Source organism: Nonomuraea sp. NPDC049637 (assembly GCF_040675235.1).
Lineage (GTDB): Bacteria > Actinomycetota > Actinomycetes > Streptosporangiales > Streptosporangiaceae > Nonomuraea.
Window position 1 is genome coordinate 1 of the sequence record NZ_JBFAOM010000042.1, and the last position, 56,842, is coordinate 56,842.

Here is a 56,842-nt window from a genome sequence, read left to right on the forward strand (position 1 = left end):
GCCAACGCGCGTCATCCTCTGCCCCCCCCCCCCCCCCCTGGCTTGGTGGGCCTTTTATTTTATTTTACCCCCACGGGCCCCCCCCCGCAGGGGGGGGGGGGGGCCGCCCCCCCCCCCCCCGCCTCTGGCGTGACTAGCTGCAACCCTCAGCCGGGGGCGCGGTCTCCGACAGCTTCAGGCCCTGGATGCCGCCGAACCACTTCTCCAGCAGCTGCTTCATGGTGCCGTTGTCCCAGATCTTCTTCACCGCGGTGTTGACGGCCTCACACGTCTTGGTGTCGCCCTTCTTCAGGCCGATGCCGTACTTCTCGTCGGTGAAGCCCTGGCCGAGCACCTTGAAGTTGCCGCCGGCCTGCTTGGCGAAGCCCGCCAGGATCAGGTCGTCGGTGGTGACGGCGTCGAGGTTGCTGCCCGACAGCTTCTGCACGCACTCGGAGTAGTTGGCCGCGTCGACGGTCGTGGCGTCGATGTCGAGCTTGCCGTCCGGGGGCGGGTCGGTGACGCGCTTGTAGGAGTTGGAGCCGGCCGCCTTGCAGATCTTCTTGCCCTTGAGGTCCTGCGGGGCGTTGATCGCGGCGTCGTCCTTGCGGACCATGATGTCCTGGTGCGCGATCACGTACGGGCCGCCGAAGGACACCTTGGCCTTGCGCTCCTCGGTGATGGAGTACGTGGCGAAGATGATGTCGACGGTGCCGTTCTGGAGGAAGGGCTCGCGGTTGGAGGAGGCCGACTCCTTCCACTCGATCTGGGCGTCCTTGCCGCCGTTCATCTCCTTCAGCACGGCCTTGGCGACGTCGACGTCGAAGCCCTCCGGCTCCGACCCCTTCTTCAAGCCCAGGCTCGGCTGGTCCCACTTGGTGCCCACCACGACCTTGCCGCCGTCCTGCACCTTCTCCAGGACGCTGGCGTAGGTCTTGTCACCGCCGCAGGCGGCCAGGGCGGCGAGCATGCCCACTCCCGTGACCACCGCTCCCAAACGACGCATGTGCATGTATACCTGCCTCAAAATCTCAGTGCGTGAGGATCTTCGAAAGGAAATCACGCGCGCGGTCGGTCTGCGCGTTGGTGAAGAACTCGTCGGGGGTGTTCTCCTCCACGATCTGTCCGTCCGCCATGAAGACCACCCGGTTGGCGGCCCGGCGGGCGAATCCCATCTCGTGCGTGACGACCATCATCGTCATGCCGTCGCGGGCCAGCCCGATCATCACGTCGAGCACCTCCTGGACCATCTCCGGGTCCAGGGCCGAGGTGGGCTCGTCGAAGAGGATCATCTTCGGGTCCATGGCCAGCGCACGAGCGATCGCGACCCGCTGCTGCTGGCCGCCGGAGAGCTGGGCCGGGTACTTGTCCGCCTGCGCGGCGATGCCCACCCGTTCCAGCAGCTCCATGGCCCGCGCGTCGGCCGCCCTGCGGTCCTTGCGGCGCACCTTGATCGGGCCGAGCGTGACGTTCTCGCGGATGGTCTTGTGCGCGAACAGGTTGAAGGACTGGAACACCATGCCGACCTCGGACCGCAGCCTGGCCAGCCCCCTGCCCTCCTCGGGCAGCACCTGGCCGTCGAACACGATCCTGCCGTCGTCGATCGTCTCCAGGCGGTTGATCGTCCGGCACAGCGTGGACTTCCCACCGCCCGAAGGGCCGATGACCACCAGAACCTCGCCACGAGAGACGGTCAAGTTGATGTCCTTCAGGACGTGCAACGCCCCGAAGCGCTTGTTGACGCCCTCCAACTGAACGAGTGGAGTGGCGTCGCCGTTCTCCGTCATGGACCAAAACGGTAGAGGTCATTAAGACGCTGGTCACTAACCAGGTGGTACCGATCCGGTCACATCGAGCCGTCAAGCTGGTGTTTTAGACGGGGGCGGCTGCCGCGAGCCGGACAACGACTACCCTTGAACCTGCCATGACTGTGACCCAGGAGAGCGCCCGCACGTACGAAGTGCGCACATACGGGTGCCAGATGAACGTGCACGACTCCGAGCGCCTTTCCGGCCTGCTGGAAGACGCCGGCTACGTGCCGGCCCCCGACGGCCAGACGGCCGACGTCGTCGTGTTCAACACGTGCGCCGTGCGGGAGAACGCCGACAACCGCCTCTACGGAAACCTCGGCCATCTGCGGCCGGCCAAGATGGACAACCCGCGCATGCAGATCGCGGTGGGCGGCTGCCTGGCCCAGAAGGACCAGGGCGACATCGTCCGCAAGGCGCCCTGGGTCGACGTCGTCTTCGGCACCCACAACATCGGCTCCCTGCCGGTGCTGCTGGAGCGGGCCCGGGTGGCCGGCGAGGCGCAGGTCGAGCTGAAGGAGTCGCTGGAGGTCTTCCCCTCCACGCTGCCCACCAAGCGCGAGTCGGCCTACGCGGCGTGGGTCGCGATCTCGGTCGGCTGCAACAACACCTGCACGTTCTGCATCGTGCCGTCGCTGCGCGGCAAGGAGAAGGACCGCCGTCCCGGCGACGTCCTGTCCGAGGTGCGCACGCTGGTCGGCCAGGGCGTCCTGGAGGTGACCCTGCTCGGCCAGAACGTCAACACCTACGGCGTCGAGTTCGGCGACCGGCTGGCCTTCGGCAAGCTGCTGCGCGCCTGCGGCGACGTCGAGGGCCTGGAGCGGGTGCGCTTCACCTCGCCCCACCCGGCCGCCTTCACCGACGACGTCATCGCCGCCATGGCCGAGACGCCCAACGTCATGCACCAGCTGCACATGCCGCTGCAGTCGGGCTCCGACCGCGTGCTGAAGGCCATGCGCCGCTCCTACCGGGCCGAGCGTTACCTGGGCATCATCGAGCGGGTGCGGGCCGCCATGCCCGACGCGGCCATCTCGACCGACATCATCGTCGGCTTCCCCGGCGAGACCGAGGACGACTTCCAGGCCACCCTCGACGTCGTCCGGCAGAGCCGCTTCGCCAACGCCTTCACCTTCCAGTACTCCATCCGTCCGGGCACCCCGGCGGCCACGATGGAGGACCAGATCCCGAAGGAGGTCGTCCAGGAGCGTTACGAGCGCCTGGTGGCCCTTCAGGAGGAGATCTCCTGGGAGGAGAACAAGAAGCAGGTCGGCCGCACGCTGGAGGTGCTGGTCGCCGAGGGCGAGGGCCGCAAGGACGACGCCACGCGCCGCCTGTCCGGCCGCGCCGCCGACAACCGGCTCGTGCACTTCGCGGTGGGCGAGGAGACCCCGAGGCCCGGTGACATGGTCACCGTCGAGGTCACCTACGCCGCCCCCCACCACCTGGTCGCCGACGGCGTGGTCCGGGCGGTGCGGCGCACGCGGGCCGGCGACGCCTGGGAGGCGCGCCAGGGCGCCCCGGCCAAGGGGCCCGGCGTGCTGCTCGGCATGCCGTCCGTCGGCCGCCCGGCGGCCCCCGCCCCGGCCGCCGGAGCCTGCTCGGCCCACTGAGCCGCCGCATCGTCACCGCGTTCCCGCACCCCGCCGCTCCTTCGGGACGGCGGGGTGTTCCGCGTGGGTCAGCGCCTGACGGCCGGGTGTTCCGCGTGGGTCAGCGCCTGAGGCGGTCGAGGAAGCTGTAGCACGGCTGCCGGCGGAAGTCGTCGAACGTGGCGCACGGGTCGGGCCCGCCGGGCCGTACGGAGGGAGGCGGCGGCGGGGGAGGCGCCTGACGGTCCGGTTCGGGCACGACCCGCTCCCTGGGCGGCGCCTGCGGGGACGCGTGCGGAGCCGGACGGCGTACGGCGGCCCGCCGGGACGGACGCGGCGGCGCCACCAGCGGCGGACGCGTGGGAAGCGCCCTCGGAGAGAGCGGCGACGACAGCTCGCCCTTCACCGGCCTGCCCTTGCCCGGAGGGAGCGAGGGCTCGCCCGGCTCCGGCTCCGGCTGCGTCGCCGTGGGCCGGTCGGGTGCCGGCACGGCCTCCATCCAGCCCGGCGACCATGGGCCGGGCGACCAGGGGCCCGCCGACGGGGTGGCCGGCGCCGGGGACGGCTCGGCCACCGGTGAGCCGGCGATCTGCGAAGGAAAATACGATCTTGGGATAAGCGGCGTTTCCTGATCGAATTCACGGCGGTTTTGCGGGCGCGATTCCGGAGAACTGGTGAATGCGAGGAAAATCCCGAGGCCGGCCGTGACGAGTACCCCGGCCGCTCCCACCGCGGCGCCCAGCCGGGGACGGCCACCTGGGCAAACAGATCTTTGGGGGGACAAGTCGTGATTCCTTTGTGATTGGTGTGCGAGCATTCCGCTGTTGCGGCTAGTGTGGTCCATCACCCGCGGAAGCCGGCGAGCTTTCCCCGATACGACCGCAGGGAGCTGCACCACCATGCATGATCCGACCGAGCCGGATCGTCAGGAGATCCTCTCCGGGCCGGGCCCGTCCCCGAGGCCCCCCGGCAAGAGCAGGAAGACCGCCGTCATCGCCGCGTTCGCCCTCGTCGGCGTGCTGGCCGCGGGCGGCGCCGGCTACCTGCTGGCGGCCAAGCCCGGCCAGAGCGCCCAGCAGGAGCAGGGCTCCGGCCGCCCGTCCCCGGCCACGAGCGCCGGCGACGAGGTGTTCGAGGCCGACGAGGACGCCACCATGGGCGACGCCACCACCGACGCCCCCACCGACGCCCCCACCGACGCCCCCACCGCCACCGACGACGGCCTGCCCGCCGACGGTTCCGACGACTCCGCCATGGGCGACGCCGTCACGGACACGGGCGGCGGCCCCGACCCCGCCGACAAGGGATCGACCGGTTCCGACCGCGCCGGCGACACGACCCGGACGGGCACCGGCAAGAAGCCCGGCACGCCCACCATGGCCCCGCAGCCGGAGGGCGACCTTCCCGCCGACGGCCCCGCGGGTGAGCTGAGCGGCCAGTGCGCCAAGAACGGCTGCTGAGCCACCGCCTGAGCCACCGCCTGTGAGCCACCGCCTGAGACATCGCCTGTGAGCCACCGCCCCCAAGTGGTTCGCCCTTTCCGGCCGGTAATGGATCTGCTGGAGAGCCGGCCGTCCTCGTAGGGTGCCGGGCATGACGACTGACAGAGCGGCCACGTTGCGACGGCTGCACGTGCCCGGCAGCCCGCTGATCCTGCCCAACGTCTGGGACGCCGCCTCGGCGCGCGCGGTCCAGGAGGCTGGGTTCCCGGTGGTGGCCACCGGCAGCGCGGCCGTCTCCCGCGTGCTGGGGTACGCCGACGGCGAGAGCACGCCGGTCGGCGAGATGATGGCCGCCGTCGCCCGCATCGCCAGGGCCGTGGACGTGCCCGTGACCGCCGACGTCGAACGCGGTTACGGGCTCGCGCCGGGCGAGCTGGCCGAGCGGCTGGCCGAGGCGGGGGCGGTGGGCTGCAACGTGGAGGACTCCGACCCGCGTACCGGCGAGCTGGTCGACGCAGGGGCGCAGGCGGACTTCCTGGCCGGGATGCGGGCGGCCGCGGGCGACGCCCTGGTGATCAACGCGCGGGTCGACACCTACGTGCGGGGCGTGCGCGACCGGGCGGCGGCGGTGTCGCGCGCGCGGCGCTACCTGGAGGCGGGGGCCGACTGCGTGTACCCGATCACGCTGGAGGACGAGGGCGAGATCGCGGCCCTCGTCGCCGAGGTGGGCGGGCCGGTGAACATCCTGTTCCGGCCGAAGGCGCCGTCGTACGCGCGGCTGGCGGAGCTGGGGGTGGCCAGGATCAGCTTCGGCGGCGGCCTCCACCAGGCGGCCCACGCCTACACCCAGGGCCTGCTCGCCGCCGTCGCCCAAGGCCGCGACCCCTACACGACCTGACCGCCGGGTCGTGGCGGGTGGCGCGTACGCTTGCGCTCGTGCTTGTCGCCGCGGCCGTCTGCCCGCAAACCCCGCTGATCGTGACCGGGCTGCCCGAGCTGCGCGCGGCCTGTCGCACCGCGGTCGCCGCGCTCCGGGCCGCCCGTCCTGACGTGCTGGTCGTGGTGGGCGGCGCGGAGACGACCCGCTCCTACGACGGCGCCGCCGCGGGCACCCTGCGGCCCTGGGGCTTCGACGTCACGGTGGGCGAGGGCGTGCCCGTGCTGCCGCTGTCCCTGACCGTCGGCCGCCGGCTCCTGAACGACCCCGAACAGCCCCCCACGGCCGACGCCGACGGGGTTGCCGCGCAGGCGGTCGCCTTCGCCGCCACTCCGGCCGAGTGCCGGGCGATCGGCGCCGGGCTGGCCGCACTCGGACGGGTCGCGCTGCTGGTCATGGCCGACGGCTCGGCCTGCCTGACCCCGCGGGCCCCCGGCCGGTACGACGAGGCGGCGCAGGCGTACGACGACCTGATCGCCGAGGCGGTCGGCACGGCCGACGCGGCGGCGCTGGCCGCGCTCGACCCCGTCGAGGCAGACCGGCTCTGGGTGACCGGCCGCGCGGCCCTCCAGGTGCTGGCCGGCGCCGCCGAGGGCACGCCGCTGACGGGCACGCTGCTCATGCGGTCCTCGCCCTACGGCGTCGGCTACTTCACGGGCGTGTGGAGCTGACGAGACGGCATCGGAAGGCGCGTCAACCTGAGGCCGGCATCGGAAGGCGCGTCAGGCCAGAGGGCGGCGGCGGGGGACCGGGATGCGCATCAGGTCGCGGGCCGTGATCACTTCGCCGTCGAAGCTCCGCCGTACCTCCGCCACGAACGACGGCTCCTCGGCGAACCCGTACCGCTCCGAGAAGTGCGTGAGCACCAACCTGCGCACGCCCGCGTCGGCCGCCACCACGCCCGCCTCGAACGCCGTCAGGTGCCCGTACTCCTTGGCCAGCGCGCCCTCGGCGGACAGGAACGTCGACTCGATCACCAGCAGGTCGGCCCCGGAGGCCAGCTCGAACACGGCGTCGCACAGGCGGGTGTCCATGACGAACGCGGCGCTCTGCCCCGGCCGGGGCTCGCTGCACTCGGCGAGCGTGACGCCCCGGACCGAGCCGGTGCGCTGGAGCTCGCCGACCTCCGGGCCGCGGATGCCGTGGCGGGCCAGCCGGTCGGGAAGCATGCGGCGGCCGGGCGGCTCCTGGATGCGGTAGCCGTACGACTCGACGGGGTGGGACAGGCGGCGGGCGATCAGCGGCCCCACCCCGGCCAGCGCGCCGGAGACCGGATGCTCCTCGATCACCTTCGTGTCGGCGAACGCGGCCGCGTGCCGCAGCCTGCGCCAGTACGTCTCGCCGGCGGCGGGGAAGACCGCGCGCACCGGATGGCGCACCCGGTCGCGGGCGATGCGCTGCACGACCCCGGGCACGCCCAGGCAGTGGTCGCCGTGGAAGTGGGTCACGCACAGCCAGTGGACGTCGTTCGCGCTCAGCCCGGCGTGCAGCATCTGGCGCTGCGTGCCCTCGCCGGGGTCGAAAAGATAGCCTTGCCCGTCCCAGCGCAGAAAATACCCGTTGTGGTTACGGTGTCGGGTGGGCACCGCGCTGGAGGTGCCCAGCACCACGAGTTCACGTGAGGACATGATGACCACGCAGCCCACGCAGTCCGCGCTGTCCACGCTGTCCACGGTCGCGTTCGCCGAGGTGCCGACGCCGGTCGGCCCGTTCGTCGTGGCCGTCACCGAGCGGGGGCTGGTCGCCTCGGGATGGGGGTCGCCCGCCGGACTGGCGGACCGGCTCGGCCTGGCTGAGGTTCATGATGCGGATCGTACGGCCTGCGCCGTCGCCGAGCTGAACGCTTATTTCGCCGGCGAGCTGCGCACGTTCAGCATCCCCGTGGACTGGCGGCTGATGACGGGCTCCCGGCTGCAGGTGCTCCAGGCCCTGCACCGCGTCCCGTACGGCACCGCCGTCACCTACGGCGAGCTGGCCCGGCGCGCCGGGTCGAGCGTGCCGGCCCGCGGCATCGGCTCGATCATGGGCTCCAACCCGATCCCCATCTTCGTGCCCTGCCACCGGGTGGTCGCGGGCAACGGGCTGGGCGGGTTCAGCGGCGGCGTGGGGGTGGAGACCAAGCGCTGGCTGCTGACCCACGAGGGATACCTCCAGCAGACGCTCCTCGACCTGTAGGTGGTCCGTCCACACCCGGACAGTTGACACACTGGTCGGTGTGCGCCAGCAGCCAGTCATCGCCGTCGTGGGCCCCACGGCGGCCGGGAAGTCCGATCTCGCCGTCGATCTCGCGCTCCGGCTCGGGGGCGAGTGCGTCAACGCCGACTCCATGCAGCTCTACCGCGGCATGGACATCGGCACGGCCAAGCTCACCCCCGCCGAGCAGCGCGGCGTCCCCCACCATCTGCTGGACATCTGGGACGTCACGGTCACGGCCAGCGTCGCCGAGTACCAGCGGCTGGCCAGGGACCTGTTCGCGAAGATCGACGTCCCGGTGCTGGTGGGCGGCAGCGGCCTCTACGTCCGGGCGGCCCTCGACGACCTGGAGTTCCCCGGCACCGACCCGGTGATCCGGGCCCGGCTGGAGGAGGAGCTGGCCGAGCGCGGCCCGGCCCCCCTGTACGAGCGGCTGCGCGAGCTCGACCCGGCCGCCGCCGAGGCGATCCTGCCGAGCAACGGCCGCCGCATCGTGCGCGCCCTGGAGGTGATCGAGCACTCCGGCCGGCCGTTCTCGGCCACCATGCCGTCCTACGACGCCGTCTACCCCAGCGTGCAGCTCGGCCTGGAGGTGCCGCGGCCCGAGCTCGACGAGCGCATCGAGCTGCGGGTCGAGCGCATGTGGGCGGCGGGCCTGGTCGAGGAGGTCCGCGCGCTGCTCGGGCAGGGCCTGGCCGAGGGACGCACGGCGGGCCGCGCGCTCGGCTACGCCCAGGTCATCCGGTTCCTGGAGGGCGAATGGACCGAGGAGCAGGCGTTCGCCGAGACGGTCAGGGCCACCAGGCGCTTCGCCCGCCGCCAGGAGTCGTGGTTCCGCCGCGACCCGCGGGTGCGCTGGCTCCCGTACGACGCCCCCGACCTGCTTGAACGATCCCTGGCGCACATCGCCGACCCGGGTGCGGCATAAACTCAGGCAATGCGGTTTCTCAAGGGGCACGGCACCGAGAACGATTTCGTCATCCTGCCCGATCCCGACGACGGCGTGGAAGTGACGGCCGCGCTCGTGGCCAAGATCTGTGACCGGCGGGCCGGGATCGGCGCCGACGGCGTGCTCCGGGTCGCCAGGACCAAGCAGCACGCCGAGGTGGCCGAGCAGGCCGCGGTGGCCGACTGGTTCATGGACTATCGCAACGCCGACGGCAGCGTCGCGGAGATGTGCGGCAACGGCGTCCGCGTCTTCGCCCGCTACCTGGTGGACGCGGGGCTGGTGGAGGGCACGGAGTTCTGCCTGGCCACCAGGGGCGGCCCGCGCCGGGTCCGGGTCGAGCCCAACGGCGACATCACGGTGGACATGGGCAAGCCGGCGGTGCTGGGCGAGAGCGTGGCGGGCGTCGGCGGCCACGAGTACTCCGGCCTCCACGTCGACATGGGCAACCCCCACCTGGCCTGCGCGATCGGCGACCCGGTCGTCCAGCTCGACCTCAGCCACCAGCCCGGCTTCGACACCGGGGTGTTCCCGGCGGGCGTCAACATCGAGCTGTTCAACCCGGTCGGCGTCAGCCGCGTGGTGATGCGGGTCTACGAGCGCGGCTCGGGCGAGACGCGCTCCTGCGGCACCGGCGCCGTGGCGACCGCCGTGGCCGCCGCGCACATGTCCGGCGACACCACCGGCACCTGGACCGTCGAGGTCACCGGCGGCTCGCTGACCGTCATCCTCGACGAGGACACGAGCTACCTGTCCGGCCCGGCGGTGATCCTGGCGAGCGGCGAGCTGATGCTTGCAGAATGATGTTCTCCTGAGGGATTCTGGGTCCACTTTCCGAACCGAGGAGGGGTTGAGGATGGCGGACCCGCGTACCACGGCGGTCCAGGTCAAGGCGCCGATCGGCCAGTACGGCGGCGGCTTCATGGTCTCGCGCGAGGCCAAGGCCGTCTGCGAGGAGCACGGGCTCGGCCCGCGCGAGCTGTACTTCCGCGGGCGCTGCGGGGTGCTCGGCGAGTGCCACGCCGACGTCGTCACCTCGGTGGCGGTTTTCTTCCCTGCCGCCCACGTCGAGGAGAGCTGGAACGGCGGCAGGAAGATGCCCGTCGAGCAGGCCGTCGAGCTCTACACCGAGGCGTGCAGGCAGTGGGGCCGGCGCAAGCTGGGCGGTTACGACGGCTGCGCCCGCATCGCCGAGCTGCTCGAACCGGTCGTCGCGCAGGCCTCGCCGGTGGGCGCGCCGCTGTTCGCCGGCTGGCGGGCGGTGCCGCTGCCGGACGACCCGCCCGCGCGCGCCGTCCAGCTCATGCACGTCCTGCGCGAGCTGCGCGGGGGCCTGCACGCCGACGCCGTGCTCGCGGCCGGCCTGCACCCCCTGGAGGCCACGCTCGCCGCCGTCCACGACACCACCCCCTTCGGCTACGCCGACGGCGTGACGATCGCCAGGTTCTTCACCTGGCCCGAGCCCTACGCCACCCCCGGCCCCGACGTCGTGGCGCGGCGGGCCCAGGTCGAGGAGACCACCGACGACCTGATGGCCCCGGTCTTCTCGGTCCTGCGCGACAACGAATCGGACGAGCTGATCGAGCTTCTGCGTTTTGGGCACGCTCGTTGACCTGGCAGACTGACTGCCCATGGACGTGGACATCTGGGCCTGGGTCGGCGAAACCCAGCAGCAGCTTTCCGAGGCGGGCAACGTTGGCCTCGCCATGGCGCTGGGAGACCTTCCCGCACAGGCCTACGAGGGCCGGTATCCGCAGCTCGACGTGATGGCCCCGGCCATCGCCCAGCAGGCCGAGACGCTGGAGCTGCCCTGGCTGGAGTTCTACGCCCGCTACTGGCACCTCATGGGCCGCATCGGCGACCGGGCTCAGGGCGCGGTGGCCATCGACGACGCACGGCAGCTGCTCACGTTCGCCCAGCGCGAAGACGTGCGCGACTGCCCGGCCACCCCGGCCGCCGTCGAGGCGATGGCCATCGTGTGGGCCAACACCGACGGCCCCGGCTACGCCGGCGACCGCCTGGAGACGGTGGGCGCCTTCCTGGAGGGCATGAGCCCGGAGCGGCCCGCCTTCAGCGGGCTGGCCACCCAGTACGTCGCGGCGCTCGTCGACGCGGGCAAGGCCGGTGAGGCCGTCGCCTACGCCGAGTCCGCGGTCGAGCGGCTGCGCACGGCCGGTCGCGCGGCGAGCTGGGAGCTCGGCGCCGAGGGCGCCCGCGCCCTGCTGGCCGCCGGCCGGGCCGACGACGCGCTGGCCGCCCTGCAGGCCGCCGCCGACCTCGCCCCCGACGACCCGCCCGCCAAGGCCCATCGCGAGGGCGTGCGCCGCGCGCTCATCCTGGCCGAGCTCGGCCGCACGGCCGAGGCCGTCGACGCGCTGCCCGACCTCGACGTGGTCGGTGAGCACCCGCGCGTCTTCGTCGAGTGGTCGCGCGCGGTCGCCAAGCTGGCCGGGTCCTCCCAGATCACCAACACCTGGCAGCTCGGCCGGGTGCTGCGCCAGTGGATCGACTACTTCGGCATGATGGGCGGCTACCGCGCCCGCGTCGAGCTCGCGCTGGTCGCGGGCGACCTGGCCGTCGCCAGGAGCGGCGTGTGGCAGGCCCGGCTGCTGGCCGACCTGGCCGAGTCCGGCGCGGCGGAGCTGCGCGGCGAGACCGGCGACCTGACCGAGCGCGTCGCCGCGCTGCGGGCCGCCGCCGACGCCGCCGCCGAGCCCGCGGCCCCCGGGCCGCTGGCCGAGCGGGTCGGCCTGTTCGACGCCGCCGACGGCTTCAACGCCGACCCCGAGAAGTGGGTGGGCTGGCTCGCGCCGCTGTCCGGCGAGGACCTGGAGGCCACCCGCCGCCACACCACCACGCTCGGCTTCCTCGGCTTCCCCGCGGCGGGCGCCGACATCTACTGGAAGCTGCTGGTCGACTCCGGCGACATCGCCTCGGCCGACCCCGACGACGTGGCCTACCTGACCACCCTGCTCATCGAGGCCCGCCAGGACGAGCGGCTGGAGCAGATGGCCGCGCTGCTGCCGCACGCCGCCCAGTACCTCGCGCTGGCCAGGCTCCACAGCGCCCGCGAGCGCTGGCCGGAGACGCTCGACGCCGCCGAGCACGCCGTCGCGGCCGGGGCCGGCATCGAGGCCAGGCGCCTGCTGTCCGGCGCCGCCCAGCAGCTCGACCACAACGACAGGGCCGCCGGCGTGCTGGCGGAGGTGCTCGACGAGCTGACCGACGAGGACACCTGGCGCATGGTCGTCATGGCCACCTCGGCGGAAGACTGGGACACCGTGCGCAAGGGCGCGGCCAAGATCGGCATGCCGATCAAGTCCAAGCAGGGCCCGATCGAGGAGGAGATGGGCCTGATCCGGCTCATCCTCCCGGCGCCCGACGGCGGCCAGCGCCAGGTGTTGTCCATCCGCACCGGTCCGGCCACCGCCCGGCTGGCGCTGCCGCAGCCGCGCGGCATGGACTACAACGCCGGCGACCTGGTCGTGTTCGACCCGCAGCTGCTGGAGCCCGTCCCGGAAGACCCGCAGGAGCAGCAGAACTTCGTGCCGCCGTTCGCGGCCGTGCGCATCCTGCGTCCCGGCGGTTACACCAGCTACTTCTTCGACGGCGCCGCGCCGAGCGAGGAGGACTGGGCGGAGTTCACCGAGGTCATGGCCGAGCGCGGCTGGCCGATGTGGGTCTACAGCGACGAGAACTACACCGTCACCCACCCGACCAGCGGCGAGTCGCTGCCGGGCGTGTTCGGCTGGGTCGCGGTGCCGCCGGACGTGTCGGCCGCCGAGGTCGACGCCCTGCTCGACGACGCCACCGAGCGCTGGGTGCACCCGCTGGCCTGGCTCGACCTGGCCCGCGAGATCGACGTCGAGGTCGAGCGGCACGAGCGCATCGTCAAGGAATACGGGCTCTGACGTGCTGGAGCGCTTCAGCCTCGACGGCAAGGTCGCCATCGTCACGGGCGCGTCGTCGGGGCTGGGCGTGGCCTTCGCCCGCGGGCTGGCCGAGGCGGGCGCCGACGTCGTGATCGGCGCCCGGCGCGCGGACCGGCTGGCGGAGACCGGTCGCCTGGTCGAGGAGGCCGGGCGCCGCTGTCTTGCGGTCCCGACCGACGTGGCGGTGCCGGAGGAGTGCGACGCGCTGGTGGCCGCGGCCGTGGCCGAGTTCGGCGCGGTCGACGTGCTGATCAACAACGCGGGCGTCGGCACCGCCGTGCCCGCGCTGCGCGAGCGGCCCGAGGAGTTCCGCCGGGTGGTGGAGATCAACCTGCACGGCACGTATTGGATGGCGCAGGCGTGCGCGCGGGTGATGCGGCCGGGCTCGTCGATCGTGAACATCGGCAGCATCCTCGGCGCGACCACCGCCGGGCTGCCGCAGGCCGCCTACAGCGCCTCGAAGGCGGCCGTGGCCGGGCTCACCCGCGACCTGGCCCAGCAGTGGACGGCCCGGCGCGGCATCCGGGTCAACTGCCTGGAGCCGGGGTTCTTCGCCTCGGAGATGACCGAGCAGTATCCGCCCGGCTACCTGGAACGCATGCTGGAGCTGCGGGTGCCGATGAAGCGGCCCGGCGACCCGGCCGAGCTGGTGGCGGCGGCGGTCTTCCTGGCCTCCGACGCCTCGTCGTACGTCACCGGTGTCACGCTGCCCGTGGACGGCGGCATCCTGATCACCTAGACGGTTCTTCTAGTACGTTGTCGGGAATGACCGCCCCCTTCGTACGTTCCTACCGTCCGGCCGATCTGGCCGCCGTCTACGACATCTGCGTGCGCACCGCCGACGCCGGTGGCGACGCCCGCGGCCAGTACGCCTCCGACCTGCTCATGGGCGACATCTTCGCCGTCCCCTACGTGACCCTGGAGCCCGAGCACGCCCACGTCGTGGACGACGGCACCGGCCAGGCCGTCGGCTACGTCGTGGGCACCGCGGACACGGCGGCGTTCGTCCGCCGCTACCGCGAGGAGTGGATGTAGGCGTCCGCGGCCCGCTGCCCCCTTCCCGCCGACCCGCCGGTCACCGCGGACGACGTGATGCTCGCCCTGCACCACCGGCCCGAGCGCATGCTGATCCCCGAGCTGGCCGGCCACCCCGCCCACCTGCACATCGACCTGCTGCCCGACTGGCAGGGCAAGGGCTGGGGACGCCGGCTCATGAGCGCCCTGGTCGACGGCCTGCGCGCCGCCGGGGTGCCGCGGCTGCACCTGGGGATGGTCAGCACGAACGCGCCCGCGCGGGCCTTCTACGACCGCCTCGGCTTCGTGGAGCTGGCGGTGGCCGACGCCGGCCCGGTGACGTACCTGGGACGGGACACCTCGCTGCTCGGCTAGCTCTTGTCCGCGGGGATCCAGGGCCTTATGTTCGTTGCGTAGTCCGGTGCGTGTTGCGTATTAAGGAACAACCGGAGGCGTGATGGGTCGGCCGCGCGTGGTGATCATCGGAGCCGGGATCGTGGGGTGCGCGGTGGCCGACGAGCTCACCGAACGCGGCTGGAACGACGTCACCGTGGTGGAGCAGGGCCCGCTCTTCGCCGCCGGCGGCTCCAGCTCGCACGCCCCCGGCCTGGTCTTCCAGACGAACCCGTCCAAGACCATGACCGAGTTCGCCGCCTACACCGTGCGCAAGTACAGCGCGCTCGGCGCGCACTGCTTCCGGCAGGTCGGCGGGCTGGAGGTGGCCACCACCCCCGAGCGCTGGACCGACCTGCACCGCAAGCTCGGCTGGGCGCAGTCGTGGGGCGTCGAGGGCCGCCTGCTGGACGCCGCGCAGTGCGCCGAGCTGTGGCCGATGCTGGACCGCGGCCGGGTGCTGGGCGGCTTCCACGTGCCGAGCGACGGCCTGGCCGCCGCCGTGGCCTGCGGCGAGACGCAGGCGGCGCGGGCCACCGAACGGGGAGCGCGCTTCCTCGGCGGGCACACCGTGACCGGCGTCGAGCGCAAGGGCGGCCGGGTCACCGGCGTGTCCTGCCTGGCCGCGGGGGAGTACCGGACGATCCCGGCCGACGTGGTCGTCTGCGCGGCCGGATTCTGGGGCCCGTCGATCGGCGAGATGGCCGGGCTGACCGTGCCGCTGCTGCCGCTGGCCCACCAGTACGCGAAGTCCGGCCCCCTGCCCCCGCAGCCCGAGGGCCCCATCCTGCGCCACCAGGACCGCGACCTGTACGCCCGGCAGCACGGCGACCGCATCGGCATCGGCTCCTACGCCCACCGCCCCATGCCGGTCGCCCAGCACGAGATCGGCCCCAAGGGCACCACCATGCCCTCGGTCCAGGCGTTCACCGAGGAGGACTTCGAACCCGCCTGGCGCGACGCCGCCGAGCTGCTGCCCGCCCTGGCCGGCTCCAAGTACGAGGACGGCATCAACGGCGTCTTCTCCTTCACCGCCGACGGCTTCCCGCTGATCGGCGAGGCGCCGCACCTGGACGGGTTCTGGCTGGCCGAGGCCGTCTGGGTGACGCACTCGGCCGGGGTGGCCAGGGCGGTCGCCGAGCTGCTGGTGACCGGCCGGTCGCAGGTGGACCTGCACGAGTGCGAACTGGCCAGGTTCGAGCAGGCGCAGCTGTCGCCCGCCTACGTCGAGGAGCGCGGCAGGCAGAACTTCGTCGAGGTCTACGACGTCATCCACCCGTTGCAGCCCATGGAGTCGCCGCGGCCGATGCGGACCAGCCCGTTCTACCCGCGCCAGGTGGAGCTGGGCGGGTACTTCCTGGAGTCGGCCGGATGGGAGCGGCCGCACTGGTTCGAGGCGAACGAGCCGCTGCTCGCGGGCCTCGAAGAGCCGCGGATCGGCGCCGACCGGCGGGACGCGTGGGCCGGCCGCCACTGGTCGCCCGTCGCCGCCGCCGAGGCGTGGGCCACCCGCGAGCGGGTCGCGCTCTACGACATGACCTCGCTCAAGCGCATCGAGGTCAGCGGCCCGGGCGCGGCGGCCTTCCTCCAGCACATGACCACCAACAACGTGGACAAGAAGCCCGGCACGGTCACCTACACCCTGCTGCTGGACGCCGGCGGCGGCATCCGCTCCGACCTCACGGCCGCGCGGCTGGCCGAGGACAGGTTCCAGCTCGGCGCGAACGGCAACCTCGACCTCGACTGGCTGACCCGGCACGCCCCCCGCGGGGTGCACATCAGGGACATCACGCCCGGCACCTGCTGCGTCGGCGTGTGGGGGCCGCAGGCCAGGGAGCTGGTGCAGGGGCTCACGGACATGGACCTGTCCAACGACGGCTTCCGCTACTTCACCTGCCGCTCCGGGTACGTCGGGCAGGTCCCGGTGCTCGCGATGCGCGTCTCGTACGTCGGCGAGCTGGGCTGGGAGCTCTACACCGGCGCCGACATGGGGCTCAAGCTGTGGGACACGCTGCGGGCCACCGGGATGCCCGTCGCGGGCGGGCGGGCCGCGTTCAACAGCCTCCGGCTGGAGAAGGGGTACCGGCTCTGGGGCGTGGACATGACCACCGAGCACGACCCGTACGAGGCCGGGCTGGGGTTCGCGGTCAAGCGGGACAAGGACTTCTACGGCCGCGACGCGCTGCGCGCCGAGCCGTCCCGCAGGCTCGTGCCGCTGCTCAGCGCCGAGGTGGTGATGGGCAAGGAACCGGTCCGGCACGACGGCCGCGTCGCCGGGTACGTCACCAGCGCCGCGTACGGGCACACCATCGGCCGTCCGATCGCCTACGCCTGGCTGCCGGCCGAGCTGGCCGGACCGGGGACGCGGGTGGACATCTCCTACTTCGGCCGCCGCGTGCCCGCGGAGGTCGCCGCCGAGCCGCTGTTCGACCCCCGGATGGAGAAGATCAGACGTTGACCCACCCCGGCTTCCTCTGGCGCAACCCCGATCCGCGCCCCTCCTACGACGTGGTCGTCGTGGGCGGCGGCGGGCACGGCCTGGCCACCGCCTACTACCTGGCCAGGAACCACGGCCTGACGAACGTCGCCGTCCTGGAGAAGGGCTGGCTGGCCGGCGGCAACATGGCCCGCAACACCACCATCATCCGCTCCAACTACCTGTGGGACGAGAGCGCCGCACTCTACGAGCACTCGCTGAAGCTGTGGGAGGGCCTGAGCGCGGAACTGGACTACGACCTGCAGTTCAGCCAGCGCGGCGTGCTCAACCTGGCGCACAACCTGCACGACGTGCGCGAGGGCAGGCGGCGGGTCAACGCCAACCGGCTCAACGGCGTGGACGCCGAATGGCTGGACGCCGACGAGGTCAGGAAGTTCTGCCCCGTCGTCAACGTCTCCGACCGGGCCCGCTACCCCGTCCTGGGGGCCACGTTGCAGCGGCGCGGCGGCATCGCCAAGCACGACCACGTCGCCTGGGCGCTGGCCCGCCGGGCCGACGCGTACGGCGTCGACCTGATCCAGGGCTGCGAGGTGACCGGGTTCGAGATCACCGGCAACCGGGTGACCGGCGTGCGCACCTCGCGCGGGCCCATCGCGGCCGGCACGGTCGCGCTCGCCTCGGCCGGGCACACCTCGGTCCTGGCCGAGCGGGCCGGCGTCCGGCTGCCGTTGCAGTCGCACCCGCTGCAGGCGCTGGTGTCGGAGCTGCTGGAGCCGGTGCTGGACTGCGTCGTCATGTCCAACGCCGTCCACGTGTACGTCAGCCAGGCGCACAAGGGCGAGCTGGTCATGGGGGCGGGCATCGACGCGTACAACTCCTACGGGCAGCGCGGCGGGTGCCACGTGATCGAGGCGCAGATGGCGGCGGCCCTGGAGCTGTTCCCGCTGTTCAGCCGGGTCCGCGTGCTGCGGACCTGGGCCGGGATCGTGGACGTCTCGCCGGACGCCTCCCCGATCATCGGCGCCACCCCCGTGGACGGCCTCTACGTCAACGCCGGGTGGGGCACCGGCGGCTTCAAGGCGACCCCCGGCTCCGGCTGGGTGTACGCCGACACGATCGCCAACGGCCGCCCGCACCCGCTCGCCGAGCCGTTCGCGCTGGAGCGGTTCACCACGGGCGCGCTCATCGACGAGCACGGCGCGGCGGCGGTGGCCCACTGATGCTGCTCCTCGACTGCCCCCACTGCGGCCCCCGCGACGAGACCGAGTTCCACTACGGCGGCCAGGCCGGGATCGCCTATCCGCAGGCCCCCGGCGAGCTGTCCGACCAGGAGTGGGCCGCCTACGTCTTCCTGCGCGACAACCCCAAGGGCTGGTTCGGCGAACGCTGGTTCCACACGCACGGCTGCCGGACCTGGTTCACCGTCGAACGGCACACGGTCACGCACGAGATCAGGAAGGCGCCATGAGGTTCACCTTCGACGGCCGTCCCCTCCAGGGGGAGCCGGGCGACACGCTGGCCGCCGCGCTGCTGCGCAACGGGGTGCGGGTGGTGGGCCGGGGCGTGGAGTCCGGCCGCCCGCGCGGCGTCTTCTCGGCCGGTCCCGAGGAGCCGAACGCCCTGGTCCGCGTCGGCGCCGACCCGATGCTGGCGGCCACGACCGTGGAGCTGTACGACGGGCTGGCGGCGTGGAGCCTGCGCGGCAAGGGCCGGGTGGACCTCGACGCGGCCGACGACCGGCGCTGCGACAAGGCGTACCTGCACTGCGACGTGCTGGTGGTCGGCGGCGGCCCGGCCGGGCTCGCGGCGGCCGCCGCGGCGCGCGCGGCCCGGGTGATCCTGCTCGACGACCAGCCCCGCCTCGGCGGCGACCTGCTGAACAGCCGGGTGCTGCTCGACGGCGCGCCCGCGCTCGACTGGGTGGACTCGCTCGACCTGTCCGGCGTGCGGGTGCTGACCAGGACCACGGCCGTCGGCTACCACGACCACAACTACGTGGTGGCCGTCGAGCGGCGGGCGCGCGGCGAGCGGCTGTGGCACATCAGGGCCCGCCGGGTGATCCTGGCGACCGGCGCCCACGAGCGTTCGCTCGCCTTCCCCGGCAACGACCGGCCCGGCGTCATGCTGGCCTCGGCCGCCCGCGCCTACGTCAACCGGTACGGCGTGCTCCCCGGCCGCCGGGCAGTCGTCCTCGCCTGCGCGGACTCCGGCTACGAGGCCGCCGCGGACCTGCGCGCGGCCGGCGTGGAGATCGCCGCGATCGTCGATCCGCGCCCCGAGGGGCTCACCCCCGGCGCCCTGGCCGGGCAGGTGATCACCGGCACCACGGCCGGCGCGGACGGCGTGCTGACCGGCGTGCGGGTGGGGGAGCGGCACATCGAGGCCGACCTGCTGGCCGTGGCGGGCGGCTGGAACCCCGCCGTGCACCTGTTCAGCCAGTCGCAGGGGCGGGTGTGCTTCGACGAGGGGTTGCAGGCGTTCGTGCCGGGCGTCTCGGCGCAGGCCGAATGCTCCGCCGGCGCCTGCCGCGGCCGGTACGGCACCCGCGAGGCCATCGCCGACGGCCACGCCGCCGGCCGGGAGGCCGCCGGGTCCGCCGCCCGCGAGCTCCGCGTGCCCGACTGCGACGAACGGCCCTCGCGGCCACCCGCCGCGCTGTGGCTGGTCGAGGGGGACGGCGACGAGCCCGCCTTCGCCGACCTGCACCGGGACGTGACCGTGGCCGACCTGGCCAGGGCGACCGGCGCCGGGATGCGCTCGGTCGAGCACGTCAAGCGCTACACCACCGCGGGCACCGGCGCCGACCAGGGCAAGACGTCGGGCACGGTCGTCGTGGGCGTGATGTCGGCGCTGCTCGGGACCGCGCCGGGCCAGGTGGGCACGACCACGTTCCGGCCGCCGTACACGCCGGTGTCGTTCGCGACGCTGGCCGGGCGCGACCGGGGCGCGCTCTCCGACCCGGTCAGGACCACCTCCATGCACGCCGCGCACGTCGCGGCGGGCGCCGTGTTCGAGGACGTCGGCCAGTGGAAACGCCCCCGCTACTTCCCGCTGGACGGCGAGACCATGCAGGCCGCCGTGGCGCGCGAATGCCGGGCCGCCCGCACCTCGGTCGCCGCCATGGACGCCTCCACCCTGGGCAAGATCGACATCCGGGGCGCGGACGCGGGCGAATTCCTGGACCGGATCTACACCAACATGTACTCCACGCTCGCCGTCGGCGCCTGCCGCTACGGGCTCATGTGCCGGGCCGACGGCATGGTGTTCGACGACGGCACCACGACCAGGCTCGCCGCCGACCACTACCTGACGACCACGACCACCGGCAACGCCGCCGCGGTGCTCGACTGGCTGGAGGAGTGGCGGCAGACCGAGTGGCCGCGGCTCGACGTCTCCTTCACCTCGGTGACCGACCACTGGGCGACGGTCGCCGTGGCCGGCCCCAAGGCGCGGCGGGTGATCGCCGCCGTCACGCCCGGCGCGCTCGGCCTGCCCTTCATGCGGTACGTGGAGACGGACGTGCTCGGCGTGCCCGGCCGGGTGTTCCGGATCAGCTTCTCCGGCGAGCTGGCCTACGAGGTCAACGTGCCCTGGCCGTACGGCAGGGCGTTGTGGGAGGCGGTGCTGGAGCTGGGCGCGGTGCCGTACGGGACCGAGGCGATGCACGTGCTGCGGGCCGAGAAGGGGTTCGCCATCGTCGGCCAGGAGACCGACGGCACGGTCACGCCGCAGGACCTCGGCATGTCGTGGATCGTCTCCCCGCGCAAGCCGGACTTCGTGGGCAAACGCTCGCACGCCCGCCCCGACACCGCCCGCGAGGGCCGCAAACGCCTGGTCGGCCTGCTCGCCGAGGACCCGGCGGCGCCGATCGAGGAGGGCGCCCAGCTGGTCAGGGGCGGGCCGGGCGCGCCCATGCTGGGGCACGTCACCTCCGGCTACGTCAGTGCGGCGCTCGGCCGGACGTTCGGGCTGGCCATGGTCAGGGACGTCGTGCCGGGGGACCGGCTCACGGCGGTGTCGGGCGCGGCGGCCACCGGCGTGACGGTCGTCGACCCGGTCCTGTACGACCCGGACAACGCCCGCCGCGACGGCGACCCTCTGGAGGAGGACGCGCCCGCGGCGCTCGAAGGCGTTCCGGCGCGGGAGAGCCCGGCGGCGGCGTTCGCCGGGCGGTTCGCGGCGGCGAGCGGGCCCGCGGTGCGGCTGCGCGAGCTGCCGTTCGAGCCGATGTGGGAGGTCAGGGGCGCCGATCCCGGCGTGGGCCTGCGGCTCGGCCCGTCGTGGTGGCTGGTGACCGGGGACGCCGCGCCGGGGCCCGGCTGGGTGGACGTCTCGGGACAGCGGACGATCCTGGAGCTGTCCGGGCCGGGGGCGGACGACGTCCTGATCACCGGCTGTCCCGTGGACCTGCACCCCGACGTGTTCCCCGGGCACGCGCAGACGCTGCTGGGCAGGGCCGCGGTGATCCTGGAACGGCGGGCGCCCGGCGAGTACCGGATCCACGTCAGGTCGTCGTTCACCACCTACCTGGCAGAGTGGCTCTTGGACGCTGTTTTAGCGTTATAAGACCATTTAGGGGTACTTGCTATACCTAGACTTTACGAAAACCGAAGTCTGGGGGATCACGTGCGCATACGGGCGTTCACGGCCGGTCTGGCCATGGTGACGATGCTGGCCGGCTGCGGCGGCCTGGAGGCGCAGTCGGGCGGCGGCCCGGACCCGGCCAAACCGGACTCCGCGTCGGTCTCGGACGCCCGCAAGAAGCTGGCCAAGCTCAAGGTCAAGGGACGGGCCCCGCGCACCGGCTTCGACCGCGACCAGTTCGGCCCCGCCTGGGCCGACGTCGACCACAACGGCTGCGACACCCGCAACGACATCCTCAAGCGCGACCTGAAGGACGAGACGTTCAAGTCGGGCACCCACGACTGCATCGTGCTCACCGGCACCCTGGACGACCCCTACAGCGGCAAGACCATCAAGTTCAAGCGCGGCCAGGACACCAGCACGGCCGTCCAGATCGACCACCTGGTGCCGCTGTCGGACGCCTGGCAGAAGGGCGCGCAGCAGTGGTCGCCCACCAAGCGCAAGGAGTTCGCCAACGACCCGCTGAACCTGCTGGCGGTGGACGGCCCGCTGAACAACCAGAAGAGCGACTCCGACGCGGCCACCTGGCTGCCGCCGCGCAAGGCGTACCGGTGCGCCTACATCGCCCGCCAGATCGACGTGAAGAGCAAGTACGACGTCTGGATCACCGACGGTGAGAAGAGCGCGATGGAGGGCATACTCAAGGACTGCTGAGGGCCTCGCCGGGGGCGGTCAGCGTCAGCTCCACGCGGGCCCCGCCGCCCTCGGGCGCCGCGACGGCCAGCGTGCCGCCGCACGACTCGGCGGTGCGCCGCGCGATGTCCAGCCCGAGGCCGGTCGAGCCGCCCCCGCTGATCCCCCGCTCCAGCGCCCCCGGGTCGAACCCCGGCCCCGAGTCCTCGACGACCAGCAGCGTCCCGCCCGGCCGGGACGACAGCCGCACGGCCATGGCGGTCCCCTCCGGGGTGTGCGCGAAGACGTTGCCGAGCAGCGCGTCCACGCACGCGGCCAGCTCCTCGCCGCCGACGGCGACCGGCGCGGGCGCGTCGGGCAGCGACACCGACACCGGCCGCCCCTGGTCCTCGGCCAGCACCGACCAGAACCGCACCCGCTCGCGCACCACCTCGGCCGCGTCGCAGGAGCCGCGCCCGGCCGAGCGCCGCCGCGCCTCGGTGATGACCGCGCTGACCGCCCGCTCCAGTGCGTCCACCCTGTTCTGGACCCGGGCGGCCTCCTCCGGGTCGCGCAGCGACTCGGCCTCCAGCCGCAGGCCGGTCAGCGGCGTGCGCAGCCGGTGGGACAGGTCGGCGACCGACTCGCGCTCGGCGGCCAGCAGGTCGCCGATGCGCCCGGCCAGATGGTTGAGCGCCAGCGCCACCGACCGCACCTCCGGCGGCCCGCCCGGCTCGGCCCGCGCGCTCAGGTCGCCGCCGGCCAGCCGGTGCGACACGCGGGCCAGCCCGACCACGGGCCTGGTCACGGCCAGCGCCAGCCGGTCGGCCAGCACGATGCCGAGCACCATGAGCCCCAGCCCGAGCACGAGCAGCGCCAGCCAGGCGGCCCGCACGCCGTGCGTCAGCTCGTCGTCCGGCACGAACACCCTGATCACGGCCGTGCCGTCGGGGGACTGCGCCGACACCAGCACCTCCCGGCCGCCGGGGGCGACGGCGGTCACGCTGCGGCCCGTCGCGGCCAGCCGCACGGCGTCGGAGCGGGCGGCCGGCGCGCCCATCGTGCCCCCGCCGGGCAGGAACACCGTCACCCGCCGCGGCACCTGCTCGACGGCCAGCGGCAGGTCGGGCGTGCCGACCGCGACCGCGACGGACTCGGCGGCGGCGGTGGCCCGGCTCATCGCGCCGTTCTCGGCCACCGTGCCGATCAGCAGCGCCATCGGCACCAGCAGCGCGATCAGCACGAGCGACGTCGTCGCCGCCACCAGCAGCGCCAGCCAGCGCCTCACGACGGCCCGACCAGCTTGACCCCGACGCCTCTGACGGTGTGCAGGTAACGGGGCTCGGCCGCGGTCTCGCCGAGCTTCCTGCGCAGCCACGACAGGTGCACGTCCACGGTCTTGTCGGCGCCGCCGTACGGCAGCCGCCACACCTCCGTCAGCAGCTCGCGCTTGGTGACCACCTCGCCGGGCCGGGCCGCGAGGAAGTGCAGCACGTCGAACTCGCGCGGCGTGAGGTCGAGTGACACGCCGTCGAGCGTGGCCGTGCGCGCCCGGGGATCGACCCGCAGCCCGCCCACGGCCAGCGGCTCCGGCGCGGCCTCGCCCGCGCGCCGCAGCACCGCCCGCACCCGGGCGTCGAGCTGCCGGGCGCTGTACGGCTTGACCACGTAGTCGTCGGCCCCCGCGTCCAGGACGGGCACCATCTCGGCGTCGCCGTCGCGGGCGGTCGCCACGATGACCGGCACCCGGCTCACCGCCCGCAACATGCGCAGCAGCTCCACGCCGTCGAGGTCGGGCAGGCCCAGGTCGAGCACGATCAGGTCGGGACGGTCCTGCACGGCCAGCCGCAACCCCTCCAGCGCGGTCGGGGAGGAGGAGACCGCGTGGCCGAGATCGCGCAGGCCCCGGCTCAACGACGTCCGGATGGTCACGTCGTCCTCGATGAGCAGGATGTCAGCCATATACCCAAACCGTAGACGGTCCGTGGTGATGCACCGAGCATCGTTAGCGTCGCCTTAACCTGCGCTTAGCCGTACGTGGGGGAGGGTGGGAGCGTGAAGCGTCTCGTGCTGGCCTGGGCCGTCACCGCGGCCGCCGCTACCGGGGCGGCCGTGGCCGTGCTCGGCCTGCTCGGAACCGGGGTGACCGGCACGTCCAGCCGCGTGCTCAGCGGGCCGGAGGTGCGCGCCGCGCTCTCCACCGCCACCGCGCGCGCCGCCACGCCCATGCCGCGGACGTCCGCCCGCGCCCAGGACCGGCTCATGCGCACCGAGGCCGGCACGGTGATCGCCTCCTGCTCCGGCGGCCTGGTCACCCTGCGCTCCTGGAGCCCCGCCCAGGGCTACTCGGTGGACGGCGTCCAACCCGGCCCGGCCCGCGAGGCGAAGGTCGAGTTCGAGCCGGAGGACGGCGAGGAGGTCGAACTCAAGATCTTCTGCACTCCCGACGGCCCCGCCACCCGCTGACCGGCCCGCCGGGGCGCTGACGGGTCACCGGCCTCCGCGAACTTCCAGCGCCCCCAGCAACTCCTCGGACGCCCTGGTGATCGCCTCCACGGCCCGGTCGAACGCCTCGGCGTTGTGGGCGGCCGGGGCCCGGAATCCGGAGATCTTCCTGACGTACTGGAGCGCGGCGGCCCGCACGTCGTCCTCGGTCACGCTCTCGGCGTACGGCGGCCGCAGGGTCTTGATGCTTCTGCACATGCTCTCAACGGTAATAGCCGATGCGCTGGCTTATCTCCCTCGCGCCCGCGGCCAGCAACTCGCCGACCTCGGGCAGCCGCTCGGGCGTGAGCCGGTAGGACGGCCCGGACGCGCTGACCGCGGCCACCACCGAGCCGTCGGCCCCCCTGATCGGCGCCGCCACCGCGTTCAGCCCGACCTCCAGCTCCTCCACCGTGGCCGCCCAGCCGCGCCGCCTGATCTCCTCCAGGCCCAGGCCGGCGGCCGAGGTGACGGTGCGCGGCGTGTAGCGCTCCAGCTCGCCGGCCAGGCGCAGGGCGCCGAAGGCGAGCAGCACCTTGCCGCTGGAGGTGGCGTGCGACGGGGTGCGCTGGCCGACCCAGTTGTGGCCGCTGATCGCCGCCGGGCCGCGCACCTGGCTGATGTTGACGGTGTCGCCGTCCTGGGGGACCGCGATGTTGACGGTCTCGCCGATCTCCTCGGCCAGCCGCAGGCACACCTCGCGGCCCTCCCTGGACAGGTCGAGCTGGGCCGTGGCCGCGCCGGCCAGCCGTATGACGCCGAACCCCAGCCGGTAGCGCCCCCGGTCGCCGCTCTGCTCCACCAGCCCGCCCTGCTCCAGGGCGGCCAGCAGCCGGAACGCGGTGGACTTGTGCACGTCGAGCTCGACCGCGAGGTCCGTCACCCGGGTGGCGCCCTCGCGGGCCAGGATCTCCAGGATCGCGATGGCCCGGTCGACGGACTGAACCGTCGTGCTGTTGCTCACAGCGCAACAGAATAGCCGCCGGAGCCGGCCCGCAGGCGCTACTTCGACGAGGCCGGGGCCAGCTCGCGGCCGAAGTCGGCGGCGATCCTCCGCATGCCCTCGGCCAGCTCGTCGCGGTCGAGGGCGTCGATGCGCTCGGCCGGCCCCGACACCGACATCGCGGCCACCACCCGCTCGCCGTCGCGGACGGGCACCGCCAGGCAGTGGACGCCCAGCTCCTCCTCACCCAGGTCCGTCGCGTAGCCCCGCTCCTTGACCCGGCCGAGCTCGGCCAGCATGCCCGCCGCGTCGGTGATCGTGTTCGGGGTGCGCCGCGGCATGCCCGTACGCTCGAACACCGCCATCGCCTCGGCGGCCGCCCGCCCGGCCAGCAGCGCCTTGCCCACGGCCGTGCTGTGCGGCAGCACCCGCCTGCCGACCTCGGCGAACATGCGCAGCCTGCGCGGCGAGGGCACCTGCGCCACGTAGACGACGAAGTCGCCCTCGAGCACCGCCAGGTTCGCCGTCTCGCCGGACAGCTCCACCATCCGCGTCAGGTACGGCTGCGCCCACCCGCCCACCATGCTCTCCGCGATGCCGCCCAGGCGGACCAGCCCGCCGCCCAGCGCGTACCGGCGGTCGGACTCCTGGCGCACGTAACCGCGGGCGAGCAGCGTCTGCAGCAGCCGGTGGATGGTCCCGTACGGCAGGCCCGTCCGCGCCGCGATCTCCGACAGCCCGGCCTCGCCGCCGTGCTCGGCCAGCGCCTCCAGCACGTCGAGCGCCCGCTCGACCGACTGCACGCTCACAGCGACACCCCGCGCAAGGACGCGTCCAGCACCTCGGCGGTGTGGGCCACCCTGATCTCCTTCCCGGCCCGGCGCATCGCCGCGGCGATCTGCATCGTGCATCCCGGATTGGCCGAGACCAGCAGCTCGGCCCCGGTCGAGGCGACCGCCCCGGCCTTCCGGTCGCCGAGGTCGCGGGCCGCCTCCGGTTGCAGGATGTTGTACGTCCCCGCCGACCCGCAGCAGATCGCCGAGTCGGGCACCTCCCGCAGCTCCAGCCCGGGGATGCCGCGCAGCAGCTCGCGCGGCTGCGCCCGGACGCCCTGGGCGTGGGCCAGGTGACAGGCGTCGTGGTAGGCGACGGTGAGCGGCAGCGGATGCCGCCTGGCCGCCGGGCCCAGCTCGGCCAGGAACTCCGACAGGTCCCGCACCCGGAACCCGGGATCGGCGCCGAACAGCTCGCCGTACTCCTTCATGACCGAGCCGCAGCCGGCCGCGTTCACCACGACCGTCTCGACCCCCGCGCGCCGGAACGCCCTGACCGTCCGGCGGGCCAGCCGCCGGGCCTGATCGGCGCGCCCGGCGTGCACGCTGAGCGCCCCGCAACAGCCCTGCCCGGCCGGGACGAGCACGTCGCAGCCCTCCAGCGCCAGCACCCGCGCGGTGGCCGCGTTCACCTGCGGAAAGAACTCGCCCTGCACGCACCCGGTGAGCATCCCGACCACGGCCCTGCGCCTGCCCCTGGCCCTGACCAGGCGCGGCAGGCGCTGCCGGTGCTCCACGCGCGGCGCCAGCGCGGCCATGGCGCCCAGGCTCGGCTGGGCCCGCGTCAGGAACGGCGCCATCCGCCCGGCCAGCCACATCGTCGGCCGCAGCAGCCGCAGCCGGCGCGGGTAGGGGAACAGGCTGAACACGATCTCGCGCACCGCCCGATCCCGCGGCTCGCGCACGTGCGTGCGCTCGACCTCGGCCCGGGTCTGCTCGATCAGCCGGTCGTAGCGCACGCCCGACGGGCACGCCGTGACGCACGCCATGCAGCCCAGGCAGGCGTCGAAGTGCCCGGCCATCTCCGGGGTGACCGGAGTGCCCTCGACGTGCTGCTTCATCAGGTGGATGCGCCCGCGCGGCGAGTCCATCTCCTCGCCCCACAACGCGTACGTCGGGCACGTCGGCAGGCAGAACCCGCAGTGCACGCAGTCGCCGATCAGCTCCGGGTCCATGGTCACAGGCCTCCCGCCAGCCGTCCGGGCGACATCGTGCGCCCGGGGTCGAACCGTTCCTTGACCCGCCGCATCAACGGCAGCGCGCTCACCCGCCCCCACCTGTCGACCCCGGCGTACGGCGCGGCCAGCACGTTCACCCGGCCGCCCGCGGCCTCGACCCGCTCCCGCAGCCCGCTCACCAGGCCCGGCAGCGCGTCCCCGGCGACGGGCGCGCCCGGCTCCAGCAGCACCCGGCCGGCGACCACCGACCCGCGCAGCGACAGGCCGCACCCGGCCGCCGCCCGCAGCACGGCGCCGGCCGCCGCGGCCGGAAAACGCACCTCGGCCAGCACCTCACCCCGCGGCACGACCCCCCACCAGGACGGCGGCTCACCGGTCACCGCCCCGCCGCCGGCCAGGTCGCGCAGCGCCTCGGCGCGTGCCCGCGCGGCCGTGCCCTCCACCAGCACCGCCAGCGTCACCGGCCCGCCCGGCTCCGGACGGTCCACCTCCACCGCGCTCGGCTCGGCCTGCGCGGCCGCCAGCGCCGCCGCGACGCCCGGCACGTCGTCCGCGGGCATCACGGCGACCACCCAGCGCCGCTCGCCGGGCAGCGGATGCAGCCGGAACGTGGCCTCCGCGATCACCCCGAGGGTGCCGTACGAGCCGGTGAACAGCTTGCCGAGGTCGTAGCCCGCGACGTTCTTGACCACCTTGCCGCCCGACCGGGCGATCGTGCCGTCGGCCAGCACCACCGTGACGCCGATGAGCAGGTCGCGGGCGGTGCCGTAACGGAAGGCGCGCGGGCCGGGCAGTGCGGCGGCGAGGGTGCCCCCGACGGTCGCCTCCCCGGCGAACGGCACGTCGAGCGCCAGCTCCTGGCCGCGCGCCGCGAGCGCCGCCGCCAGCGCCGCCGTCCGCACGCCGGCCTGCGCGCGCACCACCAGGTCGCCCGCCGCGTGCTCCAGGACCGCGTCCAGGCGGCCCAGGCCGAGCAGCACGTCGCACCGCTCCGGCGGCGGACCCCAGTGCAGCTTCGTGCCGCCTCCGGCGGGCACCACCGCCAGGCCGGCCGCGGCGCACGCGCGCAGCACGGCGGCGACCTGCTCGACGGTCTCCGGCAGTGCCACCCACCGGGCACCCCACCGGTGCGCCGGGTCTTCGGGCCCGGCCGCCCTGACCGTCACGCCGGTGCCCGAGAACGGATCCGCCATCAGAACTGCTCCGCCTCACCCGACTCGACCAGCGGGTGCGCGCCCTTGCGCACGCCCGGCACCTCGCCGCACAACCGCGGCGTGGGGAACACCTTGCCCGGGTTGGACAGGCCGCCCGGGTCGAACGCGCACCGGACGAGCTGCATGGTGTCCAGATCGGCGCCGGTGAACATCTTCGGCATGTAGCGGGCCTTGTCCACCCCGACGCCGTGCTCGCCGGTGATCGAGCCGCCGTGCTGGACGCACAGGTCGAGGATCGCGCCCGAGACCGCCTCGGCCCGCTCGCCCGCGCCCGGCTCGGCGTCGTCGAACAGCACCAGCGGGTGCAGGTTGCCGTCGCCGGCGTGGAAGACGTTGGCCACCCTGATGCCGTGCTCGCGCGAGAGCCGGTCGATGGCCGCCAGCACGCCGGGCAGCGACGTGCGCGGCACGACGCCGTCCTGGACGATGTAGGCCGGGCTGATCCGGCCGACTGCCGCGAAAGCCGACTTGCGCCCCTTCCAGATGGCCGCGCGCTCCTCGGGACCGGCCGCCACGCGCAGCTCGAACGCGTCCGAGCAGATCTCCGTCAGCCGCGCGAACTCCCGCTCGACCGACTCGCGCGGCCCGTCCAGCTCCACGATCAGCACCGCGCCCGCTCCCCGCGGGTAGGAGCAGGCGACCGCCGCCTCGGCGGCCTCGATGGCCAGCGCGTCCATCATCTCGATCGCGGCCGGCACGATGCCCGCTCCGATGATCGCCGACACCGCCCGGCCGCCCTGCTCGATGTCCTCGAACGCGGCCAGCACCGTGGTCACCGCCTCCGGCGCCCGGCTCAGCCGCACGGTGATTCTGGTGGCGACGCCCAGCGTGCCCTCCGAGCCGACGAACGCGCCGAGCAGGTCGTAGCCCGGGTCCATGCGGTCGAGTACGACCAGGTCGCCGTCGGGGGTGACGATCTCGCACGCCTCGACGTGGTTGACGGTGAAGCCGTACTTGAGGCAGTGGGCGCCGCCGGAGTTCTCCGCCACGTTGCCGCCGATCGAGCAGACCTGCTGGCTGGAGGGGTCGGGGGCGTAGTAGTAGCCCGCGTCGCGCACGGCCTCGGTGATCGCCAGGTTCGTCACGCCCGGCTCGACCACGGCCCTGCGGTTGGGCAGGTCGATCTCCAGGATCCGGCGCATCTTCGAGGTGACGATGAGCACGCCGTCCTCGCGGGGGAGCGCGCCGCCGGACAGGCCCGTGCCCGACCCCCGGGCCACGAACGGCACCCCGAGGTCGTTGCACGTCCGGACCACCCCGGCGACCTGCTCGGCTGTCGCGGGCAGCACGACCACGCCCGGCGTCGCCCGGTGGCTGGTCAGCCCGTCGCACTCGTAGGTGCGCAGGCGCACCGGGTCGGTGATCACCGAGTCGGGAGGCAGCAGCGAGCGCAGCGCCGCCGTCAGCGTGTCGAGCACCAGTCACTCTCCAGATCCGTCACCTCTAGTGTGCGACTGTTTCCACCGGTCTGGCCAGTTTTCGGAGGCGGTTTGGGTGGGTTTCGGGGGGCCGCTTATGTCCGGCGCTGGCGCGCCGGACATAAGCGGAAATTTCAACATCTACGGCATTTGGGCGTACGCCGGCAGCGTCAGGAACTCGGCGAAGTCGTCGTCCAGCGCCACCTCCTTGAACAGCGCGGTCGCCTGCCCGAACAGCCGCTCGTCGTAGCCGGGCTCGGCCGAGATCCGGGCCAGCTCCTCGGCGATGATCCGCTCGACCAGCTCCTTGGTCACCTGCTCACCGGTGTCGGCCAGCGTGATGTCGTTGTGGATCCACTGCCAGATCTGCGAACGGGAGATCTCGGCCGTCGCGGCGTCCTCCATGAGGTTGTGGATCGCGACCGCGCCCAGCCCGCCCATCCAGGCGGCCAGGTAGCGCAGGGCCACGTCGACGTTGTTGCGCAGGCCCGTCTCGGTGATCTCGCCGGGCGTCTCGGAGACCGACAGCAGGTCGGCGGCCGAGACGCGGACGTCCTCGCGCAGCCGGTCGAGCTGGTTGGGCCGCGCCCCCAGGACGCCGTCGAACACCTCTCGGCACACCGGCACGAGGTCGGGATGGGCCACCCACGAGCCGTCGAACCCGTCGCCCGACTCGCGCGTCTTGTCGGCCCGGACCTTCTCCAGCGCCACCGCGTTGACCTCGGGGTCGCGCCGGGAGGGGATGAACGCCGCCATCCCGCCGATGGCGTGCGCGCCGCGCTTGTGGCACGTACGCACCAGCAGTTCGGTGTAGGCCCGCATGAACGGCGCGGTCATCGTCACCGCGTTCCGCTCGGGCAGCAGGAACTCCCGCCCCCGCGTGCGGAACTTCTTGATCACGCTGAACAGGTAGTCCCAGCGGCCCGCGTTGAGCCCGGCCGAGTGGTCGCGCAGCTCGTAGAGGATCTCCTCCATCTCGAACGCCGCCGGATAGGTCTCGATGAGCACGGTCGCCCTGATGGTCCCGTACGGGATGCCCAGCAGCTCCTGGGCCCGGGTGAACACGTCGTTCCAGAGCCGCGCCTCCAGGTGCGACTCCATCTTCGGCAGGTAGAAGTAGGGCCCCTTGCCCTTGTCGAGCTGACGCTGGGCGCAGTGGAAGAAGTAGAGCCCGAAGTCGAACAGCGACGCCGACACCGGCCGCCCGTCCACCTGGGCGTGCTTCTCGTCCAGGTGCCAGCCGCGCGGGCGCACCACGATCGTGGCCAGCTCGTCGTCGGGCCGCAGCGCGTACGTCTTGCCGCCGGTCTCGAAGTCGATCGCCCGGTCGAGCGCCTCGCGCAGGTTGAGTTGCCCGGACACGCAGTTCTCCCACAGGGGCGAGTTGGCGTCCTCGAAGTCGGCCAGCCACACCTTGGCGCCGGAGTTGAGCGCGTTGATGGTCATCTTCCTGTCGACCGGCCCGGTGATCTCGACACGGCGGTCCTCCAGGCCCGGGGCCGGCGGCGCGACCTGCCAGTCGCCCTCCCTGACCTCCTTGGTCTCCGGCAGGAAGTCGAGCGTCCCGCCGGCCGACAACTCCGCCTGACGCGCCTGGCGGGCTTCGAGCAGCTCCAGCCGCCTGGCGCCGAACTCCCGCTGGAGAGCGGCCACGAAACCGAGGGCCTCCGGCGTGAGGATCTCGTCGAACCGTTCGAGCATCGGGCCGGTGATCTCCATGTCCCCCTCTTTTCCGTAGAGTGGAAAACCGATTCTGGATTGTGGAAGTGAAGCTACTCCGCCCGGGGTTCCCCGGTCAAAGGCTGGGGTACCCCTGGGTCGTCTTCGGGGGCATCCCCGATGCGCAGGGCGTCATGCCCGCGAAAGGATCGGGGGCATGAAGACGATTGCTGTGGCGGGCGGGCTGCTGGCCGCCGCGCTGGTGCTGACGGGTTGCCGGATCGAGAGCTTCGGCGGTTCCACGAACCAGGACACCGTGTCCTACCAGGTGTCGGACAAGGTTTCCAAGCTGCAGGTCAAGAGTGACGCCGGCGACACGGTGATCACCGAGACCGACGGCACCGCCGTCCGGGTGGTCGAGACGTTGCGCTGGCGGGGCGACGACAAGCCCAAGCCGCAGCACAAGGTCGAGGGCCAGGCGCTTTTCGTGACGTACGACTGCCCGTCCAACTGGGGGAGCTGCAGTGTCGACTACAAGATCGAGGTGCCCAGGGGGCTGGCCGTCGACCTCGACAGCGACTCGGGTGACATCACCCTGCGGGCGCTGAGCGGTGAGCTCGACGCCAAGCTCGACTCCGGCGACCTCGAAGGCTCCGGCATGACCGGCAAGAAGGTGCACGTCCAGGCCGACTCGGGCAACGTCGAGCTCAAGTACGCCACCGCGCCGGACAACGCGGAGCTGCGGGCCGACTCGGGCGACGTCGTCCTCAGGGTGCCCATGGGGTCCTACGACGTGAAGACCGACGTGGATTCCGGCGACGCCAACGTCTCGATCAAGTCCGACCCGAGCTCCCCCCGCAAGATCTCGCTGACCGCCAGTTCCGGCGACGTGACGCTCTCGGCGGGATAACCAGGTGATGACGCCGGGGATGTCGTGCCACCATCGTGGGAAGACACCGAGGTGTCCAGACGTTCCCTCATAGAGATGACACGAATGCACGAATACACCGCGCTCGACGAGTTCGAGACCGGCGACATGGACCTCGAGGAGCGCCAAGCGCTGCGCCGCGTGGCGGGCCTCTCCACCGAACTCCAGGATGTCTCCGAGGTCGAGTACCGGCAGCTGCGGCTCGAGCGGGTCGTCCTCGTCGGCGTCTGGACCTCCGGAACCGCCGAAGACGCCGAGAACTCCCTGCTGGAGCTCAAGCTCCTGGCCGAGACGGCCGGGTCCGAGGTGCTCGAAGGGCTCATCCAGCGGCGTCAGAAGCCCGACCCGGCCACCTACATCGGCTCGGGCAAGGCCCTGGAGTTGCGCGACGTGGTCGAGTCGACCGGCGCCGACACCGTGATCTGCGACGGCGAGCTGACCCCCGGCCAGCTCCGCCAGCTGGAGGAGACGGTCAAGGTCAAGGTCATCGACCGTACGGCGCTGATCCTCGACATCTTCGCCCAGCACGCCAAGAGCCGCGAGGGCAAGGCCCAGGTCGAGCTGGCGCAGCTGCAGTACCTGCTGCCGCGCCTGCGAGGCTGGGGTGGCAACCTGTCCCGCCAGGTCGGCGGTCGCGCCGCGGGCGGCGTGGGCATCGGCGGCCGCGGCCCCGGTGAGACCAAGATCGAGCTTGACCGGCGCCGCATCCGCGACCGCATGTCCAAGCTGCGCCGCCAGATCAGCGGCATGTCCACCTCGCGCGAGACCATGCGCCACCGGCGCCAGCGGCGCGAGGTCCCGGCCGTGGCCATCGCGGGCTACACCAACGCGGGCAAGTCCTCGCTGCTCAACCGCATCACCGGTGCGGGCGTGCTGGTCGAGGACGCGTTGTTCGCCACGCTCGACCCGACCGTGCGCCGCGCCCGCACGCCGGAGGGCCGGCTGTTCACGATCGCCGACACCGTCGGCTTCGTGCGCCACCTGCCCCACCAGCTCGTCGAGGCGTTCCGGTCCACGCTGGAGGAGGTCGCCGACGCCGACCTGATCCTGCATGTCGTCGACGGCTCGCACCCCGACCCCGAGGGGCAGCTCGCGGCCGTCCGCGAGGTGTTCGCCGACATCGAGGGCGCCTCCGAGGTGCCCGAGGTCGTGGTGATCAACAAGGCCGACGCGGCCGACCAGGAGGTGCTCGACCGCATCGCCAGGCGCGAGCGCGACAGCATCGTGGTCTCCGCCCGCACCGGCAAGGGCGTCCCCGAGCTCATGCGGCTCATCGAGGAGCGGCTGCCGCGCCTCGACCACGAGGTCCACCTGCTGGTGCCCTACGACCGGGGCGACCTGGTCTCGCGGGCCCACAAGGAGGGCGAGGTGCTGTCCGTGGAACACGTGCAGGACGGCACCGTCCTGCACGCCCGCGTGCTGCCGAGCCTGTTCCAGGAACTGGAGCGGGTGGGCAAGCCGGTCGAACGCGTCTCTTAGCGGGACGGCTGGGCAGCTCTCGCTCAAAGTAGCGCAGAGCTGCCCAAATAGTGCAGTGGTCCCGGAACCCTGGGGTTGCTAGGATGGCCAGACCTAACGTTGGTCTGGTTTTTTGGTTTCGGTTCTGGGTTTCGGATGATGACGTTGAGTGCGGCAGTCGTCAGCGGGGGCCAGGGGGGCAAGGCGTGGCTGGGTGACGGATGGGATGAGTGGTCTTTCTTCCGAATAACCCTGTACACCAAGCCCGGCTGTGAAATAACGTAACTGAACTGAAATCGCCGGGTCATGTCTCCGGCGATACGGTCACCGCACAACATCACGCGGATGAGAGCAGGAGACCCCCCATGTCGTCCGGACCCGGAGCGGACTCAGTGGGCGCGGCACAGGCCGTGCGCTGGGTGTTGCGCCTGCAGGGGGCGGTGGTGCGATGACCGTTCGGCTCTTGACCAACATCGGCCGCCTGTGGACGGGTAACGAGGTCCTCAGCAACGCGGCCATCCTCGTGCACAACGACCGCATCGCCTGGGTCGGGCGGGCGCCCGACCTCCCGCAGAGCGTGCCCGGCGTCGTCGACGACATCGTCGACGTCGACCACGTGGAGAACCTCGGCGGCGCGCTCGTCACGCCCGGCCTCATCGACGCCCACACGCATCCGGTCTACGCCGGCAACCGCTACGCCGAGCTGGCCATCCGCACCGGCGGCTCCAGCGCGGCCTCGATCACCGCGGCGGGCGGCGGCGTCGGCTCCACCGTCACCGTGACGCGCGGCACCGACCCCTGGACGTTGTGCAACGGCGTGCGCGAACGGCTGCGGAGCTGGCTGCTCAGCGGCACCACCACCGTCGAGGCCAAGACCGGCTACCACCTCACCCGCGACGGCGAGCTGGCCGACGTGCGGCTCCTGCGCGAGCTGGAGAAGGAGCCGATGATGCCGCGGGTGCACGTCACCTTCCTCGCGGCGCACGTCGTGCCTCCCGAGTACTTCGGCCGTCAGCGCGAGTACGTCGAGGCCGTGGGCGCCTGGTGCGCCGACGCGGCGGCGGCCGGCGCCGACAGCGTCGACGTCTACTGCGACGAGGGCCACTTCACCACCGAGGAGTCCCGCTGGGTCCTCGCCTCGGGCCGCAACGTGGGGCTGCTCCCGCGCATCCACGCCGGCCTGTTCAGCCGTCGCGGCGCCGTGCAGCTGGCCGCCGAGCTCGGCTGCGCCTCCGCCGACGGCCTGCACCACATGTCCGACGAGGACATCGCGATCATGTCCCGCTACGGCGTGCCCGCGGTGGTCTGCCCCGCCACGGCGCTCCAGCGCGGCCACGTGCCGCCGGTCCGCCAGATGATCAAGCACGGCGTGCAGATCGCCCTCGGCAGCGACCACAACCCCGGCTACTGCGGCATCACCTCGATGTCGCTGGTCATCGCCATGGCGGTGTCGGCGTTCGGCATGAGCGTCAACGACGCGCTGCGCGCGGCCACGCTGGGCGGCGCGACCGTCCTCGGGGCGCCCGACCGCGGGGTGCTGGCTCCCGGCCGGCTGGCCGACATCGTCCAGTGGGACGCCGACCACGAGGGCGCCTTCGCCTGGTCCTTCGGCCTCAAGCCGCGCCGGGTCTGGCGGGGCGGCACGCCGGTCCAGTAACCCCGGACCCGGGAGCGGGTGGCTAATCTCGGGATATGCCGCCCTCTGTCGCCGTTGTCACCGATTCCACCGCTTACCTGCCCGACGTGCCCGGTGTGACGGTGGTGCCGGTACAAGTGGTCGCCCGCGGCATCCCGCACGACGAGGACACCTTCACCGGCGACCTGGCCACCGCCACCACCTCGCGTCCGTCGCCCGCGCGCTTCGCGACCTGCTACGACGAACTGGCCGCCGCCGGCGCCACCGGCGTGGTCTCCATCCACCTGTCCGGCGAACTGTCCGGCACCGTCGAGTCCGCCCTCGCGGCGGCCAAGGACGCGCCGGTGCCGGTGGAGGTGATCGACAGCCGGTCCATCGCGATGGGCCTGGGCTATCCCGTGCTGGCGGCCGCGCGCTCGGCCGCCGCCGGCGCCCCCCTGGCCGACGTGGCCGACGCCGCCCGCCGCACCGCCGCCGTCACCCGGACCTTCTTCTACGTGGACACCCTGGAGTACCTGCGCCGGAGCGGGCGCATCGGGGCCGCCACGTCGTTGTTCGGCTCGGCCCTCATGATCAAACCACTGCTGCACATCGTGGACGGGCGCATCTCCCTGCTGGAGAAGGTACGGACGTCGGGGCGGGCCATCGCGCGGCTGGAGGACCTGGCGGTGAAGGCGGCCATGGAGCTGGGCGGGGCCGGGGTGGCGGTGCAGCACATGGGGGCCCGGGGACGGGCCGAGGCGTTGGGGGAGCGGTTGTCCAAGCGGGTGACGGCGGCTTGTGAGGTGCGGGTGGTGGAGGTGGGGGCGGTGATCGGGGCTCATGTGGGGCCGGGGATGCTGGGGGTGACGGTCACGGCGTACGAGGGGTGACCGGCTTCTCTTCTCCGTTTCTGTGAGGGCCTTCCTCCGGGTCGGTGCTGTGTTTTCCACAGTCGTCTCGTCTCTTGGCCTCGCTGTCCCCAGAACTCGGTTCGGTGGCTTGGGGGCGGCGTGGCATCCCTAAGTTCGTCGGCGTGCGATCTCAGGACCCGACGGCAGAGCGGACCATAGCCGAATCCAGGCTCCGGTCGATCACGAGCCCTGCCCGCCGGCCGCGTCCGGGACGACGCAACAGACATCCGTACGGCGACGAGGCCCACAACCTCCCGACCTCCCGGCTCAGCGCCGCCCCGCCATCTCCCGCGGCTACTCCTTCTGCGTCCGCTTCTTCCGTGCCCGAACGGTGGGATGGGCGTGGGGTTGCGCCTTCCTCCGAGCCGGGAAGTGACGGCGGGGGTGAGCTTGCGTCCGAGCTGTGGAGTGAGCCTTGGCCTGCATCGAGGGCCGGGCGTGCGGCGGGGCCTCAGGCGATGTCGCAGGCCGAGCATCAGGCAGAGCGACGGGGAGAACCGGAGGAGAACGTCCTCAGAGCCGAATGCCGGGCTGGGCGCCGGGCCGAGCGCCGGGCCGAGCGCCGGGCCGAGCGTCGGAGCGGGCCGTTGAGTGAGCCCCAGACCGCCACAGGGGCGTCCCCGCACATCCCTCGGCGGCTCACCGGCAGCCCCGCCCCCATGCCCCCGACCTTCCAAGCGTTCCGCGACGCCATCACCTCGGCCGAGCCTTCCACCGCCATCGACCTCAGCAAGCCTGGCCTGCGCGTGCTCGTCGCCGTCGGTGCCCTGGCCGTCGCGGTCGCCGTCTTCTTCGTCTGGCGCTCCCAGCCCACGCCGGAGCCCCTTCCGCCGCCACCTGCGACCCCCCTTCCATCCCCGTCACCCACCGCCGCCAAGGTGACCGTCCAGGTGGCGGGCAAGGTCCGCAACCCCGGCGTCTACCTGCTCCCTCAGGGCTCCCGTGTGACGGACGCGGTGACGGCGGCGGGCGGGCTCAAACACGGCGCCTCCACGGGCCCCCTCAACCTGGCCCGACGTCTGATCGACGGAGAGCAGATCATGGTCGGTGCTCCGTCTGCGGTCGTCGCCGCCGTACCTCCCGGATATCCCGGTGCAGACCCCGCCGCAGCGATTCTCGACCTCAACGCCGCCACCCCCGACCAACTCGAAGAACTCCCGGGAGTGGGAGAGGTGCTGGCCGCCAGGATCGCCGAATTCCGCACCGCCCACGGCGGCTTCACCAGCGTGGATCAGCTCCGCGAGGTGAGCGGCATCGGCCCGAGAAAGTACGAGGAAATCAAGCCGAAGGTCCGCGTCTGACATGCCGCCCTTCGACGCCCCCTCGAACCCCGGTCCTTCTGCAATCCCCATGCGCCCGGCCACCGTAGACCCTCTGCGTCCCGTCACCACCGGCCCTCTGCGTCCCGTCACCACCGACCGTCTGCGTCCCGTCACCACCGACCGTCTGCGTCCCGTCACCACCGGTCCTCTGCGCCTTGCCAGCGCCGACGACGGCGAGCACACGCGCTCGTGGACGCTCGTCCTCCCGGCGCTGTCTGCCTGGGCCAGCGCCCTGATCATGCTCGGCCAATCACCCGTCGTGGGCATGACGACAGCCGCCATCACCGCCCTGGCCGCAGGCGTCCTGACCTGGCGCACCCGCTCGCCGTTCCCCCGCTCGTCCCTCATCTGTTCGCTGATCAGCCGGTTCCTGCCGGCCTCGTTCGGATCTGTCTCCTCTCAGCCGCTCCTGCCGTTCAGCCGCCACCGGTCGCTACGTCCGTCGCCCTCTCCCTCAGGACGGATCCCTTCCGGTCAGCCTTCGCCCTTCTCGGGGGCTTGGCGGAACGTGGTGCTCGCGACACTCATCTGCGCCGCGGCGGCCTCCGCGTCTGTCGCCTTCCGCGTCCAGGCGCTGACCACCGGCCCGGTGGCCGAACTCGCCGTCAGGAACGCGACTGTGACCGCCCAGATCGTCCTGTCCGACGACCCGAAGCGCAGGCCACGCAGAAGCGGCCACTTCAACCGGGACAGCTACGTGATCCCGGCCACCCTCAAGATCATCGAGTCGGCGGCGCGGCAGACGGGCAGATCCACTACCGGTCGATCCGAAGAGGGCCGTCCTGGTGTCCCTGGAAGCAGTGACGGAGGTAGGGCGCAGGAATCCCCGCCACCGGAACGCCAAGCCGTCGATGTCCCCATCACGGTGTTCGCCGGCGGCAACGCCTGGAGCACCCTGCTGCCGAGCCAACGGCTGCAGGTCACCGGCCGCTTGGCGCAACCGACGCCTGGCGACCTGGTGGCAGCCGTCCTCCTGGTACGAGGCGAGCCCCGCGTCCTGACACCGCCCTCGTCCATGCAGTCCATGGCGGGCACCCTCAGAACCGGCCTCCGGACAGCCGCCGACCCCCTCCCGCCCGACCAGCGCGGCCTCGTGCCCGGCCTGGTCGTCGGAGACGTCTCCCGCATCGACCCTCAGGTGGCCGCCGACCTCAAAGAAGCGGGCCTGAGCCACCTGAACGCCGTAAGCGGCGCAAACCTCGCCATCGTCGCAGGCGCCGCCCTGGCGCTCTCCCGCCTGGTCGGCCTCTCCCTGCCCCTGAGAGCCGTTCTCGCGGCTGTCGCGATGCTCGCGTTCACCGTGGTGGCCCGGCCGTCCCCGAGCGTTCTGCGTGCCCTGCTGATGGGCCTGGCCGCCGCCCTCGCCTTGGGTACCGGACGAGCGAAGGACGGCCTCGCCGCTCTCTCGGCAACCGTCCTCCTGCTGGTCCTGTTCGCGCCGGAACTGGCGCGTTCGTACGGCTTCGCCCTCTCCGTCGCGGCCACCGCCGGCATCCTCCTCCTCGCACCCCGCTGGCGCGACAAACTCTCCACTCCACCACCGACGGCGAGTGGCGACTGCGACGCCACCAAAGCGTCCACGCCGACAGACCGGAATGCGGAAAAGACGAGGGAACGCGGCAGCGTATATGGGCATGCGGCGAACGCAGACGAAGAGGCCGGTGACAGCCGCGCGACCTCGCCCCCCGACGTCGCGGCGGCCGGTCGAGGAGGTGCCGTCGCAAGGATGTGCCGCTTGCCGAGATGGCTGGCGGAGGCGCTGGCCGTGTCGGCTGCCGCGCAAGCGGCCGTGACGCCCGTCCTGGTGCTGATGTCGGGTCAGTTGACGCTGGTGGCGGTGCCCGCCAACCTGCTCGTGGCCCCTGCCGTGGCTCCCGCGACCCTGCTCGGTTTCGCCGCCGCCCTGGTGGCCCCGATCTGGCCGGACGCCGCCGGCATGCTGGTCATCCCGGCCGGATACGCGGTGGGCTGGATCGTCACCGTGGCTCGCTGGGCAGTGAACGTCCCTCTCGCCACCCTGCCGTGGCCGGGCGGCCTCCCCGGCCTGGGGCTCCTCGCGCTCGCCGTGGCCGTCGCGATCCCGGTGCTCAGGTACCCTCGCTGGCGGACGATGGCGCTGCTGACCGCAGGGGCCGCTCTGGTCGCCGTACTGGTGATCCGTCCGCTGACGGGGGCTTGGCCGCCCAAGGGCTGGCTGATGGTGATGTGCGACGTCGGGCAGGGCGACGGGCTGGTGGTGGCGGCCGGACCTGGACGAGGCGTGGTCGTGGACACCGGCCCCGACCCGGTCGTCATGGATCGATGCCTGCGCAGGCTCGGCGTCGAGGACGTTCCCCTGCTCGTCCTGACCCATCCGCACGCCGACCACGTGGACGGCCTGCCAGGCGTGCTCAGGAACCGACGTGTGGGAGCCGTGATCGTCAGCCCTCGGCCGACGGCGGTGCAGTCCAGCGCGCGGATCTCGGCCGTACTGGCTCGACACCGGGTTCCGGAAGCGAACGCTGAACCTGGCACGCGATGGCGGTTCGGCCCGTCTGAGCTCACCGTCGTCGCCCCCGAGCCGGCGGGGGGCGGGAGGAACGGCCAAGGCGAAGGCAGCGTGATCAACAACTCCAGCGTCGTCATCCACGTACGCTGGCGCGCCGGTTCCGCCCTGCTCGCCGGAGACCTGGAGACCGAGGCGCAAGACGACCTCGCACGCCACCTCGCCCTGCGCGCCGACATCCTCAAGACCCCGCACCACGGCTCGAATCGCCAGTCCCCGGCGTTCCTCGGCTCGCTGGGTGCACGGGCCGCCCTGATCAGTGTGGGCACCGGCAACGACTACGGCCACCCGGCCACATCGACCCTCGCCCTCCTCCACCGTCTCGGCGCCGCCATCTACCGCACCGATCGATCGGGTGACCTGGCAGTCGTCGAACACGAAGGCAGTCTGGCCGTGGTCCCCCGTGGCCCGTGAGTCATCCGACACCGACCGATCGGGCCCCACATTCATTGACGCGGAAGGGGAGCAAAGGGACTGGCACCGGTGCGTCACCTGAACGGATCCAGAAACTGGCCGCAGGGGCCGTGGTCAAGTTATGAGCGGTCGCGGGCTGGTGACGTCTCGCGCCTGTTGGCGAGCTGATCTTCTGGTCGGGGATGTCGGCGGTTCGTGGGGTGGCGGCGGCCGCCTTCGGGGGCCGGCCCCTGGCTTTCGGGAGACCGTGGCCTCGGCATTGGGGAGGCCATGGTCACTAAAGGGGGGCGGCGGCGATGGCTGCTCGGGTCGTGGAGTCGTTCGAGGGCGCCCGGATGGGGTCGAGGTGTTCGGTCAGGAGGCGCGAGTCGGCCCGCTGGGCCGGAAGTCGGGGGTCAGAATCGCTTGCCATCGTTCACATGCGGCATGCTACTGTCCTCTTATCATTCAGCTTATGAACGATTTTGGGAGAGAATAATGATCGATCACAGCACCGTGCAGATGGTCTTCGCCGACCTGCAGGACAGCATCGTGGCTCTGAGCAGCACGAACAGCCCCGACGTCATCAGGCGGTCGGCCGGTGTGCTCGCCACCGTCGCGCAGGTGCTGGACATCCCCTTCACCGTGTCGGTCGCCCCGAGGCCCGGTGGGCCCGGTGTCATCTCCGAACTTCCCGAGACGTCCCCGTTCGTGCGCGGCGGACCGTGCTGCTGGGACGACCGGGCATGGCGTGAGGCGATCGCCGCCGTAGACCGCAAGACGCTGGTCGTGTGCGGCGTGACCTCGGAGATCGTCGTCCTGCACACCGCGCTCGACGCCCTGGCCGACGGCTATGACGTGATCGTGCTGGTCGACGCGAGCGGCGGTATGTCGGAGCGCACGGAGAACGCGGCCTTCCGCCAGATCGAAGCGGCGGGCGGCACGGTGACGTCCGTGGCGAGCTTCGTCACCAGCATGGTGCGTGACTTCACCACCCCCGTCGGCCGCGACGTCATCACGGCGCTGCACGGCCTCGCGGGCTAGCGCTCACGGCCGCGGCGCTCGCGCTGGGCCCGTGGCCCCTCGCTCTCAGCTCGTGGCCTTGGCGTTCAGGTTCCGTTCTCCGCCCTCCGCCCGCACCTCCGGAAGAAGTCCCATGAAACTGGCGCCCCATCTGCGCCGTCTCGGCAACGACCTCGTGGCCTGTTACCTCGTCGACGCCGCCGAGGGCATCACGCTCATCGACGCCGGGCTGCCCGGCCACTGGCGGGACCTGCAGCGCGAACTCCGCTCCCTCGGCAAGTCCGTGGACGACGTCCGCGGCCTCGTCCTGACCACGGCGACTCCGACCACCTCGGCTTCGCCGAATGCCTGCGCAGCTAGCACGGGGTGCCGGTGTTCGTGCACGCCGCCGACGCCGCCCGCGCCCGTACCGGAGAGAAGCCCAAGGTCGCCCTGGGGCCGGTACAGCTCGGTCTGGCGTTCGGCTTCCTCGGGTACTCCATCCGTAAGAACGGCCTGCGTACCCGCTACCTCGGCGAGGTCATCGAGATCGGCGACGGCGACGTCCTGGACCTGCCCGGGAGCCCGGTGATCGTGGGCATGCCGGGGCACTCCCCGGGGAGCGTGGCGGTGCACGTCCCGCTCGCCGACGCCGTCTTCGTTGCGCCAGGGCGCGCCGTGGCCGGGGAGCACCCAGGACGCCGGCAGTCGGGCGATCCGGTCGAGGGAGGCGAGCGCTTCGGCGGGGTCGTCGGTGAGGGGGGCCGGTTGGGGGCCTTCGCGTCCGGTGAGGACCTGCCGGGCGGTCAGGGCGTCCCCGCTTCACCGGCCCGAGTGGGGGAGGAGGTTCGGACGGCGTCGGCCGGTACCCGCGGATGACCCCGGTGCCCGCCTCGCTCAAGCCCGGTGCACGCGGATGACCCCGGTGCTCGCCTCCCTCAGGCCCGACGCCTTGCTGATGTCGGAGCGTCCGCGTGCTACTTCGCCATGGCCTCGCGGACGGACGGCACGATCTCCTGGGCCCAGCGGGCCAGCGTGGTGAGGTCGGGGGCGCCGTGGCCGGGGGAGAAGAGGACGAAGCCCGAGGCGTCGTGCTCCAGCACCGCTTCGGTCAGCTCCTCGACCCACTGCCCGACGGAGCCGCCGATCCAGCGTCCGTCGTGGTCGCGGGTGGCGGGCAGCGGACGGTCGGTGATGCGGCCCGGGAAGTTGTAGATGGTACGGATCTCGCGCGGGTCGCGGCCCACCGCTGCGGCCGCCTCGTTGATGACGGGCCGCGAGGCGCGATACCGCTCGCTGCGCCAGTCGGCCGCGTGGCCGGGGATCCAGCCGTCGGCCACCCTGCCCGTGGCGGCCAGGGATTTGGGACCGTTCGACCCGGTCCACACCGGGGGCGCGGCCACGGGGGCGGGCTCGATTGCGCGCACCCGGTAGTGGCGTCCCTCGTGGGTGACCGGCGCGCCGCCGCCCGACAGCTTCCGGATCAGGACGATCGCCTCCTCGAAGGCGTCCACGGCGTCGCCGGGGGTCTGCCGGGGCACGCCCATGTCGGTGATGCGGTCCCACAGGCCGCCCGCGCCCATGCCGAGCACGACGCGGCCGTTCGACAGCGCCGACAACGACGTCACCGTCCTGGCCAGCATGGGGGCGGGCCTGGTCGGCAGGTTGGTGACATTGGCGAGACCGGCGATGTGCCGCGTGCCGCCCAGCAGGAAGCCGATCGTGGCGTAGGCGTCCAGGCGTTCGCCGAGATAGGGATGGTCGGACAGCGAGAAGAGATCGAGCTCGTCCCGGTCGGCCTGCTGAACCATGCGCAACAGCTCGGGCAGGTCCTCGAAACCGGAATGCGCGCCGAAACCGAACACCACATCAGATGCAGACACAGTATTGCCTTTCATGCTTCAGACGGAGAAAGAAGGAGAGGTCACCAGGCGTACGCCTCTGGTGCGGGTTTGGGGCCGTGGGGGCCGGGCGGCGGGAACAACTCCTCCAGCCTGGCCAGGGTCCCTGCGTCGAGGGTGATTGCCGCGGCGTGGAGCGAGCCGTCGAGTTGCCCGGCCGTACGGGGCCCGACGATCGGCGCGGTCACCCCGTAGTGCCGCGCCGCGGGCAGCACCTCCAGCTCCGCCCAGCGGTTCATCAGGTTGTAGATCGACTGCTCGGCGACCAGCCCGAGCGCGTGTCGCGCCCGTGCCGCCTCCTGGGCCCGCGCGAGGTGCCAGCCGGCGAAGTTGGACGAGTCGAAGTAGAGCACCTTGCCCTGTTGCCGCAGGACGTCGAACGCCTCCCAGATCTCCTCCCACGGCGTTTTCCTGTCGATGTGGTGCATCTGGTACAGGTCGATGTGGTCGGTGCCCAGCCGCCTGAGTGAGGCGTCGCACGCGCGTCTGATGTGCAGCGCGGACAGGCGGCTCTCGTTGGGCCACCGCCCGGTCGGGAGGTAGAGCTTGGTGGCCAGGACGGTCCTGTCGCGCCGGCCGTCCCCTTGGGCGAACCAGCGGCCGATGATCTGCTCGGTGCGGCCGTCGGCGTAGACGTCGGCGGCGTCGAAGAAGTTGATGCCGTGCTCGTGGGCGCGATCCATGATCGCGTGGCTGTCTGGTTCGGACGTCTCCGTCCCGAAGTTCATCGTGCCCAGGGCCAGCCGGGACACCGACAGGCCGCTTCGGCCGAGCTGGACGTATTCCATCTCAGACCACCGGCGGCTGCTCGGCGAAGCGGTTGCCGACCAGGCCCTCGGCGGCCGACGCCGCGGGGTGGCCGCGACCCCCAATGATCAACATCATCGTGACTCCCACCAAAACCAGTTCGTTCCACGAACTATAGTCGTTCGTATCACGAACTGCAATGGCCGAGTACCAGGTTGTCGGTGCCGCATGGCATGCTGCCTGACATGGCGGGAACCGATCCAGCACTGGTCACCCTGGTCCTCGGCGACGAGGAGCTGCTTGCCGAGCGGGCGGTGGGTGCTGTCGTCGCGGCGGCGCGGGCCGGCGATCCGGGGGCCGAGGTGCATGACCTCGTCGGCGGAAAGGTCGCCACCGGCGAGCTGACCCACCTGACCTCGCCCTCGCTCTTCGGCGACCGTTCGGTGGTCGTCATCCGCTCGGCGCAGGACCTGCCGAAGGACGTCATCACCGAGGTGGTGTCCTACACGAAACAGCCCTCCGACGACACGGTTCTCGTGCTGGCGCACCCGGGTGGGGTGAAGGGGAAGGCGCTGGTCGACGGGGTGAAGAAGGCCGGGGCCAAGGTGGTGACGATCAACAAGGTCACCAAGGCCGGCGAGCGGCTGGAGTTCATCAAGGGCGAGGTCAAGCGCGCCGGGCGGAACATCGCGGGCGACGCGGCCCAGGCGCTGCTCGACGCGGTGGGCAACGACCTGCGGGAGCTGGCGGCGGCGTGCAGCCAGCTCGCGTTCGACACCGAGGACAAGACGATCAGCGCGGCGGCTGTGGCGCGCTACCACAAGGGGCGGGCCGAGGTCACCGGCTTCAACGTGGCCGACTCGGCGATCGAGGGCCGCCTGGCCGAGGCCCTGGAGCAGTTGCGCTGGGCTCTGGGCACCGGTGTCGCGCCGGTGCTGCTGGTGAGTGCGCTGGCCGGTGGGCTGAGGTCGCTGGCCAAGGTCGGGAGCGCCCCGCGCAACCTGCGCGGGGGGCAGCTCGCCGCTCATGTGGGCATGCCGCCCTGGAAGGTCGACCGGGTCAAGCGCCAGCTGAACGGCTGGGGGCCGGAGGGGTTGTCCCGGGCGATCCAGGCGGTGGCCACTGCCGACGAGCAGGTCAAGGGGGGCGGGGCAGACGCCGCGTACGCCCTGGAGCATGCCGTGCAGGTGATCGTCGCCAGCCGTACGGGCCGGTAGCGCACACCCGCGCAGCGGCGGTCGCGCTTCTCAGGGGAGGCGCAGGGGGCGGAAGAACGCGGTGATGTCGGTCGCCAGCAGGGCTGGTTCTTCCAGGGCCATGAAGTGGCCGCCTCGGGCCGGGGTGTTCCAGTGGCGCAGGTCGGTCAGGGCGCGTTCGGCGAGGCTGCGGGGGAAGCCGGCCACGGAGGGCTCGTGGCTGAGGGTCACGGCGGACGGCACGGTGATGGGCGGCCGGGGAGGGTTGCTCGGCCAGTCGTAGTACGACTTGAACGAGGTGCCGATCGAGCCGGTGGTCCAGTAGAGGGTCAGCATGGTGAGCAGGGTGTCGCGGTCGAACCGGGACTCCAGGTCGCCGTGGCAGTCGCTCCAGGCGCGCAGCTTGTCCACGATCCACGCGGCCAGGCCGGCCGGTGAGTCGAGCAGGGCGGCGGCGATTGTGTCCGGCCGGGTGAGCATGATCTCGCTGTAGCCGCCGTCGCGCTCGTCGTAGGCCTCCTCGGCGTCCAGGAAGGCCTGTTCCTCGGGGGTCAGGGGCGGGACGTCCAGGGACGCGGGGGCGGGCGGGTGGATGAGGTGGATTCCGGTCACCTGGTCCGGATAGAGGGCGCCGAGCCAGCCGACGGCCGCGCCGCCGATGTCGCCGCCGAAGGCCCCGTAACGTTCGTGGCCGAGGACCTCGGTCATGAGCAGGTGCAGCGTGCGGGCCATCGCGGCCCGGGTGAGGGGCTCGTCCGGCAGGTCGGAGTAGAGGAAGCCGGGCATCGACGGGATCACGACGTCGAAGGAGTCGCCGGGGTCGCCGCCGTACCGGACGGGGTCGGCCAGGCGTGCTGCCAGGGGCAGCATCTCCAGGAAGCTGCTCGGCCAGCCGTGGCAGAGTAGGACGGGCAGCGGCGCGCGGCCGGTGCCGGGGATCCGGACGAAGTGGAGGTCTCGTCCCTGGACGGGGGCCGTGCAGTGGTCCAGCTCGTTGAGGCGGGCTTGCTGGGCGCGGAAGTCGAACCCGTCGGCCCAGTACGCCACCAGTTCCCGCAGGTAGGCCGGGTCGGTGCCGCCCTCCCAGGGGCGGGGGTCCAGCGAGCGGGTGAATCTGGTGTTGCGGAGACGGGAGCGCAGGTCGTCGAGTACGTCGTCGGGAACGTCTATGCGGAACGGCGTCACGGCCATGTGGTCTCCGATGTCGGAAGTGTCCATCCCAGCATGGGTATCACCGGACGCCTGCCGGCCTCAATGCAATTGATCGGAGTTCGTCTCCACGTAGAGCAGAAGCTGTTTGAGCAGGTTGTCCAGGGTGTCCTGGTCGGCGGGGGAGAGGGCGTTCACCATGGCCGTCTCCAGCACGGCCAGGACGGCCATGGCGTCCATCCAGCGGTCGTGACCCTTGGGGGTGAGCTCGACGTCCACCCGGCGGCGGTCTTCGACGCTGCGCACGCGGCGTACCAGACCGGCCTTCTCCAGCGTGTCGAGGCGGCCGGTCATGCCGGCGGGGGAGAGCAGCAGCTCGGCGGCCAGCTCGGTCGGGGTGGCCGTGCCGTTGTGGGCGGCGAGCCTGTGGAGCGTCTGGAACTCGAAGTCCTGGACGCCGGTCTGGGCCAGCGCGGCCGCCTTGGCGTGGCCAAGGTGTTTCACCAGCGCCTGCATGCGGGTGACGATGCCCTCCGTCCGCTCGTCGAAGGGCGCCTTGCCGCGCCAGCGGGCCAGATGACGATCGACGGAGTCCTCCACAGGACGGGATCATACGCCACCAAGTAATTTGTTGACGAAACATTCGCTGACGAAATACCTTCTGCGTCATGTCGTTCTCATCGATCGCCAAGCCCAGGAACCGGCTGCTGGCCGGACGCTGCATGTCCGCGCTCGCCACGGCCATGATCCCGACCACGCTGACCCTGGCCGTGCTGCGCGCCACGGGGTCGGGGGAGGCGCTCGGGCTGGTGCTGGCCTGCGAGATGGTGCCGTTGTTGTTGTTGCTGCCGGTCGGCGGCGTGCTGGCCGACCGCGTCAGGCCCGGACGGGTCGTGCTGCTCGCCGATCTCACGCGATGCCTGGCGCAGGGGCTCATGGCCGTCGAGCTGCTGGCGGGGGTGGACCGGGTTCCCGACCTCGCCGTGTTGTCGGCGGTCTCGGGGGCGGCGATCGCGTTCGGCAGCCCTGCCGTGCCGCGGCTGGTGGTGGCGGTGGTGCCGGGGCCGGAGCGGTTGCGGGTGAACGCCCGGATCGGGGTGGTGACCAGCCTGTCGGCGGTCCTGGGGCCGGCGCTCGCGGGGACGCTCACGCTGGCCGCCGGGCCCGGGTGGGCCGCGGGGGTCACGGCGACGTTGTTCGCCTGCTCGGCGCTGACTCTCGGCGGGGTCCGCACGGCTGCCGGGGCTGTGGGGCGCGAGCAGGTCGCGGGGGAGCCGAAGGCGGTCTCCGGCGGGGCGGCCGGTCGGCGGTGGGGGGCCGGGTTCGGGCGGGAACTGGTCGAGGGGTTCGGGGAGGTCAGGAGGCGGCCGTGGTTCCTGGCCTGTGTGCTGTCCCACGGCGTGTGGCACTTCATGGCCGGGTTGTTCCTCACCCTGGGGCCGGTGGCGGCCGTGCAGCGGCTGGGCGGCGAGACCGGCTGGATGATCATCGTGCAGAGCGGCACGGTGGGGCTGCTGGCGGGGGTGCTGGTCGCGCCGCGGTTGCCGGTGCGCAGGCCGCTGGTCGCCGTTCAGGCGGGGGCCGCGCTCTATCTGCTGCCGATGGTGGCGTTGCCGGTGGCCGTGGGGTTCGGGCTGTCGGCCGTGGTGGTCGCGGTGGCGTACTTCGTGGCCATGGTGGGGCTCGGGGTGCTCAGCCCGTTGTGGGAGACGGTGGTGGCCGAGGAGATCCCGGAGGGGGCCTTGGGGCGGGTGCGTTCGTTCGACCAGCTCATCTCGTTCGCGGCGCGGCCGGTGGGGCTGGCCGTCGCGGCGCCGCTGGCGGGCCTGACCGGGATGGGGGTGCTGATGGTCACCGGTGGGATGGTGGTCGCCGCCGCCAACCTCGCCGCCGTGGCGCGCTCGCCCAGGCCCGCGACCCCTCCGCCCGCCGGTGAGCGGGCGGAGAGGGCGGAGGAGGGGCGGGTCAGGTGAGGGACGGTTCGCGGACGACGCCGTCGCTGATCTCCAGCACCCGGTCCGCCAGCGTGATCAGGCTGGGGTCGTGCGTGGCGACCAGCGCCGTCACCCCCTCGCTGCGCACCAGCGCGCGCAGCAGCTCCATGATCTGCCGCCCGGTCTGCGAGTCGAGCTGTCCCGTCGGCTCGTCGGCCACCAGCAGCCTGGGCCGGTTGCCCAGGGAGCGGGCGATCGCCACCCGCTGCCGCTGCCCGCCCGACAGCTCGTACGGCCGCTGGTTCATGTGCTTGTCCAGCCCCACCAGCGCCAGCAGCAGCCGCACCCGCTCCTCCCGCTCGGCGGACGGCACGCGGGCCAGCCGCATCGGCACCCCCACGTTCTCGGCCGCCGACAGCACGGGGATCAGCCCGAACGACTGGAACACGAAGCCCACCACGTCCCGGCGCAGCGCCAGCAGGGCGTCCTCGGACATGGACGTGACCTCGTGCCCGGCCACGACGACCCGTCCGGCGTCCGGCCGGTCCAGGCCGCCGATCTGGTTGAGCAGCGTGGTCTTGCCCGACCCCGAACGTCCGCGGACCGCCACCAGCTCGCCGGGGAACACCTCGAAGGACACCTCGCGCAGCGCGACGACCTCCTTGGGCCCGCTCCGGTAGACCTTGCGGACCCCCTCCACCACGACCAGGGGCTCATTGCTCATGGGAGGGCTCCTCTCGGGCGGGCCAGACGCCGATGTGGTCGGATTCGAGTTCGAGGCGCACCCGGCGTTCCATGTGCAGGGCGTTCATGAAGTCGCGGGGGAGCTGCAGGCGGCCCACCCGGTCCAGCACGGCGTACTCCTCGGCGACGATCTGCCCCTCGGCGCCCTCGCGCCGCAGCGTCTCGCTGCTGGTACGTCCGTCGCGGATGCCCACGGTGCGGTCCACCTGCTCCGACACCAGCGGGTCGTGGGTCACGATGACCACGGTCACGCCGAGCTCCCGGTTCGCCTTGCGCAGGGAGTCGAAGACCTGCTCGGACGTCTCGCTGTCCAGCTCGCCGGTGGGCTCGTCGGCCAGGATGAGCTGCGGCTCGTTGGCCAGGGCGACGGCGATGGCGACCCGCTGCTGCTCGCCGCCCGACATCTCGGGCGTGCGGCGGTCGGCGCAGTAGCCGACGCCGAGGAGCTCCAGCAGCTCGCCGGCGCGGGCGCGGCGCGCCCGGCCGCCGCCGGCCAGCTTCATGGGCAGCTCGACGTTCTCCCTGGCGGTCAGGTACGGCAGCAGGTTGCGCGCGGTCTGCTGCCAGATGAAGCCCACCACGGACCGCCGGTAGCGCAGCCGGTCCTTGGCGGTCATCGCCAGCAGGTCGGTGCCCGCGACCCTGGCCACCCCGGCGGTCGGCACGTCGAGCCCCGACAGCACGTTGAGCAGCGTGGACTTGCCCGACCCGGACGCGCCGACGATGGCCACCAGCTCGCCCTTGTCGATCACCAGGTCGAGGCCCTGCAGGGCGACGACCTCGACGCCCTCGGTCTTGTAGATGCGCACGAGGTTGTCGCAGACGATGTGCGCGTCGGCGCCGAACGCGGTCTTCTCCCGCGTGGCCTTGGCTTCCAGCTCTGACAGGGTCGGGTTCATGTGAGGTCCCCCACTCGAAGGACGGCGCCGATGCTGCGACGGCGGCTGATGGCGGTGTGCGTGTACGCGCCGAGCACGGCCACGACGGCCAGCCCGGCCGCCAGCGCGGTCGGCGTGATCAGGTCTAGGGAGTAGTCGCCGACGGGCAGGTCGCCGGCGTAGGAGGACAGGTCGACGCCCGGCCCGAGCGCCGCGGGCAGCCCGAGGCCGAGCAGCAGGCCGGCCAGGGCGGTCAGCAGGATCATCGGCATGATCTCCAGGACGGTGAGCCGCTGCGCCTGCCGGTCCGACAGCCCCAGCGTGCGCAGGAACGACAGCGCCCTGGCCCGGTCGGCCGCGCCGATCACCAGCGAGAGGATGACGGCGACCAGCGCGTACGCGGCCAGCGCCACCGTGACCACGACCAGCGTGGTGCGCACGGTACTGGTCAGCGGGTCGTCCTGGATGGCGGCCAGGGCCAGCGCCTGGGACTCCACGGTGCTGAGCGGGACCAGCCGGCGCAGCTCGTCGAGCGCGGGGTTGCCGCGGATGAGCAGGGTGTTCACGGCTGGCCGCACGAGCGAGTCCATCGGCAGGATCATGAACTTGCCCTGGCTGTAGAAGCCGGGCACGGAGGTGATCAGACCGCCCTCGGGGACCTTGAGCCGCGACTGCCAGCCGATCTCGTAGGTGCCCCGCCCCTTGAGGTCGGGCGAGACGAAGGCGCCGCTCCCGGTGGGCACGCCGATCGGCGCCCCCGCCAGCAGCCGCCGCCACTCGGGCAGGCTCACGGCGATGGCCTCGGCGCGCTCGGCGCCGTACCCGACCTGGACCCGGCCGGTCTGCGCGAGCACGACCTGCTCGACGCCGGCGACCTTGCGCACCCGCTCGATCGCGTCGGCCGGGATCTCGACCCGGGACGTGATCTTGACAGGCGCGCCCACCTGCTGCCAGGACGCCAGCCGCTGCGTGCTCACCAGCCCGTCGGAGATCACCGCGGCGAACACCGACACGCCGAGCGCGGGCAGCAGGATCAGCACCGGCAGCACCGACGCGGAGCGCGCCCTGGCCGCCCTGGTCAGCCCCAGGAACGGCACGGCTCCGGGCCGCCGCGCGGTCAGCCGGACGAGCAGCCGCAGCGGGTACGGGTAGCAGCGCAGGATGATCACCGCCGCGGCGAGCGTCAGCGCGATCGGCACCACCAGCAGGAACGGGTCGAACCCGGCCGAGGCCGTCAGCCCGCGGGTGCGCAGCAGGTACGCCCCGACCAGTGCGAGCACCACCACCAGCACCTCCAGCGTGAGCCGGCGGGCGGACGGGCGGGCGGTGCTGACGTCCGCACGCTGCTCGTGCAGCGGCACCCGGTGGGTGACCGCCAGCCCGGCGGCGGTGTACCCGACGGCGGCCAGCATCACCAGCAGCGGCCCGACGTGCACGATCGGCAACACGGGCCCGGGGACGAACCAGGACAGCCCGTACCCGGCGAGCCCGGCGGGCACGACGGCGAGCGCGGTCAGCGCCGCGCCGGTGCCCGCCACCTGCGCCAGCGACCCGCCACGCGCCCGCGTCAGCGCCAGCGTGTGGTCCAGCCGGCCGGAGAGCAGCTGCACCGCCAGCACGATCACCCCGACCGCGACCAGCAGCAGCCCGCCGAGCATCAGGTACATCACGGTCTGCGCGGTGGCCTGGCCGGCCAGGAAGTCCGTCAGCAGCTTGGACAGCGCGGTCAGCACCCGGTACGGGCTGTACGAGCCCGACGCCTGCAACCCGATGACCCGCTCGAAGTCGCTGAGGGCCGCCTGGAGGTCGGTCGCGGCCAGCGCGTCGGCCTTGTCCGGGGCGATGGGCAGCACCCAGTAGTAGGACAGGTTGCGCCCGTCGCCGCTGAGCGCGGTGAGCCCGTCGTCGGACATGATCGTCGTGATGTGCTTCTCGAACTCCAGCTTGCCCGGCGGCAACATCCTGGTGACGGTCAGGATGTCGCTGTTGTGGCTCCAGTAACGGTCGTCGGCCTTCTTGGCCCTGAACGCGCCGACCAGCTTCACCGCCACGTAGTGGCTCTCGCCGAGCACCTTGACCTGGCCGATCTTCAGGTCCATCGCGGTCAGCGCGGACTCGGTCAGGCCCACCTCGATCAGCGGGATCGTCTCGCCCTCGAAGCGCATGGTCGAGGGCTTGCCCGGGGCCTGCCCCTGGACCCAGTCCACCCGCCGGTCGGCGTCGGACAGCCAGCCGAGGTTCATGAACATGGTGCCGCCCGAGCCGTGGATCGGGGTGACCTCGGTCTTGGCGCTCATGTGGCTGTCGCCCGTGCCGGCGGGCACCACCAGCGACCGCAGCTCCGGGGGCAGGAGCTGGCGCCAGCGCCGGTCCCTGGACTCGAACTGGTCGCGCTCGTGCAGGTCCTCTTCCTTCGACATCGACCCGACGGTCACGGTCAGGTCGGCCTGCTCGGCGGACGCGGACCTGAGCGCCTGGCGCAGCGCCTGGTCGAACGACGCCTGCATCGCCCTGGGCAGCCCCGCGACGAGCAGGCAGGCGCTCAGCGTCAGCACGAAGAGCACGGCCACCGCGCCCAGGTGCGTACGGGCCAGCAGCGGGATCCTCACTGTTCCTCCCGAATGCCGAGACCCTGCCTGCGCAGGTTGCGCGCCAGTCCGGCGACGATGGCGAGCAGCACGGCGGCCACCCCGGCGAGCATGGCGCCCGTGGCGCCCCACGGGATGTCGAGCACCACGCCGGGGGTGACCGCCGACGCCTGCCCGGTCAGCACGATGTGCGGCACCACGAGCATGCCCACGACCACGGCCAGCCCGGTCCCGGCCGCCAGTGACAGCGCGATCACGAACGTCTGCTCGATCGCCAGCATCCCGAACACCTGCCGGGAGCTCACGCCGAGCGCCCGCAGGATCGCGAACTCGTTCATCCGCTCGCGGGCCGCGACCGCCGCGTTGACCAGGAAGCCGAGCGCCGCGAACACCAGCGCCGCGATGAAGCCCAGCATCAGCGCGCCCTGCAGGCCGCTGGCCAGCGGGTCGTCCTGCATCTTGGCGGCCAGGGCGCGCTGGTCGATCGCGGTGACGTCCCAGACGGGACGGCTGCTGAGCGCCGCCGCCGCCCGGCCGTCGGGGGTGGCGAGCCACCATTCGGTGGCGGGCCTGGGCAGTTGTGCCGCCGCCAGATCCTGCGCCTGCATCGTCCCCCAGTCGGCCAGTACGGCGTGTTGCCCGGCGGTCGTCGTCGGCATCGTCTCCACGACGGCCACGACCTTGACGTCCATCACCCTGCGGTCGATGCTGGCCCGTCCCACCTGGCCGACGCCCAGCTTGAGCGACTCCGCCAGGCCGGCGGTGAGCACCACGGGCAGCGGCCCCTGGACGGGCGGCGACCCGAAGACGGCCGTCGCGGGCTGCCGCCCGGCCGCCTTCACCGACACGGCGGGCGCGGTCACCGGCCGCCCGTCGGCGCTGATCCCGGTCACCGTCAGACTCCCGCTGCCGGAGGCCGGCGCGCTCACGACCAGCCCGCGCAACGACAGCGGGTACGTGATCTTCCCGCTCCGCCCCGCCAGCGCCGCGAGGTCCACGTCGATGCTGTTCTCGCCCTTCTTCAGCACGCCCAGTGACACGTCGCGCCACACCCCGAGCGCGTCGGACAGGACCAGCCGCACCGGCAGGTCGTCGTCGGTCGTGGCGCGCAGGGTGAGCGCGGCCGGCTGTCCCGGCAGGTCCAGTTTGCCCGCCTGCGGCCCGGTCAGCGCCCGGGAGATCTCCGCGACGGGCCGGTCGGCCAGGTCGGGGCGGAGCTGGAACAGCGTGCCGAGCTTGGCCGCGTCGATCCCGACGAGGATGGCGTTCTCGCTGCTGACCTCGGTCTGGCCGCGGAAGACCGGCGAGGCGGCGGTCACGCCGGGCAGGGCGGTGAACGCCGTGCCGCGGCCCAGCGGGCCGAGCTCCGGGGCGTCCGGCGGGCCGGACAGGCGCAGGTCGGCCCCGGCCTGGTGGCGGGCCTGGTCGAGCTGGGAACCACGCCACGTGGCGGCGGTGGCCATGGACACGATGCCGATGGCGATGGCCATGGTGAGCAGCAGCGCGGGACCGGCGTACTTGAGCGGGCGCCTGCTGACCTGCCACGCGCCGAGCGCCGGGGCGAGGGACGGGCGCCTGGAGGTGATGCGCTCGGCCACCGCGGAGATGCGCGGGACCAGCCGCAGGCCGAGCATGCCGCCGGTGAGCAGGGCCAGCGCGGGACCGGAGATGATCAGCGGGTCGATGCCGAGCCCGCCGCCCGCGGTCGTGGTGACCGGCGCGCCGTAGTGCTGGAGCTGCCAGATCGCGAGGCCGGCCACGACCAGCAGCGCGACGTCGGCGCCCGCGCGCTGGATCAGCCCGCGCCCGCCGCCGCGCCCGCGCGCCGACTGCTCCTCCACGTACGTGCGCCGCGCGCCCGCCAGCGCGGGCAGCACCAGCAGCACCGCCGAGGCCAGCGCCACGGCCACCGACACGAGGAACGTGCCCAGGCCGACCGACGGGTCGAGCCGCACGCCCGACGCCCTGATCCAGGGCAGCCGGCTCACCAGCCCGAGCAGCGGCGGCCCGAGCAGCGGCGCGACGATCGCGCACGGGAGCGCGACCAGCATCGCCTCGCCCCCGGCCAGCGCGGTCAGCCGCATCGTGCCCGCGCCGCGCGAGCGCAGCAGCGCCACCTCCATGCGCCGGTGGTCGGCCAGCAGCCGCGCGGTGAGCATCAGCGCGTACGCCGCCAGCAGCAGCAGCTGCAACACCGGGATCAGCATGGTCGAGCGGGCCACCAGCGAGGCGGTGTCGAGCTGGGTGAGCATCTCGGGCAGGCGGCTGGTGGTCACGCAGCTCGGGCAGTCGCCGGCCTTCAGGTGCGCGCCGACCTCGCCGACCGCCGCGGCCAGCGGGCGCAGCTGGGCCGGCGTCAGCGAGCGCAGGTCGGGCTCGGCGGTCCAGGTGGCGTTCACGTTGGTGGCGAAGCGGCCGATGAACGTCTCACGGGAGACCATCAGCGGCCCGTACGTGGTGAAGTCGCCGCGTTCGACGCCTCTGCTGAGCAGTGTCTCCCCGGTCCAGCGCTCGCCGAAGGGGTCGTCGAGCTGGAACACGCCGGTGATGCGCACCTGGACGGGCTCCGGCGACAGCCGCCCCACGGTGGTCAGCTCCTGGCCGACCTTGAACCCGGCCGCCGAGGCCGCCGAGAGCGAGACCGCCGCCTCCACGCGGCCGTCGGCGGCCTTGGGCCAGGCGCCGGAGACGAGCTTGGCGTGCTGGTCGAGGCCGTCGTAGCTGCCGAACCTGAGCAGTTCGGGCCGCTCCTGCTTCTCCTGGCCGGGCATGGCGTAGGAGTCGGAGCGGAAGCTCGTGGTGAGCGCCGGCGCCTTGGTGTAGGCCTTGGCCAGCTCGGCGCGGACCGCCCGGTCGTAGACGGGGAACGTCTTGCCGGTGACCGGCGCGCTGATCGTCGCGGACGTCTGGCGCAGGGAGGCGGTCTCCATCGTCCTGCGCACGCCGGCGTCGGCGATGGAGGAGGCGTACATGGTGAGCGCCACCAGCGTGGTGGTGGCCAGCAGGATCGAGCCGAACGCGGCCAGGAGGAGCAACGGCTCGCTGAACGCCCGTTTGACGACCAACGGCCCCCGCATGTGTCCCCCTTCGTCCGTTTAGTGAACCCTCATGGAGAGGGCGGACGAGAGGCAAGTGATCTTGTCAAGGGATGCTCAGCCGATACGCGGCGGCGATGCCGATGTGATATCGAAACTGTGACAAAAAGCGCACAAAACCAAGAACGCCGCACCCCATGAAGGAGTGCGGCGTCAGCGCTCGCCCGGGTCGCCGGGCGGCAGGAGCTTACTTGGCGGCCAGCGCGGCAGCCTGCTTGGCGATCGCCGACTTGCGGTTGGCGGCCTGGTTCTTGTGGATGACGCCCTTGCTGACGGCCTTGTCGAGCTGGCGGGCGGCGACGCGCTGCAGCGCCGCGGCCTGCTCGACGTCGCCCTGCTCGGCGGCCTCGCGGAACTTGCGGACGGCCGTCTTCAGAGAGGACTTGACCGCCTTGTTGCGCAGACGCGCCTTCTCGTTCTGCTTGTTGCGCTTGATCTGGGACTTGATGTTCGCCACGAAGAAGCCTCGGTGAAAGTCTAAGGATGGATGGGGCGCGCGGGCTCGATGAGAGGGCGCGCCACACGCAAGTGAACAGGGTACCAATAACCCAGGTGGCTGCTCAAATCAACGCCCCGGGTATTCTCAGTTTAGGCCAGCCAGCGGGTCATGTACTCCTTCCAGTCCTCTTCGGTGGCGGCGAAGTCGACGTACAGGGCCAGGCCGAAGCGTTCGCGGCGGCCGTGTTCGGACAGGGCCAGCCGGGCGCCCTCGGCGGCCATCGCCACGCTCTCGGCGGCGTCCAGCCAGGGCAGGCCGTGGTCGTGGTAGGCGGGGGCG

Annotated in this window: 51 protein-coding genes (1 of these 51 cut by a window edge); 28 read left to right on the top strand and 23 right to left on the bottom strand. The window is 72.5% G+C overall.

Going from position 1 to position 56,842, the window contains the following annotated elements; all coding sequences use genetic code 11:
* Positions 1–133: 133 nt before the first annotated feature.
* Together AB0J71_RS38640 and AB0J71_RS38645 are read right to left on the bottom strand one after the other, a co-directional pair.
* Complete coding sequence (locus tag AB0J71_RS38640) at positions 134–985, bottom strand: glutamate ABC transporter substrate-binding protein (RefSeq protein WP_364391053.1); 852 nt, start codon at positions 983–985, stop codon at positions 134–136.
* Positions 986–1,010: 25 nt separating this feature from the next.
* Positions 1,011–1,766 (bottom strand): amino acid ABC transporter ATP-binding protein, encoded by a 756-nt coding sequence (locus AB0J71_RS38645; RefSeq protein ID WP_352327726.1) that lies wholly within the window; start codon positions 1,764–1,766, stop codon positions 1,011–1,013.
* A gap of 137 nt (positions 1,767–1,903) precedes the next feature.
* Here AB0J71_RS38645 and miaB point away from each other — a divergent pair, with 137 nt between their 5' ends.
* Complete coding sequence (miaB, locus tag AB0J71_RS38650; RefSeq protein WP_364419053.1) at positions 1,904–3,397, top strand: tRNA (N6-isopentenyl adenosine(37)-C2)-methylthiotransferase MiaB; 1,494 nt, start codon at positions 1,904–1,906, stop codon at positions 3,395–3,397.
* A 100-nt stretch (positions 3,398–3,497) separates the two neighbouring features.
* Here the strand turns inward: miaB and AB0J71_RS38655 are convergent, their stop codons facing one another.
* On the bottom strand, positions 3,498–3,866 hold the full coding sequence (locus AB0J71_RS38655) for a hypothetical protein (protein ID WP_364419055.1): 369 nt from the start codon (positions 3,864–3,866) through the stop codon (positions 3,498–3,500).
* Between the two features lie 409 nt (positions 3,867–4,275).
* On the opposite strand from AB0J71_RS38655, the gene AB0J71_RS38660 reads away from it, so the two are divergent.
* From AB0J71_RS38660 to AB0J71_RS38670, 3 genes are all read left to right on the top strand, one after another.
* Entirely contained in the window at positions 4,276–4,836 is a 561-nt protein-coding gene (locus AB0J71_RS38660; RefSeq protein ID WP_364419057.1) for a hypothetical protein, read from the top strand.
* Between the two features lie 133 nt (positions 4,837–4,969).
* Positions 4,970–5,716, top strand: a complete 747-nt coding sequence (locus AB0J71_RS38665) for an isocitrate lyase/phosphoenolpyruvate mutase family protein (RefSeq protein WP_352327722.1) — start codon at positions 4,970–4,972, stop codon at positions 5,714–5,716.
* Positions 5,717–5,754: 38 nt separating this feature from the next.
* Positions 5,755–6,426, top strand: a complete 672-nt coding sequence (locus AB0J71_RS38670; protein WP_364419059.1) for a hypothetical protein — start codon at positions 5,755–5,757, stop codon at positions 6,424–6,426.
* Positions 6,427–6,477: 51 nt separating this feature from the next.
* Here the strand turns inward: AB0J71_RS38670 and AB0J71_RS38675 are convergent, their stop codons facing one another.
* The gene (locus AB0J71_RS38675; protein ID WP_352327720.1) at positions 6,478–7,383 is read right to left on the bottom strand and encodes a ribonuclease Z; all 906 of its coding nucleotides are present in this window, start codon (positions 7,381–7,383) and stop codon (positions 6,478–6,480) included.
* Here AB0J71_RS38675 and AB0J71_RS38680 point away from each other — a divergent pair.
* From AB0J71_RS38680 to AB0J71_RS38740, 13 genes are all read left to right on the top strand, one after another.
* On the top strand, positions 7,382–7,930 hold the full coding sequence (locus AB0J71_RS38680) for a methylated-DNA--[protein]-cysteine S-methyltransferase (RefSeq protein WP_352327719.1): 549 nt from the start codon (positions 7,382–7,384) through the stop codon (positions 7,928–7,930). The genes AB0J71_RS38675 and AB0J71_RS38680 overlap by 2 nt on opposite strands.
* Positions 7,931–7,970: 40 nt before the next feature.
* Positions 7,971–8,876, top strand: a complete 906-nt coding sequence (miaA, locus tag AB0J71_RS38685) for a tRNA (adenosine(37)-N6)-dimethylallyltransferase MiaA (RefSeq protein ID WP_364419061.1) — start codon at positions 7,971–7,973, stop codon at positions 8,874–8,876.
* Positions 8,877–8,885: 9 nt separating this feature from the next.
* Complete coding sequence (dapF, locus tag AB0J71_RS38690; protein ID WP_352327717.1) at positions 8,886–9,698, top strand: diaminopimelate epimerase; 813 nt, start codon at positions 8,886–8,888, stop codon at positions 9,696–9,698.
* Positions 9,699–9,750: 52 nt separating this feature from the next.
* Positions 9,751–10,506: a hypothetical protein gene (locus AB0J71_RS38695; protein ID WP_352327716.1), complete on the top strand. Its 756-nt coding sequence runs from the start codon at positions 9,751–9,753 to the stop codon at positions 10,504–10,506.
* Between the two features lie 19 nt (positions 10,507–10,525).
* Positions 10,526–12,805 carry a tetratricopeptide repeat protein gene (locus tag AB0J71_RS38700; protein WP_364391062.1) on the top strand — a complete coding sequence of 760 codons (2,280 nt, stop codon included), beginning with the start codon at positions 10,526–10,528 and terminating at the stop codon, positions 12,803–12,805.
* Position 12,806: 1 nt separating this feature from the next.
* Entirely contained in the window at positions 12,807–13,565 is a 759-nt protein-coding gene (locus AB0J71_RS38705; protein WP_364419063.1) for a glucose 1-dehydrogenase, read from the top strand.
* A 26-nt stretch (positions 13,566–13,591) separates the two neighbouring features.
* Positions 13,592–13,861 (top strand): hypothetical protein, encoded by a 270-nt coding sequence (locus AB0J71_RS38710; RefSeq protein ID WP_364419065.1) that lies wholly within the window; start codon positions 13,592–13,594, stop codon positions 13,859–13,861.
* Positions 13,862–13,918: 57 nt separating this feature from the next.
* Entirely contained in the window at positions 13,919–14,215 is a 297-nt protein-coding gene (locus tag AB0J71_RS38715) for a GNAT family N-acetyltransferase (RefSeq protein ID WP_364419130.1), read from the top strand.
* Between the two features lie 82 nt (positions 14,216–14,297).
* Positions 14,298–16,691: an FAD-dependent oxidoreductase gene (locus tag AB0J71_RS38720; protein WP_364419133.1), complete on the top strand. Its 2,394-nt coding sequence runs from the start codon at positions 14,298–14,300 to the stop codon at positions 16,689–16,691.
* Complete coding sequence (locus tag AB0J71_RS38725) at positions 16,688–17,890, top strand: sarcosine oxidase subunit beta family protein (protein WP_352322763.1); 1,203 nt, start codon at positions 16,688–16,690, stop codon at positions 17,888–17,890. The genes AB0J71_RS38720 and AB0J71_RS38725 overlap by 4 nt, the downstream gene beginning before the upstream one ends.
* Complete coding sequence (locus tag AB0J71_RS38730; RefSeq protein ID WP_352322764.1) at positions 17,890–18,138, top strand: sarcosine oxidase subunit delta; 249 nt, start codon at positions 17,890–17,892, stop codon at positions 18,136–18,138. The genes AB0J71_RS38725 and AB0J71_RS38730 overlap by 1 nt, the downstream gene beginning before the upstream one ends.
* On the top strand, positions 18,135–21,236 hold the full coding sequence (locus AB0J71_RS38735) for a 2Fe-2S iron-sulfur cluster-binding protein (protein WP_364419067.1): 3,102 nt from the start codon (positions 18,135–18,137) through the stop codon (positions 21,234–21,236). Before AB0J71_RS38730 ends, AB0J71_RS38735 begins: the two co-directional genes overlap by 4 nt.
* Positions 21,237–21,296: 60 nt before the next feature.
* On the top strand, positions 21,297–21,968 hold the full coding sequence (locus tag AB0J71_RS38740; protein WP_364419069.1) for an HNH endonuclease family protein: 672 nt from the start codon (positions 21,297–21,299) through the stop codon (positions 21,966–21,968).
* Here the strand turns inward: AB0J71_RS38740 and AB0J71_RS38745 are convergent.
* Both AB0J71_RS38745 and AB0J71_RS38750 read right to left on the bottom strand, forming a co-directional pair.
* Entirely contained in the window at positions 21,955–23,214 is a 1,260-nt protein-coding gene (locus AB0J71_RS38745) for a HAMP domain-containing sensor histidine kinase (RefSeq protein WP_364419071.1), read from the bottom strand. The two genes, AB0J71_RS38740 and AB0J71_RS38745, sit on opposite strands and share 14 nt — an antisense overlap.
* Entirely contained in the window at positions 23,211–23,888 is a 678-nt protein-coding gene (locus AB0J71_RS38750) for a response regulator transcription factor (RefSeq protein WP_352322768.1), read from the bottom strand. Before AB0J71_RS38750 ends, AB0J71_RS38745 begins: the two co-directional genes overlap by 4 nt.
* A gap of 93 nt (positions 23,889–23,981) precedes the next feature.
* Here AB0J71_RS38750 and AB0J71_RS38755 point away from each other — a divergent pair, with 93 nt between their 5' ends.
* Positions 23,982–24,392: a hypothetical protein gene (locus AB0J71_RS38755; RefSeq protein ID WP_352322769.1), complete on the top strand. Its 411-nt coding sequence runs from the start codon at positions 23,982–23,984 to the stop codon at positions 24,390–24,392.
* A 24-nt stretch (positions 24,393–24,416) separates the two neighbouring features.
* Here AB0J71_RS38755 and AB0J71_RS38760 read toward each other — a convergent pair whose 3' ends face one another.
* The 7 genes from AB0J71_RS38760 to aceB all read right to left on the bottom strand — a co-directional run bounded on the left by AB0J71_RS38760 (position 24,417) and on the right by aceB (position 31,715).
* Positions 24,417–24,629 (bottom strand): DUF2277 domain-containing protein, encoded by a 213-nt coding sequence (locus AB0J71_RS38760; protein WP_352322770.1) that lies wholly within the window; start codon positions 24,627–24,629, stop codon positions 24,417–24,419.
* A gap of 4 nt (positions 24,630–24,633) precedes the next feature.
* Positions 24,634–25,374, bottom strand: coding sequence for an IclR family transcriptional regulator (locus AB0J71_RS38765; RefSeq protein WP_364419073.1), 741 nt, complete (start codon positions 25,372–25,374; stop codon positions 24,634–24,636).
* A 38-nt stretch (positions 25,375–25,412) separates the two neighbouring features.
* Complete coding sequence (locus AB0J71_RS38770) at positions 25,413–26,162, bottom strand: IclR family transcriptional regulator (RefSeq protein ID WP_352322772.1); 750 nt, start codon at positions 26,160–26,162, stop codon at positions 25,413–25,415.
* A complete protein-coding gene (locus AB0J71_RS38775; protein ID WP_364419135.1) occupies positions 26,159–27,361 on the bottom strand; it encodes a heterodisulfide reductase-related iron-sulfur binding cluster in 1,203 nt (400 codons plus the stop codon). The genes AB0J71_RS38770 and AB0J71_RS38775 overlap by 4 nt, the downstream gene beginning before the upstream one ends.
* 2 nt (positions 27,362–27,363) lie before the next feature.
* Positions 27,364–28,557, bottom strand: coding sequence for an FAD-binding oxidoreductase (locus AB0J71_RS38780; RefSeq protein WP_352322773.1), 1,194 nt, complete (start codon positions 28,555–28,557; stop codon positions 27,364–27,366).
* Positions 28,557–29,996 carry an FAD-linked oxidase C-terminal domain-containing protein gene (locus AB0J71_RS38785; RefSeq protein ID WP_364419075.1) on the bottom strand — a complete coding sequence of 480 codons (1,440 nt, stop codon included), beginning with the start codon at positions 29,994–29,996 and terminating at the stop codon, positions 28,557–28,559. Before AB0J71_RS38785 ends, AB0J71_RS38780 begins: the two co-directional genes overlap by 1 nt.
* Positions 29,997–30,137: 141 nt before the next feature.
* Positions 30,138–31,715 (bottom strand): malate synthase A, encoded by a 1,578-nt coding sequence (gene aceB, locus AB0J71_RS38790; protein WP_352322775.1) that lies wholly within the window; start codon positions 31,713–31,715, stop codon positions 30,138–30,140.
* Positions 31,716–31,872: 157 nt separating this feature from the next.
* Here aceB and AB0J71_RS38795 point away from each other — a divergent pair, with 157 nt between their 5' ends.
* The 8 genes from AB0J71_RS38795 (at position 31,873) to AB0J71_RS38830 (ending at position 42,711) form a co-directional block, all read left to right on the top strand.
* Positions 31,873–32,565 (top strand): DUF4097 family beta strand repeat-containing protein, encoded by a 693-nt coding sequence (locus AB0J71_RS38795; protein WP_352322776.1) that lies wholly within the window; start codon positions 31,873–31,875, stop codon positions 32,563–32,565.
* Positions 32,566–32,649: 84 nt separating this feature from the next.
* A complete protein-coding gene (gene hflX / locus AB0J71_RS38800) occupies positions 32,650–34,062 on the top strand; it encodes a GTPase HflX (protein ID WP_352322792.1) in 1,413 nt (470 codons plus the stop codon).
* Between the two features lie 427 nt (positions 34,063–34,489).
* A complete protein-coding gene (gene hutI / locus AB0J71_RS38805; RefSeq protein ID WP_125633626.1) occupies positions 34,490–35,698 on the top strand; it encodes an imidazolonepropionase in 1,209 nt (402 codons plus the stop codon).
* A 35-nt stretch (positions 35,699–35,733) separates the two neighbouring features.
* Entirely contained in the window at positions 35,734–36,549 is an 816-nt protein-coding gene (locus AB0J71_RS38810) for a DegV family protein (RefSeq protein WP_364419077.1), read from the top strand.
* Positions 36,550–37,229: 680 nt separating this feature from the next.
* On the top strand, positions 37,230–37,871 hold the full coding sequence (locus AB0J71_RS38815) for a ComEA family DNA-binding protein (protein WP_364419079.1): 642 nt from the start codon (positions 37,230–37,232) through the stop codon (positions 37,869–37,871).
* 1 nt (position 37,872) lies between these two features.
* Entirely contained in the window at positions 37,873–40,851 is a 2,979-nt protein-coding gene (locus tag AB0J71_RS38820; RefSeq protein ID WP_364419081.1) for a ComEC/Rec2 family competence protein, read from the top strand.
* A 477-nt stretch (positions 40,852–41,328) separates the two neighbouring features.
* Complete coding sequence (locus tag AB0J71_RS38825; RefSeq protein ID WP_364419083.1) at positions 41,329–41,874, top strand: isochorismatase family protein; 546 nt, start codon at positions 41,329–41,331, stop codon at positions 41,872–41,874.
* Positions 41,875–42,225: 351 nt separating this feature from the next.
* Entirely contained in the window at positions 42,226–42,711 is a 486-nt protein-coding gene (locus AB0J71_RS38830) for a hypothetical protein (protein WP_364419085.1), read from the top strand.
* Positions 42,712–42,809: 98 nt separating this feature from the next.
* Here the strand turns inward: AB0J71_RS38830 and AB0J71_RS38835 are convergent, their stop codons facing one another.
* Positions 42,810–43,715, bottom strand: coding sequence for an LLM class flavin-dependent oxidoreductase (locus tag AB0J71_RS38835; RefSeq protein WP_364419087.1), 906 nt, complete (start codon positions 43,713–43,715; stop codon positions 42,810–42,812).
* A 41-nt stretch (positions 43,716–43,756) separates the two neighbouring features.
* Positions 43,757–44,521, bottom strand: coding sequence for an aldo/keto reductase (locus AB0J71_RS38840; protein WP_364419090.1), 765 nt, complete (start codon positions 44,519–44,521; stop codon positions 43,757–43,759).
* A gap of 204 nt (positions 44,522–44,725) precedes the next feature.
* Here AB0J71_RS38840 and holA point away from each other — a divergent pair, with 204 nt between their 5' ends.
* Complete coding sequence (holA, locus tag AB0J71_RS38845) at positions 44,726–45,697, top strand: DNA polymerase III subunit delta (RefSeq protein ID WP_352322784.1); 972 nt, start codon at positions 44,726–44,728, stop codon at positions 45,695–45,697.
* Positions 45,698–45,727: 30 nt separating this feature from the next.
* Here the strand turns inward: holA and AB0J71_RS38850 are convergent, their stop codons facing one another.
* Together AB0J71_RS38850 and AB0J71_RS38855 are read right to left on the bottom strand one after the other, a co-directional pair.
* Positions 45,728–46,894 carry an epoxide hydrolase family protein gene (locus AB0J71_RS38850; protein WP_364419092.1) on the bottom strand — a complete coding sequence of 389 codons (1,167 nt, stop codon included), beginning with the start codon at positions 46,892–46,894 and terminating at the stop codon, positions 45,728–45,730.
* A 33-nt stretch (positions 46,895–46,927) separates the two neighbouring features.
* On the bottom strand, positions 46,928–47,425 hold the full coding sequence (locus tag AB0J71_RS38855; RefSeq protein WP_352322786.1) for a MarR family transcriptional regulator: 498 nt from the start codon (positions 47,423–47,425) through the stop codon (positions 46,928–46,930).
* A 68-nt stretch (positions 47,426–47,493) separates the two neighbouring features.
* Between AB0J71_RS38855 and AB0J71_RS38860 the strand changes: the two genes are divergently transcribed.
* Positions 47,494–48,798 carry an MFS transporter gene (locus AB0J71_RS38860; protein WP_364419094.1) on the top strand — a complete coding sequence of 435 codons (1,305 nt, stop codon included), beginning with the start codon at positions 47,494–47,496 and terminating at the stop codon, positions 48,796–48,798.
* Here AB0J71_RS38860 and AB0J71_RS38865 read toward each other — a convergent pair.
* From AB0J71_RS38865 to AB0J71_RS38890, 6 genes are all read right to left on the bottom strand, one after another.
* Positions 48,791–49,483, bottom strand: coding sequence for an ABC transporter ATP-binding protein (locus AB0J71_RS38865; RefSeq protein WP_352322788.1), 693 nt, complete (start codon positions 49,481–49,483; stop codon positions 48,791–48,793). The genes AB0J71_RS38860 and AB0J71_RS38865 overlap by 8 nt on opposite strands.
* Complete coding sequence (locus tag AB0J71_RS38870) at positions 49,473–50,402, bottom strand: ABC transporter ATP-binding protein (protein WP_364391079.1); 930 nt, start codon at positions 50,400–50,402, stop codon at positions 49,473–49,475. Before AB0J71_RS38870 ends, AB0J71_RS38865 begins: the two co-directional genes overlap by 11 nt.
* A complete protein-coding gene (locus AB0J71_RS38875; protein WP_364419096.1) occupies positions 50,399–52,990 on the bottom strand; it encodes an FtsX-like permease family protein in 2,592 nt (863 codons plus the stop codon). Before AB0J71_RS38875 ends, AB0J71_RS38870 begins: the two co-directional genes overlap by 4 nt.
* On the bottom strand, positions 52,987–56,046 hold the full coding sequence (locus AB0J71_RS38880) for an ABC transporter permease (RefSeq protein WP_364419098.1): 3,060 nt from the start codon (positions 56,044–56,046) through the stop codon (positions 52,987–52,989). The genes AB0J71_RS38875 and AB0J71_RS38880 overlap by 4 nt, the downstream gene beginning before the upstream one ends.
* A gap of 205 nt (positions 56,047–56,251) precedes the next feature.
* Entirely contained in the window at positions 56,252–56,521 is a 270-nt protein-coding gene (gene rpsT / locus AB0J71_RS38885) for a 30S ribosomal protein S20 (protein WP_106235424.1), read from the bottom strand.
* Between the two features lie 131 nt (positions 56,522–56,652).
* Positions 56,653–56,842, bottom strand: the 3' end of a protein-coding gene (locus tag AB0J71_RS38890) for a hypothetical protein (RefSeq protein WP_364419100.1). 800 nt of this gene lie beyond the right edge of the window; the window shows 190 of its 990 coding nt (coding positions 801–990); its start codon lies off the right edge, out of view; the stop codon is at positions 56,653–56,655.

What these genes read in the sequence shown, in the direction of transcription:
- AB0J71_RS38850 (WP_364419092.1), bottom strand. Translation starts at nt 46,894, where the DNA reads ATGGACACTTCCGACATCGGAGACCACATGGCCGTGACGCCGTTCCGC.
- AB0J71_RS38880 (WP_364419098.1), bottom strand. Translation starts at nt 56,046, where the DNA reads ATGCGGGGGCCGTTGGTCGTCAAACGGGCGTTCAGCGAGCCGTTGCTC.
- AB0J71_RS38680 (WP_352327719.1), top strand. Translation starts at nt 7,382, where the DNA reads ATGATGACCACGCAGCCCACGCAGTCCGCGCTGTCCACGCTGTCCACG.
- holA (WP_352322784.1), top strand. Translation starts at nt 44,726, where the DNA reads ATGGCGGGAACCGATCCAGCACTGGTCACCCTGGTCCTCGGCGACGAG.
- AB0J71_RS38795 (WP_352322776.1), top strand. Translation starts at nt 31,873, where the DNA reads ATGAAGACGATTGCTGTGGCGGGCGGGCTGCTGGCCGCCGCGCTGGTG.
- AB0J71_RS38870 (WP_364391079.1), bottom strand. Translation starts at nt 50,402, where the DNA reads ATGAACCCGACCCTGTCAGAGCTGGAAGCCAAGGCCACGCGGGAGAAG.
- AB0J71_RS38730 (WP_352322764.1), top strand. Translation starts at nt 17,890, where the DNA reads ATGCTGCTCCTCGACTGCCCCCACTGCGGCCCCCGCGACGAGACCGAG.
- AB0J71_RS38660 (WP_364419057.1), top strand. Translation starts at nt 4,276, where the DNA reads ATGCATGATCCGACCGAGCCGGATCGTCAGGAGATCCTCTCCGGGCCG.
- AB0J71_RS38775 (WP_364419135.1), bottom strand. Translation starts at nt 27,361, where the DNA reads ATGGACCCGGAGCTGATCGGCGACTGCGTGCACTGCGGGTTCTGCCTG.
- AB0J71_RS38715 (WP_364419130.1), top strand. Translation starts at nt 13,919, where the DNA reads ATGCTCGCCCTGCACCACCGGCCCGAGCGCATGCTGATCCCCGAGCTG.
- AB0J71_RS38640 (WP_364391053.1), bottom strand. Translation starts at nt 985, where the DNA reads ATGCGTCGTTTGGGAGCGGTGGTCACGGGAGTGGGCATGCTCGCCGCC.
- AB0J71_RS38645 (WP_352327726.1), bottom strand. Translation starts at nt 1,766, where the DNA reads ATGACGGAGAACGGCGACGCCACTCCACTCGTTCAGTTGGAGGGCGTC.
- AB0J71_RS38815 (WP_364419079.1), top strand. Translation starts at nt 37,230, where the DNA reads ATGCCCCCGACCTTCCAAGCGTTCCGCGACGCCATCACCTCGGCCGAG.
- AB0J71_RS38810 (WP_364419077.1), top strand. Translation starts at nt 35,734, where the DNA reads ATGCCGCCCTCTGTCGCCGTTGTCACCGATTCCACCGCTTACCTGCCC.
- miaB (WP_364419053.1), top strand. Translation starts at nt 1,904, where the DNA reads ATGACTGTGACCCAGGAGAGCGCCCGCACGTACGAAGTGCGCACATAC.
- AB0J71_RS38760 (WP_352322770.1), bottom strand. Translation starts at nt 24,629, where the DNA reads ATGTGCAGAAGCATCAAGACCCTGCGGCCGCCGTACGCCGAGAGCGTG.
- AB0J71_RS38735 (WP_364419067.1), top strand. Translation starts at nt 18,135, where the DNA reads ATGAGGTTCACCTTCGACGGCCGTCCCCTCCAGGGGGAGCCGGGCGAC.
- AB0J71_RS38860 (WP_364419094.1), top strand. Translation starts at nt 47,494, where the DNA reads ATGTCGTTCTCATCGATCGCCAAGCCCAGGAACCGGCTGCTGGCCGGA.
- hflX (WP_352322792.1), top strand. Translation starts at nt 32,650, where the DNA reads ATGCACGAATACACCGCGCTCGACGAGTTCGAGACCGGCGACATGGAC.
- AB0J71_RS38675 (WP_352327720.1), bottom strand. Translation starts at nt 7,383, where the DNA reads ATGTCCTCACGTGAACTCGTGGTGCTGGGCACCTCCAGCGCGGTGCCC.
- AB0J71_RS38750 (WP_352322768.1), bottom strand. Translation starts at nt 23,888, where the DNA reads ATGGCTGACATCCTGCTCATCGAGGACGACGTGACCATCCGGACGTCG.
- AB0J71_RS38780 (WP_352322773.1), bottom strand. Translation starts at nt 28,557, where the DNA reads ATGGCGGATCCGTTCTCGGGCACCGGCGTGACGGTCAGGGCGGCCGGG.
- AB0J71_RS38865 (WP_352322788.1), bottom strand. Translation starts at nt 49,483, where the DNA reads ATGAGCAATGAGCCCCTGGTCGTGGTGGAGGGGGTCCGCAAGGTCTAC.
- AB0J71_RS38710 (WP_364419065.1), top strand. Translation starts at nt 13,592, where the DNA reads ATGACCGCCCCCTTCGTACGTTCCTACCGTCCGGCCGATCTGGCCGCC.
- hutI (WP_125633626.1), top strand. Translation starts at nt 34,490, where the DNA reads ATGACCGTTCGGCTCTTGACCAACATCGGCCGCCTGTGGACGGGTAAC.
- AB0J71_RS38820 (WP_364419081.1), top strand. Translation starts at nt 37,873, where the DNA reads ATGCCGCCCTTCGACGCCCCCTCGAACCCCGGTCCTTCTGCAATCCCC.
- AB0J71_RS38695 (WP_352327716.1), top strand. Translation starts at nt 9,751, where the DNA reads ATGGCGGACCCGCGTACCACGGCGGTCCAGGTCAAGGCGCCGATCGGC.
- AB0J71_RS38720 (WP_364419133.1), top strand. Translation starts at nt 14,298, where the DNA reads ATGGGTCGGCCGCGCGTGGTGATCATCGGAGCCGGGATCGTGGGGTGC.
- dapF (WP_352327717.1), top strand. Translation starts at nt 8,886, where the DNA reads ATGCGGTTTCTCAAGGGGCACGGCACCGAGAACGATTTCGTCATCCTG.
- aceB (WP_352322775.1), bottom strand. Translation starts at nt 31,715, where the DNA reads ATGGAGATCACCGGCCCGATGCTCGAACGGTTCGACGAGATCCTCACG.
- AB0J71_RS38825 (WP_364419083.1), top strand. Translation starts at nt 41,329, where the DNA reads ATGATCGATCACAGCACCGTGCAGATGGTCTTCGCCGACCTGCAGGAC.
- AB0J71_RS38840 (WP_364419090.1), bottom strand. Translation starts at nt 44,521, where the DNA reads ATGGAATACGTCCAGCTCGGCCGAAGCGGCCTGTCGGTGTCCCGGCTG.
- AB0J71_RS38700 (WP_364391062.1), top strand. Translation starts at nt 10,526, where the DNA reads ATGGACGTGGACATCTGGGCCTGGGTCGGCGAAACCCAGCAGCAGCTT.
- AB0J71_RS38665 (WP_352327722.1), top strand. Translation starts at nt 4,970, where the DNA reads ATGACGACTGACAGAGCGGCCACGTTGCGACGGCTGCACGTGCCCGGC.